The organism is Micromonospora sp. WMMD975 (assembly GCF_029581215.1).
Classification (GTDB): Bacteria; Actinomycetota; Actinomycetes; order Mycobacteriales; family Micromonosporaceae; genus Micromonospora.
The window spans coordinates 3,280,867-3,338,537 of sequence record NZ_CP120739.1; the positions used below are offsets into that span (position 1 = coordinate 3,280,867).

Annotated in this window: 40 protein-coding genes (1 of these 40 running past the window's edge); 23 read left to right on the forward strand and 17 right to left on the reverse strand. The window is 74.0% G+C overall.

The window, feature by feature from the left end; translation table 11 throughout:
• From O7613_RS14125 to O7613_RS14155, 7 genes are all read right to left on the reverse strand, one after another.
• Nucleotides 1-1,266, reverse strand: the 5' portion of a protein-coding gene (locus tag O7613_RS14125; protein ID WP_282294532.1) for an aromatic amino acid ammonia-lyase. The gene continues 294 nt to the left of window position 1, outside the view; 1,266 of the gene's 1,560 nt are visible here — the first part of the coding sequence; the start codon lies at nucleotides 1,264-1,266; the stop codon falls past the left edge of the window.
• A gap of 2 nt (nucleotides 1,267-1,268) precedes the next feature.
• Complete coding sequence (locus O7613_RS14130; protein ID WP_282294337.1) at nucleotides 1,269-2,393, reverse strand: class I adenylate-forming enzyme family protein; 1,125 nt, start codon at nucleotides 2,391-2,393, stop codon at nucleotides 1,269-1,271.
• A gap of 58 nt (nucleotides 2,394-2,451) precedes the next feature.
• Nucleotides 2,452-3,324: a glucose-1-phosphate thymidylyltransferase RfbA gene (rfbA, locus tag O7613_RS14135; protein ID WP_281587982.1), complete on the reverse strand. Its 873-nt coding sequence runs from the start codon at nucleotides 3,322-3,324 to the stop codon at nucleotides 2,452-2,454.
• Nucleotides 3,321-4,706 (reverse strand): cation:proton antiporter, encoded by a 1,386-nt coding sequence (locus O7613_RS14140; RefSeq protein WP_282294340.1) that lies wholly within the window; start codon nucleotides 4,704-4,706, stop codon nucleotides 3,321-3,323. Before O7613_RS14140 ends, rfbA begins: the two co-directional genes overlap by 4 nt.
• Nucleotides 4,703-5,227: a flavin reductase family protein gene (locus tag O7613_RS14145; protein ID WP_281587978.1), complete on the reverse strand. Its 525-nt coding sequence runs from the start codon at nucleotides 5,225-5,227 to the stop codon at nucleotides 4,703-4,705. The genes O7613_RS14140 and O7613_RS14145 overlap by 4 nt, the downstream gene beginning before the upstream one ends.
• A 26-nt stretch (nucleotides 5,228-5,253) precedes the next feature.
• Entirely contained in the window at nucleotides 5,254-6,792 is a 1,539-nt protein-coding gene (locus O7613_RS14150; RefSeq protein ID WP_282294341.1) for a tryptophan halogenase family protein, read from the reverse strand.
• Between the two features lie 70 nt (nucleotides 6,793-6,862).
• Nucleotides 6,863-8,092: a class I SAM-dependent methyltransferase gene (locus O7613_RS14155; protein ID WP_282294343.1), complete on the reverse strand. Its 1,230-nt coding sequence runs from the start codon at nucleotides 8,090-8,092 to the stop codon at nucleotides 6,863-6,865.
• A gap of 417 nt (nucleotides 8,093-8,509) precedes the next feature.
• On the opposite strand from O7613_RS14155, the gene O7613_RS14160 reads away from it, so the two are divergent.
• From O7613_RS14160 to O7613_RS14170, 3 genes are read left to right on the forward strand one after another with little or no spacing between them, the layout of a single operon-like run.
• Entirely contained in the window at nucleotides 8,510-10,189 is a 1,680-nt protein-coding gene (locus O7613_RS14160) for a carbamoyltransferase N-terminal domain-containing protein (protein ID WP_282294345.1), read from the forward strand.
• A gap of 17 nt (nucleotides 10,190-10,206) precedes the next feature.
• On the forward strand, nucleotides 10,207-11,172 hold the full coding sequence (locus O7613_RS14165) for a hypothetical protein (protein ID WP_282294348.1): 966 nt from the start codon (nucleotides 10,207-10,209) through the stop codon (nucleotides 11,170-11,172).
• Entirely contained in the window at nucleotides 11,169-12,326 is a 1,158-nt protein-coding gene (locus O7613_RS14170; RefSeq protein ID WP_282294349.1) for a cytochrome P450, read from the forward strand. Before O7613_RS14165 ends, O7613_RS14170 begins: the two co-directional genes overlap by 4 nt.
• A 48-nt stretch (nucleotides 12,327-12,374) precedes the next feature.
• Here the strand turns inward: O7613_RS14170 and O7613_RS14175 are convergent, their stop codons facing one another.
• From O7613_RS14175 to O7613_RS14200, 6 genes are all read right to left on the reverse strand, one after another.
• Entirely contained in the window at nucleotides 12,375-13,367 is a 993-nt protein-coding gene (locus O7613_RS14175; protein ID WP_282294350.1) for a Gfo/Idh/MocA family oxidoreductase, read from the reverse strand.
• A gap of 58 nt (nucleotides 13,368-13,425) precedes the next feature.
• Complete coding sequence (locus O7613_RS14180) at nucleotides 13,426-14,040, reverse strand: dTDP-4-dehydrorhamnose 3,5-epimerase family protein (protein ID WP_281587968.1); 615 nt, start codon at nucleotides 14,038-14,040, stop codon at nucleotides 13,426-13,428.
• 14 nt (nucleotides 14,041-14,054) lie between these two features.
• A complete protein-coding gene (locus tag O7613_RS14185; RefSeq protein WP_282294353.1) occupies nucleotides 14,055-15,209 on the reverse strand; it encodes a nucleotide disphospho-sugar-binding domain-containing protein in 1,155 nt (384 codons plus the stop codon).
• Nucleotides 15,210-15,235: 26 nt separating this feature from the next.
• The gene (locus O7613_RS14190) at nucleotides 15,236-16,666 is read right to left on the reverse strand and encodes an NDP-hexose 2,3-dehydratase family protein (RefSeq protein WP_281587964.1); all 1,431 of its coding nucleotides are present in this window, start codon (nucleotides 16,664-16,666) and stop codon (nucleotides 15,236-15,238) included.
• A 34-nt stretch (nucleotides 16,667-16,700) separates the two neighbouring features.
• The gene (locus O7613_RS14195) at nucleotides 16,701-17,810 is read right to left on the reverse strand and encodes a DegT/DnrJ/EryC1/StrS family aminotransferase (RefSeq protein WP_281587962.1); all 1,110 of its coding nucleotides are present in this window, start codon (nucleotides 17,808-17,810) and stop codon (nucleotides 16,701-16,703) included.
• A gap of 63 nt (nucleotides 17,811-17,873) precedes the next feature.
• A complete protein-coding gene (locus tag O7613_RS14200) occupies nucleotides 17,874-18,410 on the reverse strand; it encodes a hypothetical protein (protein ID WP_281587961.1) in 537 nt (178 codons plus the stop codon).
• Between the two features lie 480 nt (nucleotides 18,411-18,890).
• On the opposite strand from O7613_RS14200, the gene O7613_RS14205 reads away from it, so the two are divergent.
• Genes O7613_RS14205 through O7613_RS14240 form a run of 8 tightly spaced genes read left to right on the forward strand, consistent with a single transcriptional unit; the run spans nucleotide 18,891 to nucleotide 42,440 of the window.
• Complete coding sequence (locus O7613_RS14205) at nucleotides 18,891-19,286, forward strand: hypothetical protein (RefSeq protein ID WP_282294356.1); 396 nt, start codon at nucleotides 18,891-18,893, stop codon at nucleotides 19,284-19,286.
• 25 nt (nucleotides 19,287-19,311) lie between these two features.
• The gene (sbnA, locus tag O7613_RS14210) at nucleotides 19,312-20,301 is read left to right on the forward strand and encodes a 2,3-diaminopropionate biosynthesis protein SbnA (protein ID WP_281587959.1); all 990 of its coding nucleotides are present in this window, start codon (nucleotides 19,312-19,314) and stop codon (nucleotides 20,299-20,301) included.
• Nucleotides 20,295-21,332 carry a 2,3-diaminopropionate biosynthesis protein SbnB gene (sbnB, locus tag O7613_RS14215; protein WP_282294358.1) on the forward strand — a complete coding sequence of 346 codons (1,038 nt, stop codon included), beginning with the start codon at nucleotides 20,295-20,297 and terminating at the stop codon, nucleotides 21,330-21,332. Before sbnA ends, sbnB begins: the two co-directional genes overlap by 7 nt.
• 10 nt (nucleotides 21,333-21,342) lie before the next feature.
• Complete coding sequence (locus O7613_RS14220) at nucleotides 21,343-21,561, forward strand: MbtH family NRPS accessory protein (RefSeq protein WP_281587955.1); 219 nt, start codon at nucleotides 21,343-21,345, stop codon at nucleotides 21,559-21,561.
• 27 nt (nucleotides 21,562-21,588) lie between these two features.
• Nucleotides 21,589-33,543 (forward strand): non-ribosomal peptide synthetase, encoded by an 11,955-nt coding sequence (locus tag O7613_RS14225; protein ID WP_282294360.1) that lies wholly within the window; start codon nucleotides 21,589-21,591, stop codon nucleotides 33,541-33,543.
• On the forward strand, nucleotides 33,540-40,766 hold the full coding sequence (locus O7613_RS14230) for a non-ribosomal peptide synthetase (protein WP_282294362.1): 7,227 nt from the start codon (nucleotides 33,540-33,542) through the stop codon (nucleotides 40,764-40,766). Before O7613_RS14225 ends, O7613_RS14230 begins: the two co-directional genes overlap by 4 nt.
• Nucleotides 40,767-40,771: 5 nt before the next feature.
• The gene (locus O7613_RS14235) at nucleotides 40,772-41,689 is read left to right on the forward strand and encodes an ornithine carbamoyltransferase (protein WP_282294533.1); all 918 of its coding nucleotides are present in this window, start codon (nucleotides 40,772-40,774) and stop codon (nucleotides 41,687-41,689) included.
• A complete protein-coding gene (locus tag O7613_RS14240) occupies nucleotides 41,682-42,440 on the forward strand; it encodes a 4'-phosphopantetheinyl transferase superfamily protein (RefSeq protein ID WP_282294364.1) in 759 nt (252 codons plus the stop codon). Before O7613_RS14235 ends, O7613_RS14240 begins: the two co-directional genes overlap by 8 nt.
• A 40-nt stretch (nucleotides 42,441-42,480) precedes the next feature.
• Here the strand turns inward: O7613_RS14240 and O7613_RS14245 are convergent, their stop codons facing one another.
• The gene (locus tag O7613_RS14245; protein ID WP_282294365.1) at nucleotides 42,481-44,379 is read right to left on the reverse strand and encodes a BTAD domain-containing putative transcriptional regulator; all 1,899 of its coding nucleotides are present in this window, start codon (nucleotides 44,377-44,379) and stop codon (nucleotides 42,481-42,483) included.
• Between the two features lie 115 nt (nucleotides 44,380-44,494).
• On the reverse strand, nucleotides 44,495-45,484 hold the full coding sequence (gene rfbB / locus O7613_RS14250) for a dTDP-glucose 4,6-dehydratase (protein WP_282294534.1): 990 nt from the start codon (nucleotides 45,482-45,484) through the stop codon (nucleotides 44,495-44,497).
• A gap of 400 nt (nucleotides 45,485-45,884) precedes the next feature.
• Here rfbB and O7613_RS14255 point away from each other — a divergent pair, with 400 nt between their 5' ends.
• From O7613_RS14255 to O7613_RS14300, 10 genes are all read left to right on the forward strand, one after another.
• Complete coding sequence (locus tag O7613_RS14255) at nucleotides 45,885-46,397, forward strand: hypothetical protein (RefSeq protein WP_282294302.1); 513 nt, start codon at nucleotides 45,885-45,887, stop codon at nucleotides 46,395-46,397.
• A 5-nt stretch (nucleotides 46,398-46,402) separates the two neighbouring features.
• Nucleotides 46,403-46,972, forward strand: coding sequence for an ImmA/IrrE family metallo-endopeptidase (locus tag O7613_RS14260; protein WP_282294366.1), 570 nt, complete (start codon nucleotides 46,403-46,405; stop codon nucleotides 46,970-46,972).
• Nucleotides 46,973-47,093: 121 nt separating this feature from the next.
• Nucleotides 47,094-47,654: a TetR/AcrR family transcriptional regulator gene (locus O7613_RS14265; RefSeq protein ID WP_281587943.1), complete on the forward strand. Its 561-nt coding sequence runs from the start codon at nucleotides 47,094-47,096 to the stop codon at nucleotides 47,652-47,654.
• The gene (locus O7613_RS14270) at nucleotides 47,641-49,290 is read left to right on the forward strand and encodes an AMP-binding protein (protein ID WP_282294367.1); all 1,650 of its coding nucleotides are present in this window, start codon (nucleotides 47,641-47,643) and stop codon (nucleotides 49,288-49,290) included. Before O7613_RS14265 ends, O7613_RS14270 begins: the two co-directional genes overlap by 14 nt.
• On the forward strand, nucleotides 49,287-50,285 hold the full coding sequence (locus tag O7613_RS14275) for a TauD/TfdA family dioxygenase (protein ID WP_281587939.1): 999 nt from the start codon (nucleotides 49,287-49,289) through the stop codon (nucleotides 50,283-50,285). Before O7613_RS14270 ends, O7613_RS14275 begins: the two co-directional genes overlap by 4 nt.
• Complete coding sequence (locus O7613_RS14280; RefSeq protein ID WP_282294368.1) at nucleotides 50,282-50,800, forward strand: GNAT family N-acetyltransferase; 519 nt, start codon at nucleotides 50,282-50,284, stop codon at nucleotides 50,798-50,800. The genes O7613_RS14275 and O7613_RS14280 overlap by 4 nt, the downstream gene beginning before the upstream one ends.
• Nucleotides 50,797-52,149, forward strand: a complete 1,353-nt coding sequence (locus O7613_RS14285; RefSeq protein WP_282294369.1) for a cytochrome P450 — start codon at nucleotides 50,797-50,799, stop codon at nucleotides 52,147-52,149. The genes O7613_RS14280 and O7613_RS14285 overlap by 4 nt, the downstream gene beginning before the upstream one ends.
• Nucleotides 52,150-52,189: 40 nt before the next feature.
• Nucleotides 52,190-53,947, forward strand: a complete 1,758-nt coding sequence (locus O7613_RS14290) for an AMP-binding protein (protein ID WP_281587933.1) — start codon at nucleotides 52,190-52,192, stop codon at nucleotides 53,945-53,947.
• Complete coding sequence (locus O7613_RS14295) at nucleotides 53,928-55,172, forward strand: acyl-CoA dehydrogenase family protein (RefSeq protein ID WP_282294370.1); 1,245 nt, start codon at nucleotides 53,928-53,930, stop codon at nucleotides 55,170-55,172. The genes O7613_RS14290 and O7613_RS14295 overlap by 20 nt, the downstream gene beginning before the upstream one ends.
• 52 nt (nucleotides 55,173-55,224) lie before the next feature.
• A complete protein-coding gene (locus O7613_RS14300; protein WP_282294372.1) occupies nucleotides 55,225-55,551 on the forward strand; it encodes a phosphopantetheine-binding protein in 327 nt (108 codons plus the stop codon).
• Between the two features lie 63 nt (nucleotides 55,552-55,614).
• Here O7613_RS14300 and O7613_RS14305 read toward each other — a convergent pair whose 3' ends face one another.
• The gene (locus tag O7613_RS14305; RefSeq protein ID WP_282294374.1) at nucleotides 55,615-55,887 is read right to left on the reverse strand and encodes a hypothetical protein; all 273 of its coding nucleotides are present in this window, start codon (nucleotides 55,885-55,887) and stop codon (nucleotides 55,615-55,617) included.
• Nucleotides 55,888-55,987: 100 nt separating this feature from the next.
• Nucleotides 55,988-56,206 carry a hypothetical protein gene (locus O7613_RS14310; RefSeq protein WP_282294376.1) on the reverse strand — a complete coding sequence of 73 codons (219 nt, stop codon included), beginning with the start codon at nucleotides 56,204-56,206 and terminating at the stop codon, nucleotides 55,988-55,990.
• A gap of 353 nt (nucleotides 56,207-56,559) precedes the next feature.
• On the opposite strand from O7613_RS14310, the gene O7613_RS14315 reads away from it, so the two are divergent.
• Nucleotides 56,560-57,432 (forward strand): helix-turn-helix transcriptional regulator, encoded by an 873-nt coding sequence (locus O7613_RS14315; protein WP_282294378.1) that lies wholly within the window; start codon nucleotides 56,560-56,562, stop codon nucleotides 57,430-57,432.
• A gap of 10 nt (nucleotides 57,433-57,442) precedes the next feature.
• A complete protein-coding gene (locus O7613_RS14320) occupies nucleotides 57,443-57,637 on the forward strand; it encodes a DUF397 domain-containing protein (protein ID WP_282294379.1) in 195 nt (64 codons plus the stop codon).
• Nucleotides 57,638-57,671 lie beyond the last annotated feature (34 nt).

Below are 57,671 nucleotides of genomic sequence, written 5' to 3' on the forward strand. Positions count from 1 at the left end.
GGGCAGCGTGGTCAGCGACGCCGGATAGACCAGCTGCCGGATCCGGGAGATGAACGAGGTGGCGCTGATCTGCACGCCCGCCAGGCCGCAGCCACGGCCGGCGCGGGGGGTGAGCATCGGCGGCAGGTCGCCGTTGGTGACCGGGTTGACGATCAGCCCGAGTTGCCGCTCCGCCAGGTACGCCGCCATGTGCACGGCGAGCCCGAGCTGGTCGGAGGCGAAGCCCACCGGCATGGCGTGGAAGTTGCCCGCGTGCAGCACCCGCCCCTGCACCGTGATCGGGTTGTCGGTGCAGCCGCGCGCCTCCCGGGCGAGCAGGTCCGCGGCGCCGGACACCTGGTCCAGGACCGCGCCGAGCACCTGCGGCGCGCAGCGCAGGCTGTACGGCTCCTGAAGTGGCCGGCTCGGGTCGCGGCGGGCGTCCGCCGGCATGGCCCCGGTGATCCAGCGGGCCACGGTGATCTGCCCGGCCTGCCCGCGGGCGAACCCCACCCCGTCGTCGTAGTGCTCCGGATTCGCGCCCAGCAGGGTCGCGAGCCGGGCCGACAGCGCCGCCACCGCCCGCACCAGTTGCAGCGCCGAGCGGTGGTTGAGGATGGACAGGGCCAGGCCGACGCCGGTGCCGTTGACGAACGCGAGCGCCTCGCGCACCGGCCACCGCACCGGCTCGGCGCCGATCGCGGCAAGCGCCTCGGCGGCCGGCCGGACCACCCAGTCGCCGCGCTCCCGCACCCACGCCTCGCCGTGACCGGTGCAGGCGAGCGCCGCGTGGGCCAGCGGCTGGAGGTCGCCGCTCGCGCTCACCGTGCCGTCGCGCGGGATGCACGGCGTGAAGCCGGCGTTCCACAGGTCGGCGATACGCTGCCAGAACTCCGGCGACACCGCCGAGAATCCCTTGCGCATGCTGGCCAGCCGCAGCCACAGCACCAGCCGGCTCACCTCCGGGGCCAGCGGCTGGCCCTGGCCGGTGCCCAGGTGCGAGATCAGCGAGGTGCCCTGCTCCATCTCGGACTCCGCCGCGTAGAGCACGAGCGGGCCGAACCCCTGGGTGAGTCCGTAGATCGGCTCCCCGGCGGCCAGGTGCTTGTCGATCGTGGCGGCGCTGGACTCCATCCGGGCCACGTCGGCGTCGTCGCACGGCGGCAGGGTGGCGTCCCAGTCGGCGGCGCCGGTGATCGCCGCCAGGTACGCCGTGCCGTCCCCGGCGGGCATCGGCGCGCCGTGGTCGCCGTCCAAGGCGGCGCTTGTCGAACTGTGGGCGATCATGGTCACGTCGCTACCTCCGCGTCGGCGGTGATTGTCGGCTGGCGGTACCGCAGCTTGCCGGTCTCGGACCGGTCGATCCCGGGCACCAGATGAACCTTGCGGGGACGCATCCCCATGGCGGCGAACCCGGCGGCGAGGTCGAGGTCGGCGAGCGTCCGCCCGGGCGCGACGACCAGCAGGTCGACGTGCTCGCCGATCACCGGGTCGGCCACCGGCACTAGCGCCAGGTCGGCGCAGTCGATCGCGGCGCGCAGCACCCGTTCCCGGTCGTCGAGGTTGACCCGGCGGCCGTTCACCTTCACCAGCCGGCTGCTGCGGCCGACCAGGTCGAAGGTCCGCTCGTCGCGGCGCCGGACCAGGTCGCCGGTGCTGGCCTGCCGGGGCGGCGCCGCACCCGGCCGGTACGCCAGGCGGGGGCTGCGTACGACGAGCGGGCTGTCCTCCCCCGACCCGGCGCCCTCGGGTCGGTCCGCGAACGTGACGTCCGGGAAGAGCGTCCACGGGCCGGGCGCGCCGGTGGCCCACCGGCGGGTGGCGATCCCGCCGGTCTCGGTCGAGCCGAGGATCTCCACCACGCCCAGTCGGTCCCCGCCCACCTCGGCCCGGAGCTGACCGGCGGTGTCCGGCAGCATGGCGCTGCTGTGCAGCACGGTCACCCGCTCGAAGCGGCGCACCCAGTCGAGGTGCTGCAACAGCAGGGTGAAGATCCACGGCGTGGCGACCACGAGCACCCGCGACGACTCCACCTCGGGCATCGGCCCGAAGAACGACTTGCGGTACCAGACCGGCGCGCCGAGGCGGGCCGGCAGCAACAACGTGGCCAGCGCGCCGTAGATGTGCACCGGTGGCACGAACGACACCACCGCGCCGGGCCGGTCCTCGGCGACCAGGTCGGCGAGCAGGCCCGCCTCCCGCCAGGCCGCCTCGCGGCCACGCCGCCAGCAGAGGCTCTCCCCGGTGCTGCCGGAGGTGTGGAAGTCGAGGTCCGGCGCCATGTGGCCGCGCACCAGCTCCGCCGGGTCGCCGGCCACGCGGTCCCACCGGACCCGCCAGGCCCCCTCGGTCACCTCGCGGTCCGCCGGGCCCCGGGCCAGCAGGCTCGCCGGCGCGACGTCGACGTAGCTCATCGGCCGGCCCGCGTCCGGCCGAGGGCGTACCGGAACACCGCCGCGCGTGGCACGCCGCTCATCCGACCGTCTCCGCGAGTTCCAGCAGGTACCGCCCGTAGTCGGAGTTGCGGGCCTCCACCCCGAGCCGGTGGCACGCCTCCGCGTCGATGTAGCCCATCCGCAGGGCGATCTCCTCCAGGCACGCCACCCGCACGCCCTGGCGCTTCTCGATCACCTGCACGTACTGGCTGGCGGCGAGCATCGAGTCGTGCGTGCCGGCGTCCAGCCAGGTGAAGCCGCGCCCGAGGCGTTGCAGCCGGGCCCGGCCCTGCTTGAGGTAGGCCAGGTTGACGTCGGTGATCTCCAGCTCGCCCCGGGGCGAGGGCACCAGCTCGCGGGCGATCTCGACGACGTCGGAGTCGTAGAAATACAGCCCGGTGATCGCGTTGTCCGACCGCGGGTGGGCCGGCTTCTCCTCGATCGAGACCAGGGCGCCGGACGCGTCGACCTCGCCGATGCCGTAGCGGTAGGGGTCGGACACCGGGTAGCCGAACAGCATGCAGCCGTCCAGTTCCTCCCGTGAGGAGCGCAGCAGCTGCGGGAACCCCGCGCCGTGGAAGATGTTGTCGCCGAGGACGAGCGCGCACGGCTCGCCGGCGATGTGGTCGGCGCCGATCAGGAACGCCTCGGCGATGCCCCGCGGCTCCTGCTGCTCGGCGTAGGTGATGTGCAGGCCCAGGTGCGAGCCGTCGCCGAACAACGCCCGCAGCGCCGGGATGCTGGGCGGGTTGGAGATGATCAGGATGTCGCGGATGCCGGCCAGCATCAGCACCGACATCGGGTAGTAGACCATCGGCTTGTCGTAGACCGCGAGCAGTTGCTTGGACGTCGCCAGGGTGAGCGGGTAGAGCCGGGTTCCGCTCCCGCCGGCGAGCACTATTCCATTCATCGACTTGTCCGTTCGTGGAGTCGGTCAGAGAGGGCGGCCGGATCGGCCGACGCGGCGTCGTCGCGGGCCAGCGCGCGGACCAGCGGCGCCGTCATCGCGGTGGTCACCACGGCGGTGAGCACCAGGATGGTGAAGCCGAGCTCGTTGACCAGGCCGGAGCGCAGGCCGATGCTGGCGACGACCAGCTCGGTGACGCCCCGGCAGTTCATCAGCACGCCGACCCGTACCGCGTCGCGTGCCGGCAGGCCGGCGAGCCGGGCGCCGCCGCCGGCGCCGGCCACCTTCGTCACCGTCGCGACCGCGAGCACGCCGAGGAAGAGCAGCCAGTGGCCGGGGTCGCCGCCGAGCAGGCCCACCGAGGCGGCCAGGCCGACCCCGGCGAAGAACAGGGGCAGCAGGATCGTCAGGGTGAAGCCCTGGAGCTGGTGGTTGATCCGCTCCACCACCGGCGACCGACGCGGCACCGCGACGCCGAAGAGGAAGGCGCCGACGAACGGGTGCAGGCCGACCAGCTGGGTCAGCGCCGCGAACGCGATGGCGCCGACGACCAGGACGACGACGAGCATCCGCTCGGAGCCGGCGCGCCGCACGATCGCCGCCAGCACCGGCCGCAGGCAGAGGAAGAGCACGAGCACCAGGGCGAGATGGACCGCCACCCCGGTCACCGACCGCACGTCGGCCCCGGAGGTCGCCGCCGCGAGGATCACCGTCAGCGCCAGCCAGGCGACGCCGTCGCCGACCGCCGCCGCCGACAGGGCCAGCGCTCCGGTGCGGCTGCGGTCCAGTCGCAGGTCGACCAGGATGCGGGCCAGTACGGGCAGCGCGGTGACGGCGAGCGCGAGGCCGAGGAAGAGCGCGTACGCCGGCACCGGCGCGCCGGCACCGCGCAGCACCGGCTCGGCCGCGAGGGCCAGGCCGAAGCCCGCGACGACCGGCAGGCCCATGCCGCCGAGCACCACCAGGCCGATGGCGCGTGGCCGCCGCGCCCCGCCGGTGCGCAGCTCGCAGCCGAGCAGGAACATGAACACGACCAGACCGAGCTGGGCCATCCGGTCCAGGTTGACAAGCACGTCCGGTGGGAAGAGCCACCGGTGCAGGCCGGGGCTGAGCAGACCCACCGCCGACGGGCCGAGCAGCAGGCCGCCGAGGATCTCGCCGAGCACCGCGGGCTGCCCCAGCCGGCGCATCAGCTCGCCGAGCAGGTGGCAGCCGGCGAGGATCACGGCGACGGCGAGCAGGAACCGGGTGAGCGGGTCGACCGGCCCGACGTCGACCAGGTCGGTGCCCCACAGCGCCCCGATGCCGGCGAGCACCGCGGCCCCGGCGGCGACGACCAGCCGGCCCCGCCGGCCGCCCCCGACGGTCTGCGCGCCGTCGCTCACCGGGCCTCCAGGTAGGAGCGGCGGCCGTAGAGCAGCGGGCGGCCCTCGCCGCCGGTGGCCTCGACCACCCGACCGAAGACGACGACGTGGTCGCCGACGGTCCGCAGGTCGACCACGTCGCACTCGGCGGCGGCGAACGCGTCCTCGGCCAGCCAGGGCAGCGCGCGCCGCGGCGACAACCGCCACGCCACCGCGCCGAAGCGGTCCGGCCGCGGCGCGGCGAACAGCTCCGCCGTCTGCCGGGCCGCGGCGTGCAGCAGGTTGACCATGAAGCTGTCGCGCTCACGGATGGCCGCCAGGGTGCCGCTGCACGTGTCGAGGCAGACCAGCAGCGTGGGCGGGTCCATCGTCACGCTGGCCAACGAGTTGCAGGTCAGCCCGTGCGGCTGGTCGTCGGCGCCGGTCGAGGTGACGACCGCGACGCCGGTGACGTAGCCGCGCATGAAGGTGCGGAACCCGTGCGGCGGGCCCGGGTGGCCGGGCTGCGCCGCCGACACGTCGTCGGACGAAAGGGTGGTCATCGGTGGCCCTCCGCTGCGATCGGAGATCAGTCGTTGAGCCCGGCGAGGTACTCGTAACAGCTGGGCAGCGCGGCCACGAGCGCCTCGCCCTCGGCTCGGAGCCGCGCGAACTCGGCGTGGGCGCGGGCCGGGTCGAGGTGCCGCAGGGCCGGCGCCGGCGCCGTCGGCACGTGCCCCAGCCCGAGGTTCATCGCGTTCCAGGAGTAGCTCTCGAACCCGTGGTAGTACGGGTAGATCGTCTCCTCGTCGAGCAGACGCGAGCCGGCGAGCTCCATCCGCTCCGCCAGGCCGTCGGGCAGCCGGCGTCGCTTGGCCTCCTTCCAGTACGGCGTGTCCTCGCGCTGCGCGGCCCGGTAGTGCAGGACCAGGAACTCCTTGACCCCGTCGACGGCCCGCCCGACCCGGTCGTTGTAGGCGGCGATCTGCACCGGGTCCCAGCGCTCGTCCGGGAAGTAGCGCACCAGCTGCTCGATGCCGTGCTGGATGAAGAAGATCCCGGTGGACTCCAGCGGTTCCACGAACGCGCTGGACAGGCCGATGGCGACGCAGTTGTGCACCCAGGACTCCCGGTTGCGGCCGATCCGCATCCGGATGTGGTTGGCCGGCACGTCGTCGCGGCCGGGGGCGACGGCGGCGCGCAGCTCCTTCTCCGCCTCCTCCGGGCTGATGAACTCGTCGGAGTAGACGTAGCCGTTGCCGTTGCGGCGGAACAGCGGAATGGTCCACATCCAGCCGGCGCTCATCGCGGTCGCCGTGGTGTAGGGGCTCATCTCGGTCGCGTCCTCGCGGGGCACCCGCACCGCGACCGCGCGGTTGTTGGGCAGCACGTCCTGGAACGACTCGAACGGGGTGCCGAGCGTCTGGTTGATCAGCAGGCCGCGGAATCCGGTGCAGTCGACGAAGAGGTCGCCGTCGATCGTCCCGTGCCCGTCGGTCACCACGTGGCCGATCCAGCCACGCTCGTCGCGGGCCACGTGCGCCACGTTGTCGACCACGTGCCGCACCCCGCGCGCCGTGGCGTACTCGGCCAGGTAGCGGGCCACCTCGTCGGCGTCGAAGTGGTAGGCGTACGGGAACTGGGCGCGCTGCTCGTCCAGGGTGGACCGGCCGAGTCGGCCGTCCAGGCCCGCGGTGAACAGCGAGCCGTCCCGCATCCGCGGGGAGCGTTTCGCCTCGCAGAGGGCCCGGGTGAGGAAACACGCCTCGTCGAAGGGCCGGCTGCGGTCGCCCAGGGCGAGCCACCAGTCGGCGAGCGAGAACCCGTCGACCATCCGCAGGCGCTCGAACGGGTGGTAGAAGTGCTCGCCCGGGCGGTTCCAGTTCTCGAACCGGATGCCCAGCTTGTAGCCGCCGGCGCAGCGGGGCAGCCAGTGCGCCTCGTCCAGGCCCAGGTAGTCGAAGAAGTGCCGCAGGGTGCTGAAGGTCGCCTCGCCCACGCCGATGCGCGAGACCTGGGCGGATTCGATGAGCGTCACGTCGATGCGGTCGGCGAACGCCGCCTTGAGGTAGCTGGCCGTCATCCATCCGGCCGTCCCGCCGCCGACGATGACCACGTTTCGGATCATGTGCTCTGTCTCCCTGACGTCTGGTCGGGACGGCCCAGCCGTGCCCGTGTGGTGGTGTGTCGGGGGCCGGTCAGTCGATCCGTACCTCGGGGACGTACCGGATCCACCGGCCGCCGGCCGCCCGGAACCCCTGCTCCTTGGCCTGGATCTCGTCGGCGTGGTTCCACGCGAACAGCAGCGCGTAGTCCGGGTACGGATCGGCGAAGGCCGCCGCGTCGACCACCGGGATGTGCGCCCCGGGGGTGAGCCGGTTCTGCTTCGCCGGGGTGGTGTCGACGACCGTCGACACCAGGTCCGGGCCGATGCCGCAGAAGTTGGTCACGGTCGCGCTCTTGGCGGTGGCGCCGTAGCCGACGACCCGCTTGCCCTCGGCCCGCAGCCGGCGCAGCAGCGCGGTCAGGTCGTCCCGGATCCGCAGCACGCGCTCGCCGAAGCCGTCCAGGGTGGCCCGGTCGGCGAGCCCGCGCGCCCGCTCCTCGGCGAGCAGGTCGGCGACGGCCGGCGTGGGCGTGCGGGCGCCGGCGATCGCGAGCGTGTAGCGCACCTCGCCGCCGTGCACCGGCAGCCGCTCCACGTCGACCAGCTCCAGGTCGTGCCGCTGCGCCATCTGTTGCACCGAGCGGGCGGTGAAGAAGAAGAAGTGCTCGTCGTAGATCTGGTCGAACGAGGCACGCTCGACGATGTCGCCCAGGTAGGGGTCCTCGAACACGAACACGCCGGTGGGGGCGAGCAGTGCCCGCACCCCGGTCAGGATCGACCCGATGTACGGGATGTGGCACAGCGTGTTGGCGGCGTAGATGACGTCGGCCGGCCCGTCGGCGGCCCGGATCTCACGCGCCGTCGACTCCTCGAAGAACGACTTGCGGACCCGGATCCCCTTCGCCGCGGCCACGTCGGCCACGCCACCGGAGGGCTCCACGCCGAGGTGGCGTACGCCGGACTCGGCGAGCGTCCGCAGCATCACCCCGTCGTTGCAGCCGACCTCCACGACGAACGGGTCGTCGCCGGTCAACTCCGTGGTGAGCAGCCGCTTGGCCAGGCCCTCGAAATGCGACCGCATGTAGGCGGATCCGGACGAGTGGTACGGGTACGCCTCGTGGAACATCCGGTCGCGGGGCACCTCCTCCATCAGCTGCACCATCGTGCAGTCCGCGCAGAGCCCGGTGGCGAGCCGGAAGAAGAACTCGCCGTCGAGGTCGACGTCGGGCTCCAGGAAGGCATCCGACAGCGGCTGGCGCCCGAAGTCGAAGAACTCGTTGACCGTGCCGCCGCACACGCGGCATTGGGACGTGCTCGACATGACAACTCCTGACTAGACCGATCGACGTCGAATGCGGCGCGAGAGGCCGCGGCGTGATGAGAGAACCAGATACGTGCCGGCACATCACGACACCTGGAAGCGATCCGGCGCGACGCTACCGCACGAATGGGAGTGTGCCCCGACATCGACGTCCGGCAGAAGAGCGGACCGACGCGCGTCGCTGCTCGGGCCGCGTCGGGACGGCCACCGGGGATGTCCCGCCAGCGAGACGTTCGCCCGCCGGGCGGCGCCTTCCCGCCCGGCCGTCGTTGACCGGCGGACGGCCCGCTCGTTAGCTTCGGGCACCTCCCCGGGCCGCTCGCCGGACGCCCACGCGACGTCGGCGTCGACGTCTCGCCCCGTCGGCTCGCCAACTGGAGGACACATCTCGGCCGCACGCCGACGGGAGGAACAGTCGTGATCGTCGCAGGGCTCAAGTTGACCGGCAGAGGTGGTCTCGCGCTGATTCGCAACGGCCGGATCGAATTCGCCTCGACATTGTCGAAAGTCGATGCGGAAGCGTCCGTCGAGGCCACCGTCGACCGGGTCACGGAAACGCTCGACGCAATCCGGCGCACGGTCGACGCCGTCGACGTCTGGGTGGTCGACGGCGGGCCCGGCACCACCGACGGCCGGCTCCGGCTGGGGCCGGCGGACGCGCCCGTGGAGCTGGCCGTCGCCGGGCACCTGGACACCCATCCGCCGGTGGTGGCCGAGGGCACGCTGACGGTGGGCGGCACGGCCGTCCCCTACGTCAGCTACGCCCACCTCGCCGGGCACGTCGCCGCCGCGTACTGCACCAGCCCGTTCGCCCGCGACGGCGCCGGCGCGACGGTGCTGGTGTGGGACACGGACAGCTTCCCGCGCCTCGCCCGGGTCGACGGGCGGGGGCGCAGCGAGTCGCGGGGTGAGCTGTTCCCCATCACCGGCATGGTCCTGGACCTGGCCGCGCGGATGCTCGGACCCGCCGGCCAGGGCCGCGAGCCGGCACCCGGCGCGGCCGGCGCGGCGCTTGCCGACCTGGCCGGGTCGGGGACGGTACGCACCGAGGTGACCTCGCTCGTCGGCAGGCTCGTGGACGAGCACTTCGAGGCGGACACCGCGGCGGCCAAGGAGTACCGCGCGAGCGTTCTCGGCCGCGGGCGGTCCGTCGAGCCGTCGGTGTGGCACACCACCGAGTTCCTGACCGACCTGCGCCGGGCCGCCGACGCCCACGGCGTCGACGCGGCCGACCTGGCCGCCGGCCTCCAGCGCTTCCTCGGCGGCCTGCTCGCCGAACGACTGGCCGACCTGCTGGCCGGCGACGGCCCGGTCGACCTCTGCTTCACCGGCAGCGCCGCCGGCTCGCCGGCGCTGACCGCCGCCCTGCGGGAGCACCCGCTGGTCCGGCGGATGTGGGTGCCGCCGTACCCGGACGGCGCCGCCGGCGCGGTCGGCGCGGCCGCGCTGGGCCTCGGTGACGGGCTGCGCTGGCTGCCGTGGGACCTGCGGCTCGGGCCCCTGCCCGGACGCACGCCGCACGTGCCGCCGGGTTGGTCCACCGCGCCGTGCCGCCCGGAGGAGCTGGCCCGGCTGATCCACCGCACCGGCCAGCCCGCCGTGGTGCTGCGCGGCCGGCTCTACGCCGGTCCCGGCCCGGTCGGTTCCCGGGCGATCCTCGCGCCGGCCACCGCGCCGGCCACGCGCGATCTGCTCAACCGGCTCGCCGACCGTCCGGCGTACCGGCGCGCCGCCGCGTTGTGCCTGCGGGACCGGGCCGCGACCGTGTTCCGGCCCGACGCCGCCGACCCGCACGCCGGGTACGACAAGCAGGTCGTGCCCGGCTGGCGCTCCCGGTTGCCGGTCGTCACCCGCGCCGACGGCACGGCCCGGGTGAGCGCGGCCGACGACGACGCCGTCCTGCGGACGATCCTGCGCGAGTACCGCACGTGGAGCGACGTACCGGTGCTGGCCGTCCTCGGCGAGGTCGACGTGGCGCCCGGCGTGCTGGACACGGTGGAGGCCGCGCTGCGGTGGGGCGGCGTCGAGCTGGTCTGGGCCGACGGCGTGCTGCACCGTCGGGTCCACCCCGGCGGGCAGCGGCGGAGCACGAAGTGACGACAGGAGCCGGATCGATGAGCCACGCACCGCGCACCATGGTCATCTCGTTCCAGAAGTCAGGCACCCACCTGATGCAGGAACTGATGCTGGAGATGGGTTACCGCATCGTCGGCGTGCCCCGTCCCGGCCCGCGTACGGTGCCGGAGTTCGACGACGAGCAGCGTGCCGCGATCGCCGCCCTGGTGCTGGCGAAGGGTGACCACGACGACCTGCTGGAGCTGCGCGGCACGGCCCGGTTCGCCGACGTCACCGACCAGGCGTGGTCGGCGCTGACGTGGCACTGGCAGCAGCGACTCGGGCAGCAGCTGGTCAACCGGTACGGCCAGACCCGCCTCGACGTGGCCGCGGACTTCGTCACCAACCCCTACCTGCCGTACACCCGGTTCGCCGACACCCCCGACGGTCTGTGCTGGATCCTGCACGAGCTCGACATCCACCGGGTGGACGGCAGCTTCCTCAGCGAGTGGGTGGAGACCGCGTCGCCGCCGCTGATCCTCAACTACCGGGATCCGCGCGACACGGTCGTCTCCATGATCAATTTCTTGGAGGGGCGCACCCGCGAGGGGTACGGCAACTTCTACGAGGCCGACATCTTCAGCCGGATCCTGGCCAGCAAGAACACCTGGGAAGAGAAGATCGACTACGCCTTGCGCGACCCGTCCTTCCTGGCCCGCGACCAGTTCGAGAAGGCGCTCTGGATGCTCCACCACCCCGGCGTGTGCAAGGTCCGCTACGAGGACCTGATCGGCCCCCGCGGCGGCGGCACCCGGGAGCGGCAGGTCGCGGCGGTCAGCGACGTCCTGCGGCACATCGGTTCCGACAGCGACGCCGAGGCGATCGCCGACCGGGTCTACAACCCCGACGCGTGGAGCTTCCACCAGGGTCGCAGCGGCGGCTGGCGGGACCGGTTCACCGCCCGGAACCTGGCCCGCTTCACCGAGCAGTTCGGCGACATCCTCCAGCAGTACGGCTACGAGTGAACGCCGAACCCGGGCAGACTGCCGACGACCGCCGGACGCCGGCGGTCTGCCCGGTGGCCCACCCCGCCCCCCACTACCGGATCAGCCGCGAACGCGACGTGCGGGCGGTGCTCACCGACGACACGACCTGGCCGTCGCGCCTCGGCCCCGGCCTGGTCCACGCCCAGCCCGGTGGCGTCCTGGTCGCCAGCGACCCGCCGTTGCACACCCGCCAGCGGGCGCTGCTCGCCCCGGCGTTCCGGCCGGCCACCGTCGCCGGCCTCGGCGGCTCCGTCCAGGAGCTGGTCGACTCCCTGGTGGACGGCCTCGCCCCGCGCGGCCACGCCGACCTGATGGCCGACCTGGCGGTGCCGCTGTCGATGACGGTGACCTGCCGGATGCTCGGCGCCGAAGTCGAGCACGCCCCGCGGTACTGGTCGTGGGTGCTGGCGCTGGCCGAGGGGCTGAGCCGCCCGCGCGGGTCGCTCGACCACCGGGTCGCGCCCGCCTACCGGTCGTTCCACCTGCACTTCGACGCGCACCTGCGGCGGCGCCGCGCGCACCTGGACGCCGGCGGCACGCCCCCGCCGGACCTGCTGACCACCCTGATGACCGCAGAGCCCGACGGCCGCCCGCTCCGCCACGCCGAACTGCTCGGTTTCTGCCAGTTCCTGCTGGTCGCCGGCAGCTCCACCACGGCGCTGCTCATCGGCAACGTGGTGCACCGGCTGCTCACCAGCCCCGACCAGCTCGACCTGGTGCGCCGCGACCCGGGCCTGGTGGCCGCCGCCGTCGAGGAGAGCCTGCGGGTCGACGCGCCGCTGCGCGGCCTGTTCCGCACCGCCGGCCGCGCCACCGAACTGGGCGGCGTCGCCATCCCCGAACGGGCCAAGGTGCTGCCGCTGCTCGCCGCGGCCAACCGCGACCCGGACCACTGGCCCGACCCGGACCGGTTCGACGTCACCCGCCCGCCCGCGCAGCTACGCCGGCACCTCGCCTTCGGCCACGGCGTCCACTACTGCCTGGGCGCGTCGCTGGCCCGCCTGGAGGCCACCACCGCGGTGCGTGCGGTCCTCGACCGCCTGCCCGGCCTGCGCCCGGACGGCGAACCCGACCGGGTCCGCGCCGAACTGCTCAACGGCTTCGAGCGGCTGCCGGTGGCCTGGCGGGTCTGAGCCGCCGGGCGTCCGGCCGGCGGCTCGACCGCCCCTGCGTGACAGGCCCTAGATGTCGACCACGAGGGCGGCCTCGCGCACCCGGTCCATCAGGTCGGCCTGCTGCAGCGTCCACTCCTGCTGCGCGCGCAGGTCGTCGCCGTCGAGCACCGCCCGGGCGAACTCGCGCACCACGTTGGCGAACTGGTGGTCCACCGGCAGGACGAACTCCTCGCGATGGTCCTGACGCTCGATCCGCAGCACCGGCTGGTAGGTCTCCGGCGGCGTGAACACCCGGTCCAGCATGATCCGGCCGGTGCTGCCGGCGAGGCTGTAGCTGTTGCGGTACGAGTGTTCCATGCCGAAGCTCAACTGCGCGGCGATGCCGTCGGAGGTGCACAGCAGCACGTGACCGGACATCACCACGTCGTGTCGCGGGTCGCGGCGGAACATCGCGCCGACGATCCGCAGGTCGCCGCCGAGGAACTGCAACGCCGCCCGGATCGGGTAACCGCCGAAGTCGAGGAACGCCCCGCCGCCGACCTTCTGCTGGTAGCGGATGTCACCGACCGGCTTGGGCGGGATGGTGAAGGCGCTGCTGAAGGCGCGCAGCTCGCCGATGGCGCCGTCGGCGACGAGCTTGCGCACCGCCGAGTGCTGCGAGTGGTAGAGGAACATGAAGTTCTCCAGCAGCACCAGTTGCCGGGCGCGGGCCAGCTCGACGAGTCGCTCGGTGGCCAGGCGGCTGTCCGTCATCGGCTTCTCGACCAGGACGTGCTTGCCGGCGGCGAGCGAACGCTCGATCCACTCGGCGTGCAGCCGCGCCGGCAACGGCAGGTAGACGGCGTCCACGTCGTCCCGGTCGAGCAGGGCCTGGTAACCCTCCACCGCCGCGCCGGAGAACCGGTCGGCGAAGACGGCGGCCTTGCCCCGGTCCCGGCTGGCGATCGCGGTGACCTGGATCGCCGGCTCCGCCAGCATCGCCGGCAGGGTCTTGCGCCAGGCGATGTCCGCGCAGCCCATCACCCCCATGCGGACCCGGTCGGTCGTGCTGCGGCTCATCATCGGCAAGGACTCCGCTCGGCAGTGGGCTGGACAGGGGGACGGTGACGTCTGGCGCTCAGCGCGCCGCCAGGCTCGCCTTCAGCGCCGCGTAGTGCATGAGGCACTCGTCGTAGCTCGGCAGCCTGCCGGCCGCCGCCGCCTCGGCCAACGACGGCGCGGCGGCGTCCTTGTCGGACATGATCGGCTCCTCGGTCAGCGACCAGGTGATGCCGATCTCCGGATCCAACGGGTTGATCTCGATCATCGTGCCGGGCACGAACTCCTCGGAGCACAGGTAGCTCATCACCGCGTCGTCGGTGAGCGCCAGGAAGGCATGGCCCAGCCCGTCGGCCAGGTACACCGCCGTGCCGGAGTCCGCCGCCTGGTGGGTGACCTCGAACCGGCCGTACGTCGGCGACCCGATCCGCAGGTCCACCACCACGTCCAGCACCGCGCCGCGCACACAGGTGACCAGCTTGGCCTGCCCCGGCGGCAGCGACGTGCCGTGGATGCCCCGCACCGTGTTGCGGCGACTCGACGAGTAGTTGACCTGCCCCAGCCGGAACGGATAGCCGATCGTGGCGGACAGCTGCTCCTCCCGCAACGCCTCGAAGAAGTAACCGCGCCGGTCGAGGTGCCGCTCCGGCTGGATCCGGTAGGCGTTCGGGATCTCCATCTCGGTGATCGTCATCTTCGACACAGTCATCAACCTCGCTTCGGCAACGGACCGGACCTCATGGCGCCCCCGCCGGGCGCCGCCAACTTCACCAGCTCGTCGGAGACCTCGACCGGCGACGGATGCGTCGCGATCTCGGCGGCGATCCGCCGCGCGTCGCGGCCGTGACGGGAGTCGTGCAGGAGCCGACGGCCGAGCTCGGTGACCGCCTCCGGCGTCGCCTCCCCCGGTTGCAGCGTCAGCCCGGCGCCCGCCCGGGTGACGGCCCGGGCGTTGTCGAACTGATCGTCGAACTGCGGCAGGCACAACTGGGGACAGCCGGCGCCGAGCGCGGCCAGCACCGTGCCCTGACCGCCGTGGTTCACCAGCACGTCGCACTCCGGCAGCACCTGCCCCAGCGGCAACCGCCCGACGCGGACGCCGTCGGGCAGCGGCCCCCACGCCGCGGCCGTCCCCTCGTCGGCCGCGACAAGCACCTCGACGTCGAGCCCGGCCAGCCCACGCACCCACCCCGCCACGTCCGGGCCGGTCGCGCCGCCCAGCCGGGGCACCAGGGTGCCCAGGGTCACGCAGACCCGCGGCCGGGTGCGCGGCCGCAGCAACCACTGCGGCAGGAACGCCGCGCCGTTGTACGCCACGTCGCGGATGCTGCGCGCCGCCGGGTGGGCCGGCCGCAGCGACGCCGGCCACGGGCTGAACACCTCGACCGGGTTCGGCGGCTCACCGGCGCCGGCGCGGGCCAGCTCGGCCACCGCCCCGGCCCGGTACTCCACGAGCGGCGCGACGCCCCACCGGTACTCCACGTGCGCGATGCCGGCAGCCGCCGCCGCCAGCGGTCCGGCGAACTCGGTCCGCTCACTGACCACCAGGTCCGGCGCCCAGTGCGTCACCACGTCCGTCATGCCGGGCAGCGACGCCGCCGCCACCCGGCCCAGCGCCCGGCCGGTGGCGTACCGCCGCTCGGCGCTGCCGTGCGGCGGCGCGTCGGGCGCCGCGAGCCGGCCGGCCAGATCCGCCGCCGGGCCGCAGGACGCCACCGGCAACCCGGCCGCGAGCGCCGTCGCGACGAAGTCGTCCGGCACGGCCACGAGCACCTCGTGCCCGCCGGCCCGGGCCGCCCAGGCCACCTGCGCCAGCGGATAGAAGTGCCCGTGCAGGGGCGCGGTGGTGAAAAGCAGGCGCACAGTCGCTCCTTCGTCCCGGCCGGCGCTCAGCACATGCTGGGCAGGCAGGCCAGCAGGCTACGCGCTTCGATGTTGAGGTAGTGGCCGTGCCGGAGCAGATCGGTGAGCTGACGGACGGTCATCCAGCAGTACTGCGGCGGCACGTCCAACGGCACGTCCTCACCCACCTCGATGATCTGGTAGCGGGTCAGGGCGTGGTGGAACCGCCCACCCTCCTCCGACAGCAGGTTGTCGTAGCGCACCCGGGCGGTGCCGGCGGCCATCAGGTCACGCGGGAACGGGTCGGCGATCTCCCCCACCGGTGAGTCCGACAGCAGCTGCACCGTCGGGGCCATCTCCACCATGTCCATCAGCCCGTACTCGGGCCGGGCCTGCACCAGCAGGTGCAGCACCCCCTGGATCGGGCGGACCAGGAACACCGCGCGGCCCTGGCCTCGCGGGCTCAGCAGCGGCTGGGTCCACTGGCGCACCTCGCGGGTGCCGGCCTCCACCCGCACCGCGATGATGCCGAAGTGCCGGCCCTCGTCGTGCCGGATCTCGTCGGCGGTGCGGGACCACCGCGCCACCTCGCCCAACGGCACCAGCCGGGCCGTCCAGTCGCACCGGGTCTTCGCCTCGGTGAACCAGCTGAGGATCGCGCCGGGGTTGTGCAGCGGCCCGACCGGCGCGGCCTGCGGCTGGTACTGGTACGAGCGGACCAGCGCGTCGCGGAACTCGTCGCCGGTGACCGCCTCGTCCTCCCGGGGCTGCGCGAACGGCATGCACGACAGCACCGTACGGGCGTCCATGTTGACCAGGTTGTCGACGCCCATCAGCTCGCGGATCTGGGCCGGCGTCAACCAGCAGTAGTCCTCGTGCACCGGCACGTCGCCGGTCACCAGCACCACCATGTTGCGGTTGCGCTTGCGCCAGAACCAGGCCCCCTGCTCGGACTGCAGCACGTCGACGAGGACCTGGCCGCGCTGCGCCCCGACGAAGTGCTCCAGGTAGCGGGTGCCGGTGCCGCGGTGCACCTGGGTGTAGTTGCTCCGGGTGGCCTGCACCGTCGGCGACAGCTGCAGGGTGTTGACGTTCCCGGGCTCCATCTTCGCCTGCATGAGGCAGTGCAGGACGCCGTTGAACTCCTTGACCACGATGCCGAGGATGCCGATCTCCGGCTGGTTGATGACCGGTTGGGACCAGCCGTCGACGCCGCCGTCGCGGACCCGCAGGCCCTCGATGGTGAAGAACCGGCCGCTGGCGTGCCCGAGATTGCCGGTGCGGGGCTCGAACGACCAGGAGTCGAGCGCGTCGAACGGGATCCGGTCGACCCGGAACCGCCCGGCGCGGTGGCGCTCGTCCCACCAGGCGGCGAACTGCCGCAGGGACACCAGCGCCCCGTCGTCGGCGGCGCCCGCGTCCGGCCAGGTCCGGCCGGCGCCGGCGGTACGGTCACCCGCAACCGCGAGCCGCGTCATCTCCGCTCCTCCTGTCCTCGTCGCCCGGGCCGGCTCAAATCCGCGCCAGCACCGTCTTGAACGTGTCGATGAACCGTTCCTGCTCGTCGACGGCGAGCGACGGGAACATGGGCAGCGAGAAGATCTCGTCGGCGAGCGCCTCGGTCACCGGCAGCGCCCCGGGGCGCACCCCGAGGTGGGCGAAGCCGGTCTGGGTGTGCACCGGCCAGCGGTAGCTGACGTTCAACGCGACGTCGTGGGCCTGCATCGCCTCGATGATCTTGTCGCGCCGGGGGTGCCGGACGACGTAGACGTAGTACACGTGCTCGTTCCCCGGCGCGGTCACCGGCACCACGACGTCGGTGTCGGCGAGCGCCTCGGCGTACCGGTCGGCGATCGCCCGCCGGCCGGCGACGTAGTCGTCGAGCCGGGTCAGCTTGCGGCGCAGGATCTCCGCCTGCACCGCGTCCAGCCGGCTGTTGTAGCCGGGCGTGGAGGTGACGTGGTACTGGCGCTCCATCCCGTAGTACCGCAGCCGCCGCAGCGCGGCGTCGGTCTCCGCGTCGGTGGTGAGGACCGCGCCGCCGTCACCGTAGGCGCCGAGGACCTTCGTGGGATAGAAGGAGAACGCGGCGGCCAGACCCGTCGAGCCGGCGATCCGGCCGTGCTGGCGGGCGCCGTGCGCCTGCGCGCAGTCCTCCAGGATCGGCAGGCCGTGGCGAGCCGCGATCGCCTCCAGCGGGGCCAGGTCGACGCACTGGCCGTAGAGGTGCACCGGCAGCAGGCAGCGGGTCCGTGCGGTAAGCGCGGCCTCGACCTGCGCCACGTCCATCAGGTAGGTGTCCGGGTCCACGTCGACGAAGACCGGCGTGGCCCCGACCGCGTCGATCGCCACCACGGTCGGCGCCGCGGTGTTCGACACCGTCACCACCTCGTCGCCGGGCCCGACGCCCAGGGCCCGCAGGCCCAGGACGATCGCGTTGGTGCCGTTGTCCACACCCACGCAGTGCGGCACCCCGTGGTAGGCGGCGAACTCCTGCTCGAAGGCGGCGACGCTCGGCCCGAGCACAAGCGTGCCGGAGCTGAACACCGTGTCGACGGCGTTCAGGATGTCGTCGCGCTCCTTCTCGTACTCCGACAAGTAACCCCACACATTAAGGGTCATCTCGGCGCTTCACCTCCAGGCCGGGAGTCCCGCGTCGGCACTCCGATGGGCGGATCGAACGGATCAGACGAGCTGCTTGAGCAGGTCCACGCCCGTGGTGTCCCACTGCTCGCGGTGGACCGCGAAGACGTGGACGTCCCACAGCCGGCCCTGGCCGAACGTGTGCTTCTCCAGCACCGCCTCGGCGTGGGCCAACGCGGCGTGCTCCCCGCCGAAGCCGACGCTCGCCGGGTCGGCGTCGGTCGCGTGCAGGTACACCTTGCGGGTACGCCACATCGCGAAGGCGAAGTTGACGATCAACGCGCTCGCCTCGCCGAGCAGCTCCTCCGGCTGACCCGGGGTCAGCACCACCTCGGCGCGCAGGTGGCCCGCCGGGCTGAGGTCCGACAGCGTGCCCAGCCCGATCGGCGCGTCGTCGCCGTCGACGCGGTGGATGAGGAAACAGGCGGCGAGCCGGCGTCCGAAGCTCTCACAGAACTGGTCGAGAAGCGGCAGGTTCGCGCGGCCGGCCCGGAAAAGGACCCGGTACGCCTGGGGCCCGTCGGCGGCGCCGGCCGGCCGCAGCGCTATTCGTCGCGATTCGGTGTAGGGAAACAGCACGGTTCCGTCCTCGTTTCACGCGGTGACTTCGACCCGGCGCGGATTCCATTCCGCACAACGGCGCGGACCACTGGGCCCCTCCCGTCGGGCGACGGCTCGCAAACGCCGTCGAGGAGGTGTCCGGGTGCCGGGAAGCTAGCCACATCGCGACCGGCGCAGTCAAGCAACGCCATGTGGGATCCGCCGCTGTGCCAGGCGTCGGGGCGGTCCGCCCGTCCCGCCAGCGAGACAGCCGGACCGGGTGCTCCGCGGGGGCCGCGACCGGCGGCGGGAGCCATTCCACAATTGACCTCCCCGCGACGCCGTGCTTAACATCGCCCCCGCTTGATCTGCGGCGCCTCGAGGTGAGCCGCAGCCGACCCAGGACCTGGGTGACGGCCATCTCCCATCACCGCGGCACGGCGATGCGATTACTGTTCCGGCCGCGTCTCGAATCAATTCCGCAGGAATGGAAAGGGCGAAGACATGGCGGCAGAGGAAATGACTGTAGACCTGGATCGGGAGACCGCCGAGGAGCTGACGAAGGCCGTCGACGAGCTGACCGACGTGGTCACCCGGACCGCCCGGATGATCTGCGCCGAGCAGCCGGACGTGCCCGAGCCGGGCAGCCTGCAGGACATGGACTCGTTCTCCATGGTCCAGATGCTGCTGGAGTTGGAGAACGGGCTGGACATGAAGCTGCTGGAGAAGATGGAGGGGTTCCGGGGCGAGAGTTTCCGGGACCTGGCCCGGTTCATCGTCCGGGTGCGCGGCGAGGAGCAGGCCGCGGACAGCGCCGGCGAGGAGCAGGCCGCGGACAGCGCCGGCGCGGCACAGGCCACGGACCGGGCCGGCGCGGCACAGGCCGGCTCCGCCGACGGCCCGGCCCCGGCGTGACGCACCCCCGGCGCCGGTGATCGAGATGCCACCCCGGGACGGGATCCTCTCCGCCGTCGGGGGCACGCCGCTGGTCCGACTCGACCGCCTCTTCCCCGGCTCGCCGGCCCGGTTCTACGCCAAGCTCGAGGCGTTGAACCCGGGCGGCAGCATGAAGGACCGGTCCGCCGTCGCGATGGTGCTCGGCGCCGTCGACAGCGGTGAGCTGGTCCCGGGACGCTCGACGGTGGTCGAGTCCAGCTCCGGCAACCTCGGCATCGGGCTCGCCCAGGTGTGCCGCTGGCTCGACCTGCGCTTCGTCTGCGTGATCGACCCGAAGACGACCGCGCAGAACTGCGCGATCATGTCGGCGTACGGCGCGGAGCTGGACCGGGTCACCGAGCCGGACAACGACCTGGGCGACTTCCTCGGCGCCCGCCTGCGCCGGGTCCGGGAACTGCTCGACAGCGAACCGGACGCGTACTGGCCCAACCAGTACGCGAACCCGCTCAACGGGCGTGCGCAGGAAGCGATCATGCGGGAGGTCGTGACCGCGCTCGACGAACCGGTGGACCACCTGTTCGTGGCGACCGGCTCGTGCGGCACGATCCACGGCTGCGCCCGCTACAAGGCCGCGCACGGCCTGCGGACCCGGATCACCGCGGTCGACGCCGAGGGCAGCGCGATCTTCGGCGGCTCGACCTGCCGCCGGCTCATCCCCGGGCACGGCGCGGCCATCCGGCCCGGCCTCTACCACGACGGCATCGCCGACTCGGTGGTGCGGGTCACCGACCAGGACTGCGTCGTGGGATGCCGTCGGCTGGTGGGCGCCGAGGCGATCCTCAGCGGCGGCTCGTCCGGCGCCGTCGTCAGCGCCGTCGCCGGTCGGCTGGACACGCTGGCGGCCGGCAGCACCTGCGTGCTGATCCTGCCCGACCGGGGCGAGCGCTACCTCGACACGATCTACGACGACGCCTGGGTGCGAGCGAAGTTCGGCGAGATCGGCCACCTGTGGAAGGAGAAGGCACGGTGTTGATCCTGCGACGCGCCGACGTCCTGGCGGTCCTCGACGGCGACGAACCGGCCGTCTGCCGGCTGGTCCGCGACGCGTACGTCCACCACGCGGACGGCGCCACCGCCGTGCCCCACTCGGTCTTCCTGCGCTTCCCCGACGACGAGCGCAACCGCGTCATCGCCCTGCCCGCCTACGTCGGCGGCGCGCGTCCGGTGGCCTCGCTGAAGTGGATCGCCTCCTTCCCGGGCAACGTCGACCGGGGCCGGGAGCGGGCGTCGGCCGCCATCCTGCTCAGCTCGGTCACGGACGGCCGGACCGAGGCGCTGCTGGAGGGCTCGGTCATCTCGGCGCGCCGCACCGCCGCCTCCGCCGCCGTGGCCGCCGGCGCCCTGACCGCCGGGGCGCCCGCCGATGTCACCGCCGGTGTCGCCCTGATCGGCGCCGGGCTGATCAACGTCGAGGTGCTGCGGTTCCTGCACGCGCACCTGCCGCGGCTGGGCGCGGTCACCGTGTTCGACCTCGACCCGGGGCGGGCCCGCCGGTTCGCCGAGCGCGCCACCGCGGCCTGGCCGCGGCTCGCGGTGCGGGTGGCGGAGTCGATGACCGACGCGCTCGCCGCGCACCGGCTGGTCTGCTTCGCCACCACCGCCGCCCGACCGCACAGCGACGCCGGGGCCTGCCGGCCGGGCACGGTCGTGCTGCACCTGTCGCTGCGCGACCTGACCGCACAAGCCGTCCTGGGCGCCCGCAACGTGGTCGACGACGCCGACCACGTGTGCCGGGCGGCGACCTCGCTGGAGCTGGCCGAGACGGTCGCCGGTGACCGCCGGTTCATCGCCGCCGAACTGGGTGACCTGCTCGCCGGGCGGGTCCGGGTGCCCTACGACGAGAGCGCCCTCACCGTCTTCTCCCCGTTCGGCCTGGGCGCGCTCGACGCCGCCCTCGCCGCGCACGTGCGCGACGCCGCCGTCGAACGCGGCCTCGGCGTGCGCGTCCCGGACTTCGCCGCCGACGCCCCGGCCGACCGCGTCCCCGCCGCCGACAACCGCTGAAGGGAAACCGATGACAGAGCACGAATCCCCCACCGACCGGTCGTTCCTCGTGGTGGTGAACCACGAGGAGCAGTACTCGGTGTGGGCCGCCGACCGGCAGGTGCCCGACGGGTGGCGCGCCGAGGGTTTCGCCGGCACCCGCGAGCAGTGCCTGGACCACGTCGAACGGATCTGGACCGACATGCGCCCGCTGAGCCTGCGGCGGCGGATGGCCGAACAGGACAGCTGAGCCGCTAGCGAGCGAGTCGAGGTGACGATGAGCGCAACCCCCGCATCGGCCCAGGTCCCCCCGGCGGGGCCGGGCCGGGCCGACGAACCGGACCGGCTCGACGTCGCCCTGCCGATGCCCGCGCCGACGACCCGCCGCCGGCCGGTCGACCGGCCGGCGGGCACGGGCACCGTGCCGTTCGCGGTGCCCGGGTCGCTGGGCGGGCGGGACCGCGTCGCGACCGGCGCGGTGGCCGCCGCCGCGGTGCACACCCTGCTCGCCCGGCACGCCGGCCGGTGGGCCGGCACGCTCGCGCTGCGTACCGGGGACCGTCGCCTGTCGCTCGCCCTCGACCTGCCCCGCCGGCTGCCGTTCGCGGAGGCCGCGCGGCGGGCCGGGGAGGCGGCGCGCCGGGCCACCGACGACACCGCCGGGGTCGGGGTGCTCGTCGACGTGACCGACGGGCCCGGCGCCGCGCCGGTGGACCGGTACGACCTCGTGGTGCGCCTGCGGCGCGTCGACGGCCGGCCCACCGGCGAGCTGGCGTACCCCCGGGCGTTGTTCACCGCCGAGGACGCCGCGCGCCTCGCGGCCCGCCTGTCCACGCTGCTGCACGACGCCGACGCGCGCCCCGACGCGCCGCTGGGCGGGCTCGCGCTGCTGCCCGAGGCGGAGCGATGCGCCCTGGTCACGCCGACGGCCGGCACGCCGGTGCCGGAGCGGACCCTGCCCGAGCTGGTCGCCCGGCAGGCCGCCGATACGCCGGACGCGGTGGCGGTCGACGACGGCACCCGGCGGCTGACGTACCGCGAGCTGGTGGCCCGCAGCCGAGCGCTCGCCGCGCACCTGCGCGGACTCGGCGTGCGCCGGGGGGACCGGGTCGGCGTCGCCGTGCCCCGCGACGCGGACCTGGTCCCGGCGTTGCTGGGCGTGCTGTGGGCGGGCGCCGCCTACGTCCCCCTGGACCCCGAGCACCCGGCCGGACGGCTGGCCCACATCCTCGCCGACGCGGGCGTCGGCGTCCTGGTCACCGCCGGCCCGGACGGCGTGCGCGCCGCGCCGGGAACGGTCGAGGTCCGCCTGGACCGGCTGCCGGCGGCCGGCGACGCCGACGCGGGCCCGGGACCCGGGCCGGACGACGCGGCCTACGTCGTCTACACCTCCGGGTCGACCGGCCGGCCCAAGGGCGTGCTGGTGACCCACCGCTGTTTGACCAACTTCCTGTGGTCCATGCGCGAGCGCCCCGGGCTGCCGTCCGGGGCGGTCCTGCCGGCCGTCACCACGGTGTCGTTCGACATCGCCGTGCTGGAACTGTTCCTGCCCCTGCTCGTCGGCGGCCGGGTGCTGGTCGCCACCGGCGCCGACGCCCGCGACCCGCAGCGCCTGGCCGCGCTGCTGGCGCGCGCCGACGCCCGCGTCATGCAGGCCACCCCGATCACCTGGCGGCTCCTGCTGGACGCCGGCTGGGCGCCGCCCGCCGGCTTCACCGCGCTCTGCGGCGGCGAACGGCTCCCGGTCGAGCTGGCCCGCCGGCTGCTCGACGCCGGTGTCGACCTGTGGGACCTCTACGGGCCGACCGAAACGACCGTGTGGTCGTCGGCGGCCCGCCTCACCGGCCCGGCCGCGCGGGAGTTCGCCCCGGTCGCCAACACCAGCCTGTACGTGCTCGACGACGACCTCGAGCCGGTGCCCACGGGCGCGCCCGGCGAGCTGTACGTCGGCGGCCGGGGCGTGGCCGCCGGCTACGTCGGCCGGCCCGCGCTGACCGCCGACCGGTTCCTGCCCGACCGGTACGCCGCCGAGCCGGGCGCCCGGCTCTACCGCACCGGGGACGTGGCCCGTCGGCGTGCCGACGGGAGCCTCGAGATCCTCGGCCGCACCGACGACCAACTGAAGATCCGCGGGTTCCGGATCGAACCGGCCGAGGTGGAGAACGTCCTGGTCGACCAGCCGGGAGTGGCGGCGGCCGTGGTCGGCGCGGTCGACGACGACGCCGGCGACCCCCGGCTGGTCGCCTGGCTGCGCCCGACCGACCCGACCGACCCGCCCGGGCCGCGGGCGCTGCGCCGGCACTGCGCCCGGCTGCTGCCGCCCTACCTGGTCCCCACCCGGTTCGTGCTGCTCGACCGCTTCCCCACCACCGCCAACGGCAAGATCGACCGCTCGGCGCTGACCGTGCCGGCGGACCCGGAGGCGGACGACCACGACGACCGCGCCGACGACGCCCCGCACCGGTCCCCGGCCGACGCCACCGAACGACTTGTCGCCCGGGTCTTCGCCGAGACGCTCGGCCGCCCGGTCACCGACGCCGACGCCGATTTCTTCGCCCTGGGCGGGCACTCCCTGCTCGCCACCCGGGCCGCCGGCCGGCTGCGGGCCGAGACCGGCGCCGACGTGCCGGTCGCGGCGCTGTTCGACGGCCGCACGGTCGCCGAGGTGGCGCGTCGGCTGGCGGCCGGCCCGGTCCCGGCCACCGACGCGCCGACGGCCGGGCCGACTGCCGGGCCGGCGACCGGGCCCGCGCCGCTGTCGTTCGCGCAGCGCGGCATGTGGCTGCTGCACCAGCGGGACCCGGACGGCAGCGCCTACCACGAGCCGCTGGCGATCCCGCTGCCCGCCGGCGTGCCCGCCGACCGGGTGGAGCGCGTCGTCACGTCCGTGGTCGAGCGGCACGAGATCCTCCGGACCCGCTACGTCGAGGCCGACGCCGAACCGGTCCAGGTGGTCGACCCGCCGACGCCGGTGCGCCTGCGCGCCGAGCGCGCCGACCTGGCCGACGTCCTCGCCGAGGAGACGGCCCGCCCGTTCGACCTGGCCGCCGCCGCGCCGGTGCGGTGGCGCCTGCTCGCCGACCCGGCGGGCCGGCACACGCTGCTCGTGATGCTGCACCACATCGCCGTGGACGACCGGAGCGCCCGGCTGCTCGCCGACGAGATCGTCGACGGCTGCGCGGGCCGCAGCCGGCCCGCTCCGGCGCTGCGCTACGCCGAGCACGCCCGCCGCGAGCACGCCGCGGCCCGGGGCGAGCGCGCCGCGCGGCACCTGGACTTCTGGCGCCGGCGGTTGGCCGGGGCCCGGGCGACGGAGCTGCCCGCCGACCGGCGCCGGCCGACCGACCGCAGCGGCGCCGGCGTGCGCTTCGAGGTCCCGGCGTCGGTGGTGGCCCGCCTCGACGAGATCGCCGCCGGGCAACGCGCCACCCGGTTCCATGTCCTGCTGGCCGGCTTCTTCGCCGTCCTGGCCCGGCACAGCGGCCGTACCGACGTGACCGTGGGCGTGCCCGTCTCGCTCCGCGACCGCCCCGAGCTGGACGACGTGCTCGGGTTGTTCGTCAACACCGTCGTGCTCCGCGCCGACCTGGACCGCGCGCCGGCCTTCACCGACCTGGTTTCGGCCGTACGCGACGGGACGCTCGCCGCCTGGGCGCACGCCGACGTGCCGTTCGAGCAGGTGGTGGCGGACCGGGCCGCCGGCGTCGACCCGCTGCGCAACCCGCTGTTCACGGTGCTGTTCACCACACACGACGAGGCGCTGCCGGCGGGCTCCGAGCCGCCGCCGCACCGCGAGGTGAAGGCGGAGCAGAGCTGGCACCTCACCCCGCGTCCCGACGGCGGACTCGCCGGCCGGGTCGACGTGGCGGCGGCCCGGTTCGACCCGGACCTCGTCGCCGCCCTCGCCGCCGGGTACGTCCGGGCGCTGGCGACCGTCGCCGACGCCCCGGCCACCCCGGTCGACCGGCTGGCGCCCGGACAACCGACGCCCGCGGTCACCCCGTGGCCCGCGCCGGACGACACCGCCGTGACGGTGGCCCAGCTCGTCACGGGCCGCGCCGAACCGGACGCCGTGGCGGTCACCGGCAACGGCCCGAGCCTCACCTTCGCCGAGCTGGACCGCCGGGCCAACCGGTTGGCGCATCGGCTGCTCGGGCTGGGCGTCGGGCCGGACCGGATCGTCGCGGTGCGGCTGCCCCGGACCCCGGACCTGGTGGTGGCGCTGCTGGCCGTCGTCAAGGCCGGCGGCGCGTACCTGCCGCTGGACCCGCGCGACCCGGGACCGAGGCAGGCCCGCGCGCTCGCCGACGCCCGGCCGGTGGTCTTCCTCGGCCCCGCCGACGAGCGGCTGCCGCTGCCCGCCGGCGTCCGGCAGCTCGACCCGACCGCGCCGGCCGAGCGGGCCGCCCTGCGGCGTCTGCCGGACACCGCCGTGCCGGTCACCGTCGACCCGGACGACCTGGCCTACGTGGTCTACACCTCCGGCTCGACCGGGCAGCCGAAGGGCGTGCTGGTCACCCACCGCGGCCTGACCGCCTACACCCGCTGGGCGAGCGCCACGCTGCTGCCGCCGGGCGGCGGCGGCTCGCCGCTGCACACCTCGATCGCGTACGACCTGGCGGTGACCTCGCTGTTCCCGGTGCTGGCGGCCGGCGAGCCGGTGCGCCTGCTCGCCGAGGAACCCGGCGTGGACGCCCTCGCGCCGGCGCTGGCCGAGGCGGCCACCGGCACCCCGTACGCGATGGTCAAGCTGACGCCCACCCACCTGGACCTGCTGGCCACGGCCGCGCCCGGGGCGACCGGCGGGGCCCGTTGCCTGGTGATCGGCGGCGAGCCACTGCACGGCGACCGGCTCGCGTCCTGGGCGGCGCAGGCCCCGGCGACCCGGATCGTGAACAGCTACGGGCCGAGCGAGACGGCGGTCGCCTGCGCGGCGCACGTCACCACCGCCGTCGCGGTCGGCGACGGGCCGGTGCCGATCGGCGAGCCGCTGCCCGGCGTCACCGTCCACCTGCTCGACGAGGCGCTGCGGCCGGTGCCGGCCGGCGCGGTCGGCGAGATCCACGTCGGCGGCTGCGGGGTGGGCCGCGGCTACCTGGGCCGCGCCCGCGCGACCGCCGACCGGTTCGGGCCCGACCCGTGGGCCGCCCGACCCGGCGCGCGGCTCTACCGCACCGGTGACCTGGCCCGGCGGCGTGGCGACGGGACGATCGAGTACGTCGGCCGGCGCGACGACCAGGTGAAGATCAACGGGTACCGGGTGGAGCCGGGTGAGGCCCAGGCCGTCCTCGCCGCGCATCCGGCGGTCCGCGCCGCCGCCGTGGTGGCCGACCACCGGGATCCGCGCGCGCCGAGGCTCGCCGCCTACGTGGTCCCCGCCACCGCCGACGCCACCCCCGCGCGGCTGCGCGCCCACCTGGCCGACCGCCTCCCCGCCCACCTGGTGCCGACGCTCTGGGGCATCGTGCCCGAACTACCGCTGCTGGGTAGCGGCAAGGTGGACCGGCAGGCCCTGCCGCACCTGGCCACACCGCAGGAGGCCGGCACACGGTACGAGCCGCCGGCCTCCCCCGCCGAGCGGGTGATCGCCGCGGTCTGGGCCGACGTGCTCGGGGTCGCCCGGGTGGGCCGGCACGACCGGTTCCTCGACCTCGGCGGGCAGTCCCTGCTGGCCACCCGGCTGGCGGCCCGGCTGCGCGACCGCCTGCCCGCCCCGGTGACGGTGCGCGACGTGTTCGCCGCGCAGACCGTCGCCGCGCTCGCCACCGTCGTGGCCGAGCGGGCCCGGGCCCTGGTCGAGCGGATGTTCGACGACGACGGCGAAGAGGCCGAGCCGCAGCCGTCGCCGGTCGAGGTCGAACGGGCGCTGCCCCGCGCCGACCGGTCGGGGCCGCTGCCGCTGTCCTTCGCGCAGCGACGGCTGTGGTTCCTCGACCAGGTCGGCGACGGCGTCGACTACCTGGTGCCGACCGCGCTGCGCCTGCGCGGCGAGCTGGACCCCGACGCGCTGTCCGCCGCGCTGACCCGGGTCGTCGCCCGACACGAGGTGCTGCGCACCCGCTACGTCGCCGGGCCCGACGGCGAGCCGGCCCAGGTGGTGGACCCGCCGCCCGCGCGGATCGCGCTGACGCCCGAGGACGCCGACCCGGCCGCCGTGCTGCGCGCCGAGGTGGAGATCCCGGTCGACCTGGCCGCCGGGCCGGTGCTGCGGGCGCGGTTGCTGCGGGTCACCCCGCGGGAGCACGTGCTGCTGCTCGTCATCCACCACATCGCGGTCGACGGACTGTCGATGGGGCTGATCGCCGAAGAGCTGGCGGACGCCGGCCGGGGGGTGACGCCGGCGCCGCTGCCGGCCCAGTACGCCGACTTCGCCGTCTGGCAGCGTGACCGGCTCACCGGGCCGGAGCTGGACCGGCTGCTCGACTACTGGCGGCAGCGGCTCGCCGGGTCGGAGCCGACGCACCTGCCGGCCGACCGGCCCCGGCCGGCGCTGCGCGACGCGCACGGCGACCTGGTGCGGTTCACCGTGCCGGCGACGGTCGTCCGGCGGCTCGACGAGGTCGGTCGCCGCGCCGGCGCCACCGGCTTCATGACCTGCCTGACCGTCTTCCTGACCCTGCTCGCCCGCCACACCGGACGCACCGACGTGACCGTCGGCGTGCCCACCTCCGGGCGCACCACGGCCCAGGTGGAGCAGCTCGTCGGCTTCTTCGTCAACACGGTGGTGCTGCGCGCCGACCTGGCCGGTGACCCCTCGTTCGCCGGGCTGCTCGGCCGGGTCGCGGACGTCGCCGCCGAGTCGTTCGCGCACGAGGAACTGCCGTTCGATCGGCTGGTGGAGGAGCTGGCCCCGCAGCGGGACCGCTCCGGCAATCCGCTGTTCGACCTCCTGTTCGCCTACCGGGAGGCAGGCGACGAGCGGTTCGCGCTGCCCGGCCTGGACGTCACCGTCGAGCCGACGCCCACCCACACCGCCAAGTTCGACCTCACCCTGGAGGTGACCCGCCAGCCCGACGGCGGCCTGACCGGCGAGATCGAGTACGCGACCGCGCTGTTCGACCGGAGCACCGTGGAGCGGATCGCCGGGCGCTTCGGCCACCTCCTGGCCGGCGCGGCCGAGGCGCCCCACCTGCCGATCAGCCGGCTGCCGATGCTCGACGCCGCCGAACACCGGGCCGTCGTCGCGCACGGTCACGGGCCGGACCGGCCCCGCCCCGACGCCGGCCTGCCCGAACTCGTCGCCGAGCAGGCGGCCCGTACGCCCGGGGCGGTCGCGGTCGAGTACGGCGACGAGCGGATGCGCTACGGCGACCTCGACGCCGCCGCCAACCGGCTCGCCCGGCACCTGCGGGCGGCCGGCATCGGCCGCGACGACGTCGTCGGGCTGTGCCTGCCCCGCCGGCCCGACCTGGTCGTGGCGCTGCTCGGCGTGCTGCGGGCCGGCGCGGCGTTCCTGCCGCTGGACCCGGCGCACCCGCCCCAGCGGCAGGCCCTGATGCTGCGCGACGCCGGCGCCCGGCTGCTGCTCACCGCGGACGGGTCACCGCCCGGCCTGGCCGCGACGCTCGGCGCCGAGGTGCCCACCCTGGACCTGACCGCCGAACGCGCGCAGATCCGGGCCCGGGCGGCGACCGCACCGGACCGTACCGACCCCGACTCGATCGCGTACGTCATCTACACCTCCGGCTCGACCGGCGCGCCGAAGGGCGTGGCGGTCCCGCACCGCGGCATCCGCAACCGGGTGCTCTGGGCGGTGCGGCGATACGGTTTCGGGCCGGACGACCGGATGCTGCAGAAGACGTCGGTCAGCTTCGACGCCAGCGTGTGGGAGTTCCTCGCGCCGCTGGTCAGCGGCGGCGCGGTCGTCCTGGCCCCGGCCGGCGCCGAGCGCGACCCGGCGACCGTCGTCGACCTGGTGGCGCGGCACCGGGTCACCGTGTTGCAGGGGGTGCCGTCGTTCCTGCGGCCACTGGCCGACGAGCCGACCCTGGACCGGTGCGTCAGCCTGCGGCTGCTCTTCTCGGCCGGGGAGCCGCTCGCCGACGACCTGGCCCGCCGGCTCACCGGCCGGCTGCCGGTCACCCTGGTCAACACGTACGGGCCGACCGAGGCGTCGATCGACGTCACCGCGTGGCAGTACGACGACGCCGCGCCGGCCGGCGGGCCGGTGCCGATCGGCGCGCCGCTCGACAACACCCGCGCGTTCGTCCTCGCCGGCGACGGGTCGGTCGCGCCGTTCGGCGTACCCGGTGAGCTGCACGTGGCCGGCGAGGGACTGGCCCGCGGCTACCTCGGCCGGCCTCGGCTGACCGCGCAGCGGTTCGTGCCGGACCCGTACGGGCCGCCCGGGTCCCGGGCCTATCGCACCGGTGACCTGGCCCGGCGGCGCGCCGACGGCGCCCTGGAGTTCCTCGGGCGCACCGACCAACAGGTCAAGATCCGTGGCGTCCGGGTGGAGCCGGGCGAGGTGGAGACCGTGCTCGCCCGGCACCCGGCGGTGTCGACCGCGGTGGTGGTCGCCCGGCCGGGGCCGGACGGGCAGGCCCGGCTCGCCGCCTACCTGGTGACGCGGGGCGCGCCGCCGGCGCACACCGAGATCCGCGCGTTCCTGCTGGCCCGGCTGCCGGAGCCGTACGTGCCGTCGGTGTTCGTGCCGGTGGACCGGATGCCGCTGACCACGAGCGGCAAGGTGGATCGGGCCGCGCTCCCGGAGCCCGGCTTCGACCGGCGCGGCGAGCTGGTCGCGCCGCGCACCCCCACCGAGCGGACGGTCGCGGCGATCCTCGCCGAGGTGCTCGGGCTGGACACGGTGGGCGTCACCGACGACTTCTTCGAGCTGGGCGGCCACTCGCTGCTGGCGATCCGGTTCGCCGGCCGGCTGCGGGCGGCCCTCGGCGCCGCCGTCTCGGTGCGCGCGGTGCTCGAGGACCGCACCGTCGCGGCCGTGGCGGCCCGCTACGCCGACCGGGCCGCGCCCGCCGTCGACGGTGGCATCGCCGGCGCGGCGGCGGACGGGCCGGCCGCGTTGTCCCACGCCCAGCAGCGGCTGTGGTTCCTGCACCGGCTGGACCCGGACGGCACGCAGTACCACGTGACCTGGGCGGTGCGGCTCGCCGGCCGGCTCGACCCGGACGCGTTGGCGGCGGCGCTCACCGATGTCGTCGCCCGCCACGACGTGCTGCGCACCCGCTACCCGGCCGGCCCGGACGGCACGCCGGCGCAGGTCGTCGAGCCGGCCCGGCCGGTCCGCCTGCCGGTGACCGAGGCGCCGCCGGTCGCCGACCGCGTCGGGCGTGACGACCGGCTCGCCGCGCTGGTGCGTACCCTGGCCGACCGGCCGTTCGACCTGGAGGCGGCGCCACCGGTCTCGCCGCACCTGATCCGGCTCGGCCCGGACGACCACGTGTTCGTCCTCGTCATGCACCACATCGCCGGCGACGGCTGGTCGGACCGCGTGCTGGCCCGCGACCTGTCCGCCGCGTACCGGTCCCGGCTCGCCGGCCGCCCGGCGGCGCTGCCGCCGCCCGCGGTGCGCTACGCCGACGTCGCGGTGTGGCAGCGGGCGCGGCTGACCGACGAGACGGTCACCGCCGAGGTGGCGTTCTGGCGCGAGCGGCTGGCCGGGCTGTCCCCGCTCGCGCTGCCGACCGACCTGCCGCGCCCGCCGGTCCGCGACGGCCGTGGCGCCACTGTGGACGCCCGGCTGCCCGCCGAGGTGGCGCGCCCGCTGCTGGCCGTCGGCCGGCGCTGCGGCGCGACCCCGTTCGTGACCTTCCTCGCCGTCTTCGCCGCGCTGCTGGGTCGGCACGCCGGGACCGTCGACGTGCCGATCGGCACCGTCGTCGCCGGTCGGCACCGCCCCGAGCTGGAGGACCTGGTCGGCCTGCTGGTCAACACCGTGGTGCTCCGCGTCGACCTGGACGACGACCCGGACCTCACCACGCTCCTCGGCCGGGTCCGGCGGCACGCCGGGGACGCGTTCGCCCACGACGAGCTGCCGTTCGACCGGCTGGTGGAGGAGCTGGCGCCGCCGCGGGACCTGTCCCGCTCGCCGCTGTGCGACGTGATGATGGTGGTCGACGACGCGGCGGGCGACGGGCTCCGGCTCGCCGGCCTGCGCGCGGACCGTCTGGACACCGGGCGCCGGACCGCGAAGTTCGACCTCACCCTGACCCTGACCGCCGAGCCGGACGGCGGGTACCGCCTGGAACTGGAGTACGCGACCGCGCTGTTCGGCGCGGACACCGCCCGCCGGATGGCCGCCCAGTTCGGTGTCCTGGCGGCGGGCGCGGCGGCGGCGCCGGGAACGCCCGTCGGCCGGCTGCCGTTGCTCGGCGAGCGGGAGGGGCGGGAGCTGGCCCGGCGCTGGAACCCGCCGGCCGAGCCGGTCGACCGGGAGTGCCTGCACGAGGCGTTCGCGGCGCAGGTGCGGCGCACCCCGGACGCGGTGGCCGTGGAGAGCCCCGCCGGCCGGTTGACCTACGCCGAGCTGGAGCGGCAGGCCACCGCCCTGGCGCACCGGCTGCGCGGTGCCGGCGTGGCGCCGGAGCGACCGGTCGCCGTCCTGCTCGACCGGTCGCTCGCGGTGCCGGTGGTGCTGTTCGCCGTGCTGCGCGCCGGCGGGGTGTACGTGCCGCTGGGCACCGGTCAGCCGCCGGAGCGGTTGGCCGTCCTGCTGCGTGACCTGCGCCCGGCGGCCGTGGTCGCCGGGAAGCGGGTCGCCGACCGGATCGACGTCGACGGCACGCCGGTCGTGGTCGTCGGCGAGACCGGATCGGCGGAGGACGCCGCGTCGGGTGACCTGCCCGGCGACCTGCCGGCCGGCGACCCGGACCGACTCGCCTACATGATCTACACGTCGGGCTCCACCGGCCGGCCGAAGGCGGTGATGGTGCCGCACGCCTCGTACACCCACCACTGCCGGATGATCGCCGAGGTCAGCGAGCTTCGCGACACCGACCGCGCGGTCCTGCTCTCGGCGCTCACCTTCGACCTGGCGATGGAGCAGCTCGGGGCGATCCTGCTGGTCGGCGGCACGGTGGTGATCAGCGACGCCCAGTTCTGGGCGCCGTCGGAGCTGCCCGACCGGTTCGCCGCCGCCGGGATCACCCACGTCCTGCTCACCCCGGCCTACTACCGCGAGGTGATGGCCGGGGTGCGGCACCGGGATCCGCGGTTGAGCCGGCTGCGGCTGGTGCACGTCGGCGGCGAGGTGGTCACCCACGAGGACGCCCGACTGTGGCACGCGGCGCAGCTACCCGGCCGGTTCGTCTGCGCGTACGGGCCCACCGAGGCCACCATCGTCTCGCTGACCCATCCGGTGTCGGCGGCGGAGGTGACCCCGGGCCGGACGCCGCTGCCGATCGGCCGGCCGGTCCCCGGCACCCGCGCGTACGTGCTCGACGACGACCTGCGGCCGGTGCCCACCGGCTTCGTCGGTGAGCTGTGCCTGGGCGGCGAGCGGGTCAGCCGCGGCTACCACGACCGGCCGCGACTGACCGCCGACCGGTTCGTGCCCGACCCCTTCGGTGAGCTGCCCGGGCAGCGGCTGTACCGCACCGGCGACCACGTGCGGCAGGCCGCCGACGGCACGGTGGAGTTCGTCGGCCGCGTCGACGGCCAGGTCAAGCTGCGCGGCCTGCGGATCGAGCTGGGCGAGATCGAGGCGGCGCTGGCCACCCACCCCGAGGTGCGGGCCGCCGCCGCGGCGGTGCACGGCGACGACGGCGACCGGCGGCTGGTCGCCTACGTGGTGCCGCACGCGGGCGCCACGCCCAGCCCGGCGCTGCTGCGCCGCCACCTCGCCGACCGGGTGCCGGACTACATGCTCCCGGGCGCCTGGGTGACGCTGGACCGTCTGCCGCTCAACGCGAGCAAGAAGGTCGACCGGGCGGCGCTGCCACCGCCGTCGGCCGCCGACGTGGACGACTCCGCCGCCGAGGTGGCCCCGCGCACCGAGGTCGAACAGGCCATCGCCGGCGCGTGGGCGCAGGTGCTGGGGCTGCCGTCGGTCGGCGTCGAGCACGACTTCTTCGCGGTCGGCGGGCACTCGCTGCTGGCCACCCGCCTGCTGGCCCGGCTGCGGGACCTGTTCGGCCTGGAGATCCCGCTGCGGGCGCTGTTCGAGGCGACCACGGTCAGCGCGCAGGCGGCCATGTTGGAACGGCTGGCCGAGAGTCTGGACGGCGACAACGGGTCGACCGACGCCGGGATGGGAGTGAGTGGAGCATGAGTGCTGAGGCGATCCGCCCGCCGCAGGGGGCCGGCGCCCGGCTGCTGCGGGACCGGCTGCGGGCCCGCGCGTCCGACCCGAAGCCCGACGGTGACCGGCTGCCCGACGTGGTCGCGGTCCCCCGCGACGGTGTGCTGCCGCTGTCCTTCGCCCAGCGCCGGCTCTGGGTGCTCGACCGGATCCGTCCCGGCGGCGCCGACTACGTGGTGCCGATCGCGCTGCGCCTGGACGGGAACCTCTCCCAGATCGACCTCGGGGACGCGCTGCGCCGCCTCGTCGCCCGGCACGAGATCCTGCGGACCCGCTACGTCGAGGGCGCGGACGGCGAGCCGGTGCAGCGCATCGACCCGCCCGGCCCGGTGCCGTTGGAGTTCGTCGACCTCGGCGGCGCGCCGGAGTCCGCGCTGGACTCGTTGCTCGAGGCCGAGGCGCTGCGGCCGTTCGACCTGGCGAACGGTCCGGTCCTGCGGGCCCGGCTGATCCGCTCCGGGCCGCGTACGCACGTGCTCGCCGTCCTGCTGCACCACATCGCGATCGACGGCTGGTCCTGCGACCTGCTGGTCCGCGACCTCGCCGCGCTGTGCGCCGGCGCGGACCCGCAGCCGCCCGCGTTGCAGTACGCCGACTTCGCCGCCTGGCAGCGCGCGCACCCCGCCGACCCGGACGGCGTCGCCTACTGGACCCGGCAGCTCCGCGACCTGCCGGCGCCGGAGCTGCCCACCGACCGTCCCCGCCCGGCGGTGTGGGACGACACCGGCGGCACGGTGCGCTTCGACGTCCCGGCCGACCTGGCCCGCCGGGCGGGGGTCGTCGCCCGCGAGCACCGGGCCACCCCCTTCATGCTCCACCTGGCGGTGCTCTGGACGCTGCTGGCCCGCTGCACCGGGCAGAACGACTTCGCGGTGAGCACCCCGATCGCCGGCCGCACCCGCCGGCAGACGCACGACCTGATCGGTCACTTCGTCAACATGCTCGTGCTGCGCGCCGACCTGGCCGGCGACCCGACCTTCGCCGAGCTGCTCGACCGGGCCCGGAGCACCGCGATCGACGCCTACAGCCACCAGGACGTGCCGTTCGAGCAGATCGTCGACGCCCTCGCCGTCGACCGCGACCTGGCCACCCATCCGCTGACCGGGGTCAACCTGACGTTGCAGAACAACGAGCCGGCCCGGTTCGAGGCCGCCGGCGTCACCGGCGAACTGGTCCCGGTCCGGTCCCGGCGCGCCAAGTTCGACCTGGGCTGGACGCTTGAGGAGCGCCCGGACGGCTCGTTCGGCGGCGAGGTGACCTACCCGTACGCGTTGTTCGACGAACCGACGATCCACCGGATGACCCGGATCTACCGGCGGCTGCTGGAGGCGGCGGTCGCCGACCCGGGCCGCCCGGTCGGCGCCCTGCCGATGCTCGACGGCCCGGCGCTGGCCGAGGTGGTCCGGCCGCCGGCGGGCGCCGCGCCGGCCGGACCGTGCCTGCACGAACGCTTCGGCGAGCAGGCCCGCCGCCGCGGCGACGCGGTCGCGCTGACCGCGGGCGAAGACCGGCTGACCTACCGCGAGCTGGACGAACGCGCCAACCGGCTGGCCCACCGGCTGCGCGGGGCCGGCGTCGGGCGGGAGCACCTGGTGGGCGTCTGCCTGCCCCGCGGCCTCGACCTGGTGGTGGCCGTGCTCGGCGTGCTCAAGGCCGGCGCCGCCTACCTGCCGCTGGACCCGGACCACCCGCAGGAGCGGCTGGGCTTCCTGCTGCGCGACGCGGACGCGCACGTCCTCGTCACCGACCGCGCCCTGGCCACCCGGGCGCCGACCGAACCGGACGACGAGGTGATCGTCCTCGACGACCCCGCCGAGGCGGCCCGGATCGCCGCGCTGCCGGGCGACCCGCCGCCGGTGCCGGCCCACCCCGACGACCTGGCCTACGTCATCTACACCTCCGGGTCGACCGGGCAGCCCAAGGGGGTGCAGGTCACGCACGGCAACGTGGTGCGGCTGCTGACCGGCACCGAGCCCGAGTACCGGTTCGGGCCGGACGACGTGTGGGCGCTGTTCCACTCGTACGCGTTCGACGTCTCGGTCTGGGAGATCTGGGGCGCCCTGCTGCACGGCGGCCGGCTCGTGGTGGTGCCGTACCAGGTCTCCCGGTCGCCGTGGGAACTTGCCGACCTGCTCGCCGCCGAGCGGGTCACCGTGCTCAACCAGACCCAGTCGGCGTTCCGCTCCCTGATCCAGCTCGCCGAGCGGGGCGAGGGCGACCTGGACCGGCTCTGCCTGCGTCTGGTGATCCTCGCCGGCGAGGCCGTCGACGTGGAGTCCCTGCGCCCCTGGTGGCAGCGGTTCGGCGACGAGACGCCCCGACTGGTCAACATGTACGGCATCACCGAGACCACGGTGCACAGCACCTACCGCGCCCTGACCGTCGCCGACCTCGACCGGCGGCGCAGCCCGATCGGGCGTCCCCTCACCGACCTGACCGTCCACCTCCTGGACGACCGGTTGCAGCCGGTGCCGCTCGGCGTGCCCGGGGAGATCTGCGTCGGCGGGCCGGGGGTCACCCGTGGCTACCTCAACCGGCCGGCGTTGACCGCCCGGCGGTACGTGCCGGACCCGTTCGGCGCGCCCGGCGCCCGCCTGTACCGCTCCGGCGACAAGGCGCGCATGATGCCCGGCGGTGAGCTGGAGTTCCTCGGCCGGTTCGACGACCAGGTGAAGATCCGCGGCTTCCGGGTCGAGCTCGGTGAGGTCGAGGCGTGCCTGGGCGCGCACCCCGACCTGAAGGCGGCGGTGGTCACCGTCCAGGAGACCGGCCCGGGCGAGCACCGGCTGGTCGGCTACCTGGTGCCGCGCACCGACACCGTGACCGTGCCGCAGGTGCGGGCCCACCTGTCCCAGCGGCTGCCCGCCTACATGGTGCCGGCGGTGCTGACGGTGCTGCCGGAGCTGCCGCTGACCGTCAACGGCAAGGTGGACCGGCGGGCCCTGCCGGCGCCGGACGAGGCCCGCCCGGAGCAGCGGCAGGAGTACCGGCCGCCGGCCACCGCCGCGGAGATGGCGATGGCCGGACTGTGGGCCCAGGTCCTCGGCGTCGACCTGGTCGGGGTCCGGGACAACTTCTTCGCCCTCGGCGGCGACTCCATCCGGGCGGTACGCCTCGTCGGCCTGCTGCGGGACCGGGGCTTCGGCTACTCGGTGCAGGACCTGTTCCGCCACCAGAGCATCGCCGAGCTGCTCGCCGGCGGGCCCGGCCAGCACGCCGCCGAACGGGTGGGCACCCCGCCGTTCGCGCTGCTCGACCCGGACGACCGGGCCCGGGTGCCGGCGGGCGTCGTCGACGCGTACCCGATGGCGCGGGCCCAGGCCGGCATGGTCTACGAGCTGCTGGCCGACCCGGAGAACCGGCCCTACCAGAACGTCACCAGCTACCTGGTGCGCGACACCGGCGACTTCGACCCGGCGGCGCTGCGGGCGGCCGTCGACGGCGCGGTGGCCGCGCACGAGATCCTGCGCACCTCGTTCGACCTGGCCGGTTTCGCCGAGCCGGTGCAACTCGTGCACCGGGCCGCGACGCCCGAGTGCGCCCACCACGACCTGCGCGGGATGCCGGCCGACGAGCAGCGGGCCCACCTGGACCGGTTCCGCCGCCGGGAACGGGTCCGGGTCTTCGACCTCGGCCGGGCGCCGCTGATCCGGGTGCACGCGCACCGGGTCACCGACCAGCGGTGGTACCTGTCGCTCACCGAGTGCCACGCCATCCTCGACGGGTGGAGCCACAACTCCCTGGTCTCGGAGCTGCTGGCGGGCTACCGGGCGCACCGGGCGGGGCATCTGCCGCCCGCGCCCGAGGCGACCACCGTCCGGTTCGCCGACTTCGTCGCCCAGGAACGGCACAGCGTTACCGACCCGGCCGACCGGGGTTTCTGGGCCGGACGGCTGGCCGGCGTGGAGCGGCTCACCATCCCGGCGGCCTGGGGCGACCCGGCCGCGACCGGGACGTGCGCGGTGCACGTGCCCTACCGGGACGTCGAGGCGGGCCTGCGCGAGCTGGCGAAGCGGGCCGGCGCCTCGCTCAAGAGCGTGCTGCTCGCCGCGCACCTCACGGTGTGGCGGCAGGCCACCGGCACGACCGCGTTCCACGGCGCGTTGGTGAGCAACGGCCGCACCGAGGCGCAGGGCGGCGACCTGGTCCGGGGGATGTTCCTCAACCCGGTGCCCGTGGTGGCGCCGCCGGCCACCGGCAGCTGGCGGGACCTGGTCCGGGCGGTCTTCGCCGAGGAGGTGGCGCTCTGGCCGCACCGCCGCTATCCGCTCGCCGAGATGCAGCGGCTGTTCGGCGCCGGCGGCCGGTTGCACGAGGTCGCGTTCAACTACCTCGACTTCCACGTGCTGGACCGGGTCACGGTGGACACCGAGGCGAGCACCGACGTCAGCCCCAACGAGTTCCCCTTCGCCGTGTCCACGCTGGGCGGGGCGCTGGTCATGATGGCCCAGGCCGCGCGGATCGACAGGCGGCACTGCGACCTGCTGGCCGGCATGTACCGGGCGGCGCTGACCGCCATGGCGACCGACCCGGACGGCCCGGCCACCCGGGTCCTGCTGCCGGCGGAGACGCGGGCGCGGCTGCTGTCGGCCGGCGCCGGGCCGAGGACGCCGGTCACCGTCCGCGGCCTCCACCAGCTCGTCGCCGAGCAGGCCGGCGAGCGGCCGTACGCCGTCGCGGCGCGCACCGCCGACGACCGGCTGACCTACCGCGACCTGCACCGCCGGGCCCGGACGTGGGCGGCGCGGCTGCGGGCCGCCGGGGTACGCCCCGGCGACCGGGTCGGCGTCTGCCTGCCCCGGTCACCGGAGCTGCTGGCGGCGGTCGCCGGCATCGCCGCGGCCGGCGCCGCCTGGGTGCCGGTCGACCGTCGCGATCCCCTGCCCCGGGTCACCGCCGTTCTGGCCGACGCCGATGTCCGGGCGGTCGTCGCCGGTCCGGAGCACGTCGGCCGGCACGGCGGGCGGCCGGTCCTGACGCCCGAGCCGGACGAGCGCGGCGACGACGGCGCGCCGCTCCGGCAGCCGCACCCGGACGACGTGGCGTACGTGGTGCACACCTCCGGCTCCACCGGCCGGCCGATGGGCGTGGTGGCGACCCATGGCGCGCTCGCCGACCGGGCCGCCGCGATGCGCCGCAACCTGCGGCTGAGCGCCGCCGACGTGGTGCTCGGGGTGGTGCCCGTCTCCACCGACGTGGCGCAGCTCGCGCTCGCCGTCACACTCGGCTGCGGCGGTCAGCTCGTGCTCGCCAGCGAGGACGACGCCCGCGACCCGGTGTCCCTGGCCGACCTGCTGCGCCGCACCGGGGCCACCGTCATGCAGGCGTCCCCGACGACGTGGCGGATGCTGCTGGAGTCGGGCTGGACCCCGCCGGCCGGGTTCCGGGTGCTCTCCGGCGGGGAGGCCGTCGACGCCGGGCTGGTGGGCCGGCTGGCCGCCGACGGCGCCGAGGTCTGGGACAACTACGGCCCGAGCGAGGCGACCGTCTTCTGCTTCGGCTCCCGCCTCTCCGGCCCCGACGCGCCGGTCTGGACGCCGGCCGCGAACACCACAGTCCACCTGCTCGACGACGACCTCACGCCGGTGCTGCCCGGGGTGCCGGGGCAGATCTTCGTCGGCGGCGACGGGTTGGCGCAGGGCTACCTCGGCCGGCCCCGGGCCACCGCCGCCGCGTTCCTGCCCGACCCGTACGGCGCGACGCCCGGCGCGCGGCTCTACGCCACCGGCGACATCGGCCGGTGGGACCGGGACGGCCGGATCGTGGTGCTCGGCCGGCGCGACCACCAGGTGAAGATCCGCGGTTTCCGGATCGAGCTGGGCGAGGTCGAGCACGTCCTGCTGACCCAGCCGGGGGTGCGCGGCGCGGTGGTACACCCGGTGACCGGCGGCGACGGCGACCGGCGGCTCGCCGCGTACCTGGTCCTGGACGCCGGGGGCACGGCCGCCGAGGTGCGGCGGCGCGCGGGCGCCGTGCTGCCGGACCACATGGTGCCGGCCACGTTCACCGTGCTGCCGGCGTTCCCGCGCCTTCCCAACGGCAAGATCGACCGGGGTGCCCTGCCGGCGCCGGCGCCGGACGAGACCGCGCCGGCCCTCCCCTACCGCGCGCCCCGCGGACCGGTGGAGCAGGCCATCGCCGCGACCTGGGCCGACCTGCTCGACCGGGACCGGGTCGGCCGCGACGACGACTTCTTCGCCATCGGCGGTCACTCGCTGCTGATGCTGCGGGTCATCGCGCGGCTGCGCCGGGCCGACGGGATCGACCTGAGCTTCCGGGACTTCCTGACCCACCGCACCGTACGCGGCATCGCGACCGCCGCCGGCGCCCCGGACCGGTCGCCCGCCTCGGCGCTGCTGTGGCTCCGCCGCGACGGCGCGGGGACGCCGCTGTTCTGCCTGCACCCCGGCGGTGGCAGCGCGCACTGGTACCGGGAGCTGGCCGCGGTCGCCGAGCAGCCGGTCGCCGCGTTCGAGTGGCCCGGGCTGCACGACGGCACGGTGGCGGCCGCGGACGTCCCGGCCATCGCCGGGCGTTACCTCGACGAGCTGCGGGCGGCCCGCCCGAGCGGGCCCTACCGCCTGCTCGGCTGGTGCGCCTCCAGCGGAATCGCCTGGGAGATGGCCCGCAGGCTGCGCGCCGACGGCGAGCAGGTCCGGCTGATCCTGCTGGATCCGGTGAACGACGACGCGGCGGCGGACCGGGAGGCGCACCGGGTTCGCGTCGGCGCGCGGCTCGCCCGGCTGCGCGACGCCGAGCGGGTCTGCGCCGCCGTGGCCGGCGAGGGCGCCGACCCGGCCCGCCGGGCGGACCTCCTGGCCACCATCCGGGAGCTCGTCGACGACGCCGACGCCTGGGTCGACGACGCCGACCTGGGCGACGTGTGGGCCCACCGCCTGCGGGCCTGGCGGCACCTGCTCCAGGCCCGGCTCGACTACCGCTTCCCGACCTACGCCGGCAGCGTCGACGTGCTGCTCAGCGACGAGGTGGCGGCCGGGGACCACGAGTCGGCGCTGGACCTGCGGCCGGCGGAGTACGTGCGGCGGTGGCGCGGGGCCGCCGCCGGGGACGTCCGGGTGCACCGGGTCGCCGGCGACCACCTGGGGGTGCTGCGACCGCCGCGGGTCGCCGCGTTGGCGGCGGTGCTTGCCGCCGTGACCGGGGAGACGACGACCGACGGGGGACGGAAGTGACTGACGTGCGCGGGCACCACCTGATCTCGCTGCGGGACCTGACCGACGAGCAGCTCGCCGAGCTGGTACGGCGCAGCGTCGACTTCGCCACCGGTCGTCGGGATCCGACCGGGGCGTTGCGCGGGCGGGTCGTCGGTGTGCTGTTCACCAAGACGTCCACCCGCACCCGCACGGCGTTCACGGCGGGCGCCCTGCGGCTGGGCGCGCAGGTGGTCACGTACGGGCCGGGTGACCTCCAGCTCAACACCGGCGAGACGATGGCCGACACCGCGCGGGTGCTGGGCGGGATGCTCGACGCGGTGGTGGCGCGCACCGCCGGCCCGGAGGCCGAGCTGCGTACCCTGTCCCGGCACCTCGGCACGGTGATCAACGCGATGAGCGCGCAGGAGCACCCCACCCAGGCGTTGGCCGACCTCAGCACGATGCGGGCGCGCTTCGGCGACCTGACCGGGCTGCGGGTGCTCTACGTCGGTGAGGGCAACAACACGGCGTCCGCGCTGGCGCTCGCCCTGCCCCGGCTCGGGCTCGACCTGGAGCTGCGTACCCCGCCGGGGTACGGCCTGCCGCCCGCGCTCGTCGACGAGGCGCGGGCGCTCGGCGCCCGGTCCGGGGGGCGGATCCGGCAGCGGCACGACATGGCGGCGCTGCCGGCGGGGGCCGACGTGGTCTACACCACCCGGTGGCAGACGACCGGCACCACGAAGCCGGACCCGCAGTGGCGTCGCGTGTTCGCGCCGTTCGCCGTGGACGCGGCGCTGATGGCGCGCTTCCCCGACGCGGTGTTCCTGCACGACCTGCCGGCGCACCGGGGCGAGGAGGTCGCCGCCGAGATCCTCGACGGTCCGGCCAGCCTGGCGTTCGAGCAGGCCCGACACAAGCTGCACAGCGCCATGGCGGCGCTGCACTGGACGCTCGGTGAGTGAGCGGTCCGGCCCGGCAATGCACGCGAACGGAGAAGTTCCCGGCGACGGTCGGTCCGCCGCCGGGCCGGGGCTGGTCGCGAGCCTGCTGCCGGCCGGGATCTGCGTGGTCGAGGAGACGTCGCAGGACATCGTCGACGTCCCGCTGTTCCCGCAGGAGCAGGCGGTGATCCGCAACGTCGTCCGGCGGCGCCGGGAGGAGTTCACCACGGTACGGGTGTGCGCGCGGCGGGCCCTGGCCCGGCTCGGCATCTCCCCCGTGCCGGTGCTGCCGGGCCCGGACGGCGCGCCGATGTGGCCGCCGGGCGTCGTGGGCAGCATCACCCACTGCCGGGGCCACCGTGCCTGCGCGGTGGCGCTGGACAGCGAGGTCGCCGCGGTGGGCATCGACGCCGAGCCGAACCAGGTCCTGCCCTACGACATGCTGGAGGCGATCTCGCTGCCGTCGGAACGGGCGGCGATCCGCCGGCTGCCGGTCACCACCCCGGCCGTGCACTGGGACCGGTTGTTGTTCAGCGCCAAGGAGGCGATCTACAAGGTCTGGTTCCCGCTGACCGGCCGCGGGCTCGACTTCGCCCAGGCCGAGGTGGCGCTACGCGCCGACGGCGGGTTCACCGCCCGGCTGCTCGTCGACGGGGCCCGGGTCGGTTCCCGGCCGATGGTGGGGCTCGCCGGCCGCTGGCGGGCGACGGACTCCGTCCTCGCGACCGGCATCGTCGTCCCCGCCGTCGGGTCACCGCGGCCACACGGGTGAGGCCGCCGGCCGGCGCCCCGGACGGCGGCGCCGGGCCCGGTCAGCCCTGGTCGGTGCCGGCGCGCTCCACCGCGTACGCGTGGATCAGCGGGTTGATCTCGTAGCGGTCCCAGTCCCGCTGCTCGACCAGGTTGCTGTCGACGAGGGCGCCGACGGCCCACCACGCCTGTCGGACGGAGGTGCGGGACAGCGCGGCGGCCGTCTCGAGGTCGAAGGCCGACCCCCCGTGGCGTCCCAGCGCGTCGAACATCGCGGCGGCCTCGGCGGACAGCGCCCGGTACGACCAGTGCAGCACCTCCCGCATGCACGACTGGGGGTCGCCCGGCGTCTCCAGCACGTCCAGCAGCTCACCGGGCGTGCTGGCCTCGGCGAACGCCTCGGCCGGCAGCCGGGCGGTGCTGATCCGCTCGGCGGCGATCCGCACCGCCAGCGGCAGTCGACCGCAGGCGGCCACCACCGTGCGCAGCACCGACCGGTCCTCGACCGTCCCGCCGCCGATGACGCAGCGGATGAGGCCGAGCAGGTCGTCGTCGCACATGGGGTCGAGGTTCACCCGGCGGGCACCGTCCCGGGCGGTCAGCCCGGACAGCCGGTTGCGGCTGGTCACCAGCACCAGGCAGGACCGGCTGGGCGGTAGCAGCGGCCGGACCTGCTCGATCCAGCGTGCGTTGTCGATCAGCAGGATCATCCGCCGACCGGCCATCAGGCTGCGGTAGAGGCCGGCCCGCCGGTCCACGTCCGAGGGCAGGTCGGGCTCGACGCCGAGCCCGGCCAGCAGGTGACCGAGCGCCTCCGCCGACGACATCGGCTCGGGCTCGCGGGCGAAGCCGCGCAGGTCGAGGTGGAGCTGCCCGTCGGGGTACCGGTCGGCGATCTGGTGGGCGAAGTGGACCGCCAGGGTCGACTTGCCGACGCCGGGTGGGCCGCCGATGAGGATCACCGGTGGCGCGCCCTCCGCCTCCGCCTCGCACACCGACTTGTAGAGGCCGGCGATCTCGCAGTGCCGGCCGAGGAAGCCCGGGACGTCGCGCGGCAGTTGGGCGGGGTTCATCGGCAGCGCCGCGGGAGTGCCCGCCGACGGCCGCGCGGGCGGCGCCGGCGAGCCCGACCCGACGTGGCCGGGCCGACCGGTGTCCGCGTCGGAGGCCGGCCCGGAGCCACCGGCATCGGTGGCGTGGACCTCACCGCGCAGGATCTGCTCCTGGAGACGCCGCATCGCCGCCGGCGGGTCGAGGCCCAGCTCGGTGCTCAACGTCTCGCGCAGGTCCCGGATCTCGGCGAGGGCCTCGGCCCGGCTGCCGAGCCGGGCGTAGCTGAGCACGAGCAGGTGCCGCAGGCGCTCCCGCAGCGGGTGCAGGCGGACCAGCGGGACCAGTTCACCGACCGCCTCCATCTGCCGCCCCAGCTCCAGCAGCATCTCGGCCCGGTCCTCGAGCACGGCCAGCCGCAGCTCGTCGAGCCGGGCGCGTTCGGCCTCGACGAACGGGCCGTGGGTGCCGTCGAGGGCGACCCCGCGCCACAGGGCCAGGCCCTGGGACAGCTCCGTGACGGCCCGGTCCGCGTCGCCGGCCGCGCGTAACTGCCGGGCCCGCTCGACGTGCTGGATGAACGAGCAGGAGTCGACCTGGGTCGGGTCCAGGCGCAGCACGTAACTGGACCCCTCGGAGAGCAGCACCTGCGACGGCGCGCGGTGCGGGCGGTGCGGTTCGAGGAGTCGGCGCAGCCGGTTGACGTAGGTGTAGATGCTGTTGGTGACCGTGAGCGGCGCGTCGAGGCCCCACACCCCGTCGATCAGGTCGTCGCGTCGGACCCGCTGGTTGGGGCGGGCGGCGAGCGTCGCGAACAACGCGCGCTGGCGCGGCGACCCGAGGTCGGAGCCGGCGCCGTCGACGACGGCCGAGACGGGTCCGAGCAGGGTGACCTGCAATGCCTTTCCCACTTGGTCGAAACCCCGTATCTCTGTCGGCGGGAGACGCATACCACGCGGAATGCAGACAGGCTCGTGAACGGTGGCTGTCGGTGTCGGTGTCGGTGTCGGCGAGCGGTGGCGGCGGTCAGCGTCCCAGGCTTCGGTAACGCGCCTCGGTGCGCTCCTTGTGCGGCTTCCACCACCACTCGTTGGCCCGGTACCAGTCGACGGTGTCGGCCAGGCCGGCCCGCAGCTCGACGTAGCTCGGCCGCCACCCCAGCTCGGTGCGCAACTTGGTGCTGTCGTTGGCGTACCGCAGATCGTGGCCCGGCCGGTCGGAGACGTGCTCGTACGCGTCGCGCGGCTGGCCCATCACCTCGAGGACGAGTTCGAGGATCTCCCTGTTGCTGCGCTCGTCACCGGACCCGATGAGATAGGTCTCGCCGATGCGACCGCGCTCGAGAATGGCGTGCACCGCGTCGTTGTGGTCCTCGACGTGGGTCCACTCCCGCACGTTGAGCCCGGCGCCGTAGAGCTTCGGACGGGCACCGACCAGGAGATTCGTCACCTGCCGCGGAATGAACTTCTCCACGTGCTGGTAGGGGCCGTAGTTGTTGGCGCAGTTCGACAGCGTGGCCCGGACGCCGTACGAGCGGACCCACGCGCGGACCAGCATGTCCGAGGCCGCCTTCGTGGCCGAGTAGGGGCTCGACGGGTCGTAGCGGGTCTCCTCGGTGAACTTCTGCTCCGCGTCCAGGGCGAGGTCGCCGAACACCTCGTCGGTGGAGACGTGGTGGTACCGGCGGTCGTGCCGCCGCACCGCCTCGAGCAACGTGAACGTGCCCGTCACGTTGGTCCGTACGAACGGGGCGGGATCGTGCAGCGAGTTGTCGACGTGGGACTCGGCGGCGAAGTGCACCACCACGTCGCACTCGGCGACCAGCCGGTCGACCAGGTCGGTGTCGCAGATGTCGCCGTGGACGAACCGCACCCGGTCGGCGACCGGCTCCAGGGCCCGTCGGTCGCCGGCGTAGGTGAGCGCGTCGAGCACAGTGATGTCGTACGTCGGATGGTTGCGGAGCGTGTGCTGGACGAAGTTGGCGCCGATGAATCCGGCGCCTCCGGTGACCAGCATCCGCGCTGTGTCGAGCATCCTCTTCACATCCCCCAGGATTCAATCTCCCCTCGGACGGCACCACGACCGAGGTCAAGCCGTCAGCGCCCGCCGGCGCCGGCCGCCGAGTGTGTCGCCCCACACCTCGACCCAGGGCCGGCCGCCCGCGGTTGTGGCGGTCGTGCGTTGTCGTGCCCCCGCACGAAAACGCACGTCGCCGAACTGACATCCCCCTGTCCGGGCGGCCAAGACCGCGCCCACAGCGCGGATGTGGACGCCTTTTTCGCACCGCACCCGCGCCCGATCTCCGTCACCCAAACAGGAGGGAGCATACGCTCCCGCTCGACGCATGTGTCAACATCTGTTTCGTCAGCGCTGGTATCTGCGACACTGTTGTTTAGTCGCTGGAGGGTTGGAATTCATGGTCGACGATCGGCGCGCGGAGCAGGAGCTGCCATCCCTCGACACCCTGGCCGCCCGGCTGGAGTACCTGTTCGACCGGATCCGCCCGACACCTGAGGAACTCGGCGAGTCCGACGAACCCGGCCGCCGCTACACCAACAAGGAGATCGCCGACAAGATCAACGCCACTGCCGCCGAGACCGGCGTCTCCATCAGCGCCGCCTACATCGGAGAACTACGCCGCGGCGTGGCACGCGACCCCCGCACCTCCCACGTACGCGCCCTCGCCTCCGCCTTCGGCGTCAGCTCCGGCTACTTCGTCGACGACGCGGCGGCCCGACGAATCCAGGAACAGATCACCCTGCTCCGCGAACTACGCCGAATGGACGTCAAACAGGTCGCGCTGCGCCAGGTCCTCGCCGACAACGGCCTCTCCGCAGGAGACACCCACCTCGTCGAACAGATGGTCGCCCGGCTACGAGCCGTCGCCGACGCGGGCGGGACGAGCACCACGCCAGACAACCGCAGATAGCCGTGATGATCCTTGTGTGGCAGTACGCCGACGAGTGGGGGAACGTTGACGTGAAGTTACACCGACTACGCAAACGCTGCGAACAGATCGCCGCCGAAGTGGAAATACCACGACCGTTCGACATCCAGCGACTGTGCGACCTGCTCGGCGAACGACGCGGCCGACCCATCCACCTGATGCCCATCCGACTCCCCGCCCTCACCGTCTGCGGCATGTACGTACCCACCGGGGACTTCGACGCCATCTTCTACGAACAGGACACCTCACCCCTGCACCAACTGCTGATCATCGGACACGAACTGGGCCACCTCCTCGCCGGCCACCACGCCACCGCCATCCTCGACCCCGACGCCTCCCGCCTCCTCCTACCCGACCTCGACCCACAACTGGTCCAACGCAGCCTCGGCCGCAGCAACTACGCCGCCGCCGAAGAACGCGAAGCCGAAATGATCGGCTCACTACTACTACGCCGGGCCCGCGCCGGCCACGAGGCCGAGCCGGACTCACCGCTGGACAGCCGGGACGCGGAGCTGTACGGCCGGCTGCGGCACTCGTTGGAGCACCCCGACCGGTAGGCGCGACGGACACCACGCGCTACGGCCCCCCGTGCCGACCGGCCCGATCCGCACGGGGGTAGCCATTCGGGCGGCCGGTTGGCCTCTGCTCCGTGCTCAGCCCCATGTCTACGGTGTAGACATGGGAACGACCGCCGACCGACTGGTAGGCATTGCCCGCGACATCGTCATCGCCGAGGGGCCCACCGCGGTGACCATGCGCCGGGTGGCCGCCGCAGCCGGAATCACCCCGATGGCGATCTACCGTCACTACGCCAACCGGGAGGCGTTGCTGCGGCGCGTCGCCGACGAGACGTTCGCCGACATCTCGAAGCGGTGGGCCGACCGCCAACCGGGTCCGGGCAACGTCATCGCCGACCACCTTGACGACCACCTCGACTTCGCCCTCGGCCAACCGAGGCTGTACGACTTCGTCTTCACCGATCCGCGCGAGGGCGCACGTCGGTTCCCCGACGACTTCCGCGACGGCGGCTCGCCGTCCCTGTCCCTGGTCGCCGACGCGCTGCGGAACCAGGGTTTCAGCGGTGACGGCGACGATCTCCTGGAGCTGGCACTGGCCTTCGGGGCCCTGATACACGGCCTCGTGCGGCTCTACCACGGCGGCCGGATCGGCATGTCCCCGGCCGGCTTCCGCGCGCTCTGCCACCGACTAGTAGGGAGGATGATCGATGTCCACAGTTGAGCCCACATCGGCGCCTGCGCCGACGCCGGAGTTCGCCCGCGAGGGCCACGCGGCGCGCTACGTGACGGGCACGGTCGACGCGTTCGACCGGTACGGCGACCGGACCGCGTTGGTATCGGCGGACCGCGACATCGGATATCGCGAGCTGCTGACCGCCACCTACCGGCTGGCCCGGGCGCTGCGGACACAGGGCGTGGAGCGCGGCAGCGGCGTCGTCTGCCTCGTCACCAACACCCCGGAGGCGCTGTACCTACGGTTCGCGTGCCATGTGCTCGGCGCCCGGTACGTCGCCGTCCAGCTCAACGCCCTGACCGAGGATCTCGCGCACATTCTCGTCGACGCCGACCCGACCGTCGTCGTGTTCGATCCCCGGGGCACCCCGCCGGACCAGCCCGTTCCGCTGGTCGCGGCACGCGCCGGGGTACGCCGCGTGCTCGCGCTCGGTCCGACCGCGGCGACGACCGACCTCCTGGCGCTGGCGGCGGCGCAGCCGGCGACGCCGATCGCCGTCGCGGCCGAGGAGGACGACATCGCCGGCATCTGCTACACCGGCGGGACGACCGGCACCCCCAAGGGGGTGGCGTGCACCTTCGCGGCCCTCGCGGCGGCGTCCGAGGCCAGCGCCCGCACGGCGGCCGGCCTCCCGCTGCCGGACGGACTCCGGTTCATCGCCGCCACCTCCATCGCCTACGCGGTCGGTGATCTCGCCGTGCAGATGCTCGTCCTCGGCATCGCCGTGGAGTTGCACGAGGTGTTCGACGCGGGCACGTTCTGGGCCGCCGTGCGGCGGTCGGGTCCGGTCGCCACCTTCCTGTACCCGCCGCAGCTCTACCAGCTGCTCGACCATCCCGCCGCACCCACCGAACCCGGCGGTCACCTCGCCCTGGTCGTGTACGGCAGCTCACCCGTCGCGCCCCGCCGGCTGCGCCAGGCGATCGAGCGGCTCGGTCCGATCTTCCTGCAGGGCTACGCGCAGACCGAGGTCACCTCGGTCACCATCCTGACGCCCGAGGATCACCTGGCGGCGGTCATCGACCGGCCACAGCTGCTGGCTTCGGTCGGCCGCCCGGTGCCCGGCTGCACGGTCTCCATTCTGGACGAGCAGGGGCGCGAACGGGCGCCGGGTGAGGTGGGCGAGGTCTGCGTACGCTCGGCGTCGGTGATGACCGGGTACTGGCGGCAGCCGGAGCTGACCGCCCAGGTCGTCCGGGACGGCCGACTGCACACCGGGGACCTCGGCTACCTCGACGACGACGGTTACCTCTACCTGGTCGGCCGGCTGCGAGACATGATCATTGTCAATGGCCGGAACTGTCACGCGGCGCCTGTCGAGGCCGCCCTGACCGGTCACCCGCAGGTGCGGCAGGCGGCCGTGGTCGGCGTGCCCAGCGAGGAGACGGGTGAGGCGATCCACGCGTTCGTCGTACGCGCGCCGGACCGTCCGGCGGGACCGGGAAACCGGGCGGAGCTTGTCGACGCGGAGCACCTGCGCGCCCTCGTCGCGGACCAACTCGGCGCGCTCCGTGCGCCGGCGGCGGTCACGTTCGTCGACGACATACCGCTCACCGCCGCGGGCAAGCCGGACAAGAAGGCCCTGCGGGCCAGCCTGGACGCGACGCCGGTGGGTGCGCGGTGAACACCTCATCGGCAGTCGAGGCCCCGACGGTACGACGGCTCCAGCTGACGGAGGTGGAGCGCGACGCGCTCGGCCGGCTGGTCGACGCGTTCACCGCCACCGACCGGTCGGCGGATCCGCTCAGCTTCGCCGAGCAGGCGCCCGCGTACGCCGTGCGGCTGCCGGAGCGGGTGCGGGAATTCCTGGGGCAGGTTCGCGCGGACGAGGTGCCCGTGTCCGTGATATCCGGGCTTCCGCTCCAGGCCCTTCCGCCGACGCCGCTCGACTGGACGGCGGCCGCAGCCGGCGTCGGTCGACGGGAAGAGCTGTTGCTGGTGCTGTGCGGCCTGCCGCTCGGCGAGCCGTTCGGCTGGGCGGCGCAGCAGGGCGGGCGGCTCGTCCACGATGTCTGTCCGTCCCCGGCGATGGAACAGTCGCTGACGAGCGCGTGCAGTGCGGCACCGCTGTCGCTGCACACCGAGGACGGGTTCCATCCGTGCCGCGGTGACTACGTCTCCCTGCTGTGCCTGCGCAACCCGGACGCCGTACGGACGACGTTCGTCCGGATCGGGTCCCTCGGTCTTCCCGACAAACTCCAGAAGATCCTTCAGGATTCCCGGTTCCGGTTCCTGCCGGACGACGCACACGTGGCCGGCGCCTGCGCCGAACGTCTTCGCGCCGCCCCGGACGGCACCGGGCTCGACCCGATCATCTTCGGCCCTCCGGAGCACCCGTATCTGCGGTTCGACGTGGACTTCACCGCGGTCTCCGACGGCGACGACGAGGCAGCCGCGGCGATGGCGGACCTGGACGAGCAGCTGCGCGCCGCGACCGAGTCCGTCGCGCTGGCCCCCGGCGACCTGCTGTTCATCGACAACTACCAGGTCGTGCACGGCCGGGCGCCGTTCCGGGCCCGCTATGACGGCACCGACCGCTGGCTCAAGCGGCTGAATCTGATCCGGGACCTCCGCCGGATCTACGCCACCGCCGACACCCGTTCCCGGATCATCCGATGACCGCCAATCGATCGATGAGCGACGTGACCGCCATGGAGCTTCGTGCCGTAGCCTACGACCATCCCGACGCCGTCGCGCTGGTGTCCTTGCTGCAACGCCACTACCTGGCGGTCTACGGCGAGGAGGACCCCCAGCCCGGGGATCCCGGTGAATACCGGCCACCGCGCGGTCTCTTCCTGGTCGGCTACCTCGACGGCCGTCCGGTGGCCTGTGGTGGGTGGCGCGCGAAGGACGCCGGCGGATGGGGCTTCCAGGACGGCGACGCCGAACTCAAGCGCGCATACGTCGTCGAGGAGCTGGCCGGCCTGCAGATGCTCGGCGCCGCCCACCGCATCCTCACCGCGGTGGAGAGCGCGGCGATTCGCGCGGGACGACGGCGGGCGATCCTCGACGCCGGCGTCAAACAGGTCACCGCGATGAGGTTCTTCGAGCGGGCCGGATACACCCGGATCCCGAACTACGGGGTCTACCGCGATGATCCGCAGACCGTCTGCTACGCCAGGGCTCTGCGATGAGCGCCCCGGTGGGCGCCCGCGGCCCGAGTGCCGCCGCCGTGCCGGCAACGGTGACCGGGCTCGTCTTCCGGCCGCTGGCGACGTTGCGGTCGTTGGCCAGGTACGGCGATGCCGTGGAACTGCCCCTCTATCCGGGGCACCGGCTCTTCGTCCTGAGCGGTCCCCGACATGCCGAGCACGTCCTGGCGCGCCGTCAGGACAACTACGTCAAGGCCTTCACCTACCGGTCGATGCGGGCGGTGCTCGGCACCGGGCTGCTGTCCGGTGAAGGCGAGACCTGGCGCCGCCATCGCCGCCTGCTGCAACCGGTGTTCACCAGCCGTAACGTCGCGGGCTTCGCACCACAGATCGTCGACGCGACCCGGCGGAAGCTGGACTCCTGGGATCGACATCGCGACGGCACCCGGGTCGAAGTGTCCGGAGAGATGAGCGCGCTGGCCCTGGACATCGTCGGCCGCGTCCTGTTCAGCACCGACATGACCGGCCGCACCGGCCAGATCGCCCACGCCCTCACGTTCCTGCTGCCCGCTGTCGCGATCGGCACCTACCTGCCGTTCCTCTGGGGGCCGCGCAGCACCCGGGCGATCCAGGCGGCCAGCGGACGCTTCGGCGGACCGCTCGCCGCGATCGACCGGCCGGTGCGCCAGCTCATCGCCGAGCGGCGGGCGACGCCCACCGTCGACGGACCGGCCGACCTGCTGGACCACCTGCTCACCGCGCGGGACGAGGGTCGGGCGCGGCTGACCGATGCGGAGATCCGCGACGAGGTGACCACGTTCATGCTGGCCGGGCACGAGACGACGGCGACGACGCTCAGCTGGTGCCTGGCGCTGCTGTCGGCCCACCCGGCCGTCCGGGACCGCCTGGAACAGGAGGTGGACGCGGTCCTTGCCGGGCGCGAGCCACAGGCCGCCGACATCGAGAAGCTCAGTTGGACCACCGCCGTCGTGAACGAGGCGTGGCGGTTGTACCCGCCGGTGTGGACCATCGAGCGGGAAGCCGTGCGGTCCGACGTCATCGAGGGGATACCGATTCCGGTGGGCAGCACCGTCGCGGTGCCCGCGTACCTGGTGCACCGCAACCCGGCCGTCTGGCCCGACCCCGAGCGCTACGACCCCACCCGCTTCCACTCCGAGGCCGACCGCGACCGCTACGCCCACATCCCGTTCGGCGGCGGCCGGCGCGCCTGCATCGGCGCCGGCTTCGCGCAACTGGAGGCGGTGCTGGTGCTCGCGATGATGACCCAACGCTACCGGCTGGAGCTGACCGCCGGGCTGCCCCGCCCACTGGCCAGCGCCACCCTTCGCCCAGGTCGACGGCTGTCGATGCGTCTGACGCGTCGGCCATGACCCCTGACACCGGCCCGACCGTTGGAAAGGACGAACCCAGATGAGCAGCCTTGCCGTCAGCCGGGACCTGCTTCTCGGCTGGCTAGACGCTCCGTCGACCGAGCGCGGCGTGCGGTTCCACGTGGAGGGACCGGACTGGTCGCGCCACACCTACGAGGATCTGGCCGAACGCGCGTTGCGCGCCGGCGCCGCCCTGGCCGACGCCGGGGTACGCCGCGACGAGGTGGTGCCGCTGGTGCTGCCGTCCGGCCCGGACTTCGTCGCCTGCTTCTTCGGACTCCTCGCCATCGGCGCCACCCCGTCGGTGCTGCCGCTACCCGCCGCGCTCCAGGACACGACGGGCTACGAGACGCAACTGCGGGCGATCGCCGCCGCGGTACGACCCCGGTTCGCGATCGCGTCGGACGACCACCGCGACGTGTTGCTGGCCGGCGTGCGCCAGGCCGGCCAGCAGACCACCGTGCTGGCGCCGGCCTACGGCGACGCCGGGGCGGTGCCGCGTGCGCACGGCGAACTGGCCGTCCTGCAGTTCACCTCGGGCTCGCTGGGACGCCCGCAGGGCGTACGGATCACCGTCGACAACCTGGCCGCGAACCTCCGGATGATCCAACGCTGGCTGGGCATCACGGACCGCGGCGGGGTCTCCTGGCTGCCGCTCTATCACGACATGGGTCTCGTCGGCGGGCTGCTGACGCTTGTGACCCTGCAGACGGAACACGCGATGATGCGGCCCCAGCAGTTCGTCCGCGACACCCGGGGCTGGCTCGCCGAGTACGGCAGCGGCCGGTACGCCCAGATCTTCATGCCGAACTTCGGCTTCGAGCGGGTCGTCGACCGGGTCACCCCGGACGATCTGGTCGGGCTCGACTTCTCCGGCGTCACGTCGGTGGTCAGCGGGGCCGAACGGATCAACCCGGCGGCGCTGGCGCGATTCGCCGCGCTGCTGCAACCGCACGGCTTCGACAGCCGCGCGCTGACCCCCGCCTACGGGCTCGCCGAAGGTACCCTCGCGGTCACCGGCGTGTCCCGACACGAGCCGGTGCGGATGGTCCGCACCAACGCTCCGGGCCGGAACCTGGACGACAAGGTCGAGGTGACCGGGAAGGCGGTCCTCACCACCGACCTGGTGTCCGAGCCGTGGGCCTGGCAGGTGAGCTGCGGTCGCCCGCTCGACGGGCTGCGGGTGGACGTGGTCGACGAGGACGGGCGGCCCCAACCGGACGGTGTGTTCGGGGAGATCTCCGTACGGGGACCGTCGATAACCGCCGGCTACGCCGACGCCACGTCACGGGACGGCGCCCGGCTGGTCGGCGGGTGGCTACGCACGGGCGACGCCGGCTTCTTCCACGACGGCGACCTGTACGTGGTCGGCCGCCTCGGGGACAGCGTCAAACTCCGCGGGCGCAGCATCTTCGTCGAGGACGTGGAGCTGGACCTGCGCGCCCGTACCGGAATCGCGCCCCGCCACCTCGTCGTGGCCGGCGGCATCGTCGACGGCCGGCCGACGTTGCTGGTGGTGGTGGAGCGGGATCTGGGTGACCACCTCGACGTGGTCGTCGAGGCGGTCCGCGCGTTCACCGGGTCCGCCGTCCGGGTGCTGATCCTGCGGGCCAGGCGCGGCACCATCCCCCTGACCTCCAGCGGCAAGCCCCGCCGGCGCCTGCTGTGGCGCCGCCACCTGGCCGGGCAGTTGACCGGAGAGTGGCTCGGCGACCCGCCGACGCCCAGCCACACCGACACCGACACCGACACCGACGAGCAGAACCGGGAGGCAGGCCGTGAGCCAGTCGTACGCTAGCGCCCCCGCCGCCATCTCCCCGACCGGCGAGGCGCCGAACCGGCCGCTGTTCGCGGATGGTCCCTTCGGCCCGCGCGTGGACGCCGCCCGGGCCCGGGTCGCGGAGTCGATCGGCGCCGCTTTCGCCCCGCACGCGGCGGCCGACGAGCGCGGCGTGTTTCCCCGCGAGGTGCTCGCCGACCTCGGGCGCAGTCGGTTTTTGCGGCAACGCTGGCACCCGGGCCCGTTCGGTGACGCCGGCCTCGGTGTGCTCATCGCCGAGGAGAGCGGCCGGTACGGTCATGCGGGCCTGTCGGTCGGCGTGAGTCTCTGCCTGGAGACGGTCGGTTCGATCCTCGTGCGCTACGGCGACTCACCGCTGTTGCAGGAATATCTCGACGGGCTCCTCGACGGGAGGCTGATCGGGTGCTTCGGGGCCTCCGAGCCGACCGGCGGTTCCGACCTCACCGGCATGCGCACCGCCGCCCGGCGGGTGCCCGGCGGCGGCTGGCGGGTGACAGGCGAGAAGAGGTACCTGTCGCTGGGCCTGGTGTGCGACTTCGCACTGCTGCTGTGCCGGATCGAGAACGACAGTGGCGAGGCCGACGGCGGCCTCGGCGTGTTCGCCGTACCCGCCTCGGCGCTGTCGGTCCGCAAACGGCTGCGCAAGGTCGGCACGGCGGCACTCGACACCACCTGGATGACGATCGACGCCAGGGTGCCGGACGAGGCACTCGTCGGTCGGCCCGGCGCGGGTCTCCTCGTGGCGACCTGGGGGCTGAGCCACGAACGGCTGTCCATCGCCGGGCAGACCGTCGGCGCGGTCGCCGCGGCCACCGGACTCGCCGCCGCACACCTGCACCGGCGGGAACAGTTCGGCCGGCCGTTGCTCCAGCACCAGGCGCTCCGACTGCGGCTGGCCGACCTGTCCGCACGGCTGCTGTCGTTACGGTTCGCCGTCTACTCGGCGGCGCAGGGCATATCCGTCACCGGCGCCTGCGGCCCCCGGGAGACCGCCGCGCTCAAGGTCACCGCCACCCGCTTCGCGGAAGAGGCGATGAGCGAGTGCATGCACCTGTTCGGCGGCGCCGGTTATCTCGAGGACGAGACGCCGCTCGGCCGGATGTGGCGGGACACCAGGCTGGGCCGCATCGGCGCCGGCACCGACGAGATGATGTGGGAGTTGGTGGCCAGCGGCATGACTCCCGACTTCGTCGGCTACGACGACCTGGTGGACCTCGGGTGAGGACGTCCGCCTCCTTCCGCGCCCAACCATCAACCTCCGAAAGGTGAAGGACATGACCACACACGCCGTTCCGGTGACCGAGGCCGACGTCATGTCGGCGCTCGATGCGGTCTTCCTGGAGATCAAGCGCGTCCGCCGGGAACTACGACCGGAGGACCACCTGGTCCAGGACCTGGACATCGATTCGCTCGCCGCGCTGGAACTGTTGATCGCGCTGGAGGCCCGCTTCAGCGTCAACCTCCTGAACGACCCCCGCGCATCCACCGTGGCCACGGTCGGCGAGCTGGTCGACGTCATCTGCCGCCAGGCCGCGTCACGAAAGCCCGTGGCACCACGTGATGCCGGAAAACATGCAGCCATTGTGCGATCGCTCCCATGACGCCCTGACGTACGGCGAAATACCGGCGGATCAGCGACGACCGAGAGGGTCCCGGTGGGTTGATTAACGCCTCTGCGGCGATCTGGACCGCCTCTGTTGCCCGAGCGGCACGGGGGCGGTTCGTCGTTGGACCATCAACCCCGCCGGCTGCACGAAGATCGACCGCCGGGCCACGGCCTCGCCTTTGGCGTCGAGCTGGTAGCCGTCGAGCCACGTCCACCCCTCGTAGGTGATCCAGTCCAGCACACGGATGACCCGGAACATGATCGGGCTGCTGAACTGCACGCTGGCCACGCGGGTCACCTGCACGAGGTCACCGGCTCGGAGTGTGGTCACCGCAGGTTCCTCACCGTCCGCCAGGCCAGGAGGTGAGCACGCAAGACCGCGACGAGAACGAACCAGGCCACCTGAACCGAAAACGGCACCGCGAGTTCAGTCACGGCAGCCACCCGAGGAACCTGCGGTGCAGAACGCCAGCGGGAGCCCAGCCCATGTCCTGCACGGCGGACACCAGGTGCGAGGCCATGTAGAGGGCGAGGGACACCGGAACGCTTTCGTACTCGACCAGCAGCTCACGGCGTCGGGCGCGACAGGGCCAGGGCAATCCGCACTCCGCGCACGTCCAGACCGGCAGGACAGGCCCGTGCGTGGTCATCGGTCCTCACTCGGCCAGTGACCCCGGTTGATCGGCACACGATGCTTTGCCCGGCAGGGCAGCTCACCCCCGCACCGGCAGACCCGCCGCCACTTCTCCCACGACCACACGGGCCGATGTCGTCGGGCCAGCGTAAGAGCTGCGGCTACCACGTACTGGTCGTAGCTGACGTGCCTGCCCATTGCGCCTCCTCCATTAGACGGCATGGCGGCCGGGCCACTCACGGTCATCCGACCGCCACACCCGGCAACACCGTCTCACGCAAGAAGGTAATCCGCAATATGCGGATAACCAGATTGCGGAATGCGTGTCTGCGAAAGGAATTCCGGTCTTCCGCATGGCAAGATGACGACATGCCTCCACGTCAGAGCCCCACCGTCAGGCGCCGACGCTTGGCGCTGACCCTCCGACAGCTCCGCGAGACAGCGGGGATCACGTCAGCCGACGCAGCAAAGCGGGTCGACCACGACGCGAGCTGGCTCAGCCGGATCGAGACGGCAGAGGTCCGGCCGCACCCGAACGACGTGCGGGCGCTCCTGGCGTTGTACGGCGTCGAAGGCGATCAGGCGGAGGCCGTGATCGCGGTCGCCCGCCAGGCGAAGCAGCGCGGCTGGTGGCAGCGATACAGCGACGTACTGCCGGACTGGTTCGCGGCGTACGTCGGGATGGAGTCCGAGGCGTCCGTCATCCGCACCTACGAGTGCCAGATGGTGCCCGGCCTGTTGCAGACCGAAGAGTACGCACGAGCGGCCTTCGAGGGTGCGCCCGTCCCGATGCGCGGTGACGAGGTTGACCGACAGGTTGCCCTGCGGATGGAGCGGCAATCCATCCTGGCCGGCGACGATCCGCCGATGCTTCGTGTGGTCATCGACGAGGGCGCGGCTCGCCGGATGGTCGGCGGACCCGAGGTGCTGAAGCGGCAGCTCACGCGACTCATCGAAGAGTCGACACGGAGCAACGTCCAGATTCAGTTGCTGCCGTACTCGGCTGGAGTCGGGTTCGATGGCAGCTTTGTGATCCTCGACTTCGCACCGATGCCCGATCCGTACCCGGACGCAGCCGAAGAACGCATGGTGTACGTCGACACTCTGACCGGAGCGCTGTACCTGGAGCGGCCCGGCGAGGTTGCCGCATACGCTGCGGCACACGAGCAACTGCAAGCCCTTGCGCTGGCACCGAAGCCCACGCGAGATACGCTGCGTGCGATTGCGGCAGACCTTACCTAGGAGGCACGGGATGGACCTGACTCGCGTCACCTGGCGTAGGAGCACCAGGTCCGGCTCAAGCGGCAACTGCGTTGAGGTTGCCACACTGCCCCAGGCCGTCATCGTCCGCGACAGCAAGGACCGACAGGGGCCGATGTTGTCCGTCAGCGCCGACCGGTGGGCCGGCTTCGTCCGGGGCATCAAGGCGGGCACCTTCGACGCCTGAGCACGGACCAGAACGCAGAGCGCCCCCGACGCAA

Bases quoted from the DNA above. Each gene is read 5' to 3' on its own strand.
- O7613_RS14130 (WP_282294337.1), bottom strand. From the start codon at position 2,393: ATGAGCTACGTCGACGTCGCGCCGGCGAGCCTGCTGGCCCGGGGCCCG.
- rfbA (WP_281587982.1), bottom strand. From the start codon at position 3,324: ATGAATGGAATAGTGCTCGCCGGCGGGAGCGGAACCCGGCTCTACCCG.
- O7613_RS14145 (WP_281587978.1), bottom strand. From the start codon at position 5,227: ATGACCACCCTTTCGTCCGACGACGTGTCGGCGGCGCAGCCCGGCCAC.
- O7613_RS14150 (WP_282294341.1), bottom strand. From the start codon at position 6,792: ATGATCCGAAACGTGGTCATCGTCGGCGGCGGGACGGCCGGATGGATG.
- O7613_RS14155 (WP_282294343.1), bottom strand. From the start codon at position 8,092: ATGTCGAGCACGTCCCAATGCCGCGTGTGCGGCGGCACGGTCAACGAG.
- O7613_RS14165 (WP_282294348.1), top strand. From the start codon at position 10,207: ATGAGCCACGCACCGCGCACCATGGTCATCTCGTTCCAGAAGTCAGGC.
- O7613_RS14175 (WP_282294350.1), bottom strand. From the start codon at position 13,367: ATGAGCCGCAGCACGACCGACCGGGTCCGCATGGGGGTGATGGGCTGC.
- O7613_RS14180 (WP_281587968.1), bottom strand. From the start codon at position 14,040: ATGACGATCACCGAGATGGAGATCCCGAACGCCTACCGGATCCAGCCG.
- O7613_RS14190 (WP_281587964.1), bottom strand. From the start codon at position 16,666: ATGACGCGGCTCGCGGTTGCGGGTGACCGTACCGCCGGCGCCGGCCGG.
- O7613_RS14195 (WP_281587962.1), bottom strand. From the start codon at position 17,810: ATGACCCTTAATGTGTGGGGTTACTTGTCGGAGTACGAGAAGGAGCGC.
- O7613_RS14205 (WP_282294356.1), top strand. From the start codon at position 18,891: ATGACTGTAGACCTGGATCGGGAGACCGCCGAGGAGCTGACGAAGGCC.
- sbnA (WP_281587959.1), top strand. From the start codon at position 19,312: ATGCCACCCCGGGACGGGATCCTCTCCGCCGTCGGGGGCACGCCGCTG.
- O7613_RS14220 (WP_281587955.1), top strand. From the start codon at position 21,343: ATGACAGAGCACGAATCCCCCACCGACCGGTCGTTCCTCGTGGTGGTG.
- O7613_RS14225 (WP_282294360.1), top strand. From the start codon at position 21,589: ATGAGCGCAACCCCCGCATCGGCCCAGGTCCCCCCGGCGGGGCCGGGC.
- O7613_RS14230 (WP_282294362.1), top strand. From the start codon at position 33,540: ATGAGTGCTGAGGCGATCCGCCCGCCGCAGGGGGCCGGCGCCCGGCTG.
- rfbB (WP_282294534.1), bottom strand. From the start codon at position 45,484: ATGCTGGTCACCGGAGGCGCCGGATTCATCGGCGCCAACTTCGTCCAG.
- O7613_RS14255 (WP_282294302.1), top strand. From the start codon at position 45,885: ATGGTCGACGATCGGCGCGCGGAGCAGGAGCTGCCATCCCTCGACACC.
- O7613_RS14260 (WP_282294366.1), top strand. From the start codon at position 46,403: ATGATCCTTGTGTGGCAGTACGCCGACGAGTGGGGGAACGTTGACGTG.
- O7613_RS14265 (WP_281587943.1), top strand. From the start codon at position 47,094: ATGGGAACGACCGCCGACCGACTGGTAGGCATTGCCCGCGACATCGTC.
- O7613_RS14270 (WP_282294367.1), top strand. From the start codon at position 47,641: ATGTCCACAGTTGAGCCCACATCGGCGCCTGCGCCGACGCCGGAGTTC.
- O7613_RS14280 (WP_282294368.1), top strand. From the start codon at position 50,282: ATGACCGCCAATCGATCGATGAGCGACGTGACCGCCATGGAGCTTCGT.
- O7613_RS14285 (WP_282294369.1), top strand. From the start codon at position 50,797: ATGAGCGCCCCGGTGGGCGCCCGCGGCCCGAGTGCCGCCGCCGTGCCG.
- O7613_RS14290 (WP_281587933.1), top strand. From the start codon at position 52,190: ATGAGCAGCCTTGCCGTCAGCCGGGACCTGCTTCTCGGCTGGCTAGAC.
- O7613_RS14300 (WP_282294372.1), top strand. From the start codon at position 55,225: ATGACCACACACGCCGTTCCGGTGACCGAGGCCGACGTCATGTCGGCG.
- O7613_RS14310 (WP_282294376.1), bottom strand. From the start codon at position 56,206: ATGACCACGCACGGGCCTGTCCTGCCGGTCTGGACGTGCGCGGAGTGC.
- O7613_RS14315 (WP_282294378.1), top strand. From the start codon at position 56,560: ATGCCTCCACGTCAGAGCCCCACCGTCAGGCGCCGACGCTTGGCGCTG.
- O7613_RS14320 (WP_282294379.1), top strand. From the start codon at position 57,443: ATGGACCTGACTCGCGTCACCTGGCGTAGGAGCACCAGGTCCGGCTCA.